The sequence below is a fragment of the Nocardia cyriacigeorgica genome (genome assembly GCF_029868385.1).
GTDB lineage: Bacteria > Actinomycetota > Actinomycetes > Mycobacteriales > Mycobacteriaceae > Nocardia > Nocardia cyriacigeorgica_F.
Map to the genome: position 1 here is coordinate 1 of NZ_JARWNX010000019.1, position 57,671 is coordinate 57,671.

The window sequence follows — 57,671 nt, forward strand, 5'->3', positions numbered from 1 at the left end:
GCCAGCAAGCCAGCAAGCCAGCAAGCCAGCAAGCCAGCAAGCCAGCAAGCCAGCAAGCCAGCAAGCCAGCAAGCCAGCAAGCCAGCAAGCCAGCAAGCCAGCAAGCCAGCAAGCCAGCAAGCCAGCAAGCCAGCAACGATCTGGGCGACGGTAGATGCGAGTCATCGGGTCTTGGTCGTGGCCCGCACGCCGACCGCCCTCGATCGCGTTCTCGATGTTCTTCCCGCGCTCGCCGGTGACCTCCGGATCGAGGTGTGGTTCACCATCGACGAAGGTTCGGAATTCAGTGTCGGTCTCGCAGAACAGGTCCGGGCCCTCGGCGCGCGGATCGTGTCATGGGATGAGGCCACCCGCACCGACTTCCAGCTCATAGTCGCGGCGAGCGACAACAGCGATCTGCATGCGCTCAGCGGTCCGTTGTTCCTGATCCCGCACGGCGCCGGTTTCCAGAAGTATTCACCGCATTCCACACCCGACGGAGTACGCACCCTGTCCGGGTTCGCCGCGTCCGCGTTGTGGCACGAGGGCAGGCCGATACCGGCCAGGATCGGTCTCTCACACGAGAACCAGCTCGGCCATATCGCCGATGCCGCACCAGGATTGGTCGATCGAGCCGCCGTGATCGGCGACCCCTGCCTGGATCGGCTGACGCTGCTCGCGCGCGACCGCGACCGGTGCAAGCGGTCGCTCGGCCTGCGGCGGGAACAGTCGCTGATCGTGATGACCTCCACTTGGGGTGCGCACTCGACGATGGGCCGGTGGCCGTCACTACCCGCGGAACTGATCGCGCAACTGCCGTATGACGAATACCGGGTGGCAGCCGTTCTCCATCCGAATATCTGGACCTATCACGGCAGTTGGCAGGTGCGGCATTGGCTGGCGCGCGCCCGCGCCGCCGGGCTGATCCTCGTCACACCGACCGAGCCGTGGAAGGCGGTCCTGGCGGCGGCCGATTGTGTGATCGGAGATCACGGCAGCCTCTCGGCCTACAGCACCGGTCTACGTCGGCCGCTGTTGCTCGCGGCATTCGGCGCCGCGGAGGTGCCACCCGGCACCTCGATGTCCGAACTCGGCGAACAGATACCTCGACTGGTCCGCGACCGACCGTTGGCCACGCAGATCCGCACGGCCATCGAGACCGTGGACCACGCGCTGCTCGACCGGCTGGCCGAGCAGGTCTTCGCCCATCGTGGCCGAGCGCAGGACCGGCTTCGCGCGGTGATGTACGAGCTGCTGGACCTGACACCCCCGCCGTGGCCGTCGATGGTGCCGCCGACTCCGACCGAGCCGCTGCCGAGTACTACGCCCGGCGCGTTCCGTGTCGCGGTCGAGTTCGACGACTCCGACGGCCGACACACCGCGCTCGCCCTGCGCCGCTACCCGGCGATACTGGACAACCCCGCCGAGCGGGAGGACGGTAACCACCTGGTCGTCGCATCGAACGAGCCGGATGAGCGACTGGCCCAGAACGCCGCCATCGTCGTCGCCTGCCATCCGATGGACGGCGATGCGGCGCGCGACTGGGCGGCGACGACGCTGTCCGAGCTGCCCGGCTGCCGAATCGCCGCTACCGCGTCCGACGCGGGCACCTTGTTCGCGCTGCTACGTGACGGCCGGTCGATGCATGCGCATGCCGTCGACACGGCATGCCATCCTCAGCTGCTCGCTTCGGCGCTGCACTGCCAGCTAATGCGCCACCCCGGCCGATCGGACCTGCCGAACCTGGTGATCACCACCGGCTCCCGCCGCACCACGGTCGAATTCCGGTCAGGGCGTTAGGTCGTCGAGACGCTGCTGCCACTGCGCCAGCTCCGGAGAACCGCTCTGGCGATGCAGCGCCACCACCTGTTCGACGTAGTCCCGCTCGGTGTCCGGGCCTTCGACCTCCGGTGCGATATCGGCGAGCAGCTCCAGGGGAGGAGCGAGCAGCATGGTGTGCCCCAGCCGGGCGGCGAAGGCACGGGCATCATGCAAACTGGCCACGGCTTCCCAGTTGTTGCCGAGCGCGATCTGAACCTCCGCCCGGCTGTAGGCGATCCGGGACGCGGTACGCGCGTCGTCGTACGACGTGATCAGTTCGGCGGCACGGTCCAGCGCGGCCAGTGCGTCCGTCCGTCGCCCCAGCCGACCGAGGCATCGACCGCAGAACTGTGACTGCAATGCGATACCGCGTTGGTCACCGAGCCGTTCGTTGATCGCGAGCGATGATTCGAAGGCGGTGAGCGCATCGGCGTAATGGCCCTGCCGGTAGCGGTATTGGCCGACGAAGTCTTGTACCGATGCGAACAGGGGTCCGTTCTCGGCCCGGCTCAATTCCGTGGCGCGGTCGAGATCCGCACCAGCGGAAGGGAAGTCACCTGCCTCCCAAGAGGCCCGCGCACGCAAGCATCGCATCCTGGCCTCGACGGCTCGATCACCATCCGCGACGGCCGCCGCGACAGCGAGATCTCCGGCTTCTCGCTGTGCCTGCGGCCGGAAGTGATTGGTATAGAACGGCCACATGGCCTGGAACAGGGTCCATACCAACGCATGCCGTTCCCTCACGGCGGCTTCCCGCATGACCGCGAGCAGATCCTCGTGCTTTCGGGCGAGCCATGCCAATGCCTCGTCCTTCGAGGCGAAAGCCTGCGCGCCCGGCACCCGGCGCACACCGCCCACCCGGAACCGATCCTCGACAACAGCGACATCAGCGGCGACCGCATCCTCCGCCCAGGCGCCCATCGCGCGTGCGACCGCAGCGTCCAGATAGTCCGGATCCTCGCCGGTGGCCGCGACCAACCGCGCATGCCGCCGAACCAGATCCGGTACCAGGAACTCCTCGCCGGACTCCTCCAGCAGGTTCCCCTCGACCATGGTGTCGATCAGAGGCTCGACCTCGTCCTCGGACATATCGAGTGCCGCGGCGATGATCCGCACCGACATCGTGCGGCCCGGCAACTGCCCCAGCACGTGGTACAGCCGTGCTGCCGCTGGCGACAACCAGTCGTAGACGTTGGCGAACAACTCGATCAGCTCACTGTCCAGCAATATCGACCGCCGCTCCGGTCCCGGATTCGCCGCATGTCCGTCGAGATCGACGAGCAGCTCTTCGAGCGAGGGACCGCGCCGCGAACGCAGCCGACCCGCGAGAACCCGGAGCATTCCCGGAGACCCGCCGACCGATTCGACCAGCCGCCGACTCCGGTCCGGCGGGGAGACCGCACGCGCACCGGCCAACCGCGCCAGCAACTCCGTGCCGTGCTCGGTTCCCAATCCGGTGACCCGCCGCATGATGGCGCCGTGGTCCGCCAGTTCCTCGAGGGCGACCTCACCCGCCGCGATGACCAGCGCGTGGCGGGAATTGGGCAGCAGGGCCAACACCTGTGCCGCATCGGACACACCGTCGAGCAACAGCAGAATGCGCCGCCCCTCGGTCACCGCGCGAAATCTGCGGAGCTGCCCGGGCAAATCCGTTGGGATCCATCGCTGGTCGACGCACAGGTCATCCAGCAGACCCGTCACGACATCGCTCATCGGCACCGCACCGTCATGGCGCAACTGCCCGAAATCGACCGTCAACCCGATATCGAACATACCGCGCAAGGCCGCCGCGATACGCCGCAGCAACCCCGTCTTACCGTTCCAGGACAACCCGTGCAGCGCAATGACCGCCGGTGCGTCCCGCTCGCTCTCGGCGGTCTCACGGGCCAGCCGCAGAAGATCTTCGCGGTCGATGAACAACGCCGGGGGCGGTTCGATGGTCCAGGTTTCGAAGTCCGGCACGATCGCCGTCACGTCGGGCGGTAGCGCCTGAGCGCGACCGAATGTCCGCGGGTTCGGTAACGACGACAATTCCGTACTCCCCCAATCACTTCACAGTCAGATGTCGCTGGCTCACTCTACCGGTCGGACACCGGCTCGCAGGGTTCTCGCGCGCCGCGAAGCCTGCTCGGAGTGCGGCCGGAGAGTCTGCCGCGCACCTGGTCGCACCGCCGGAAACCGCACGACGGGGAGCCAGAACAATGGCGGAAATCTTATACCTATTGAATGCGCCGCTATTTAACGGTACATTCGACGACGACAGATGATCGCCGGATGCGACAGACTCCGGGTGATCAGGACGCCGACCACCACGGTCCGGCGACACTATCGAATGAGGTAACTCCGATGAGCCGAAACACTCACCAGCACAGCCGAACCCGGCGCACGCTGACTCGCGTCGCCATCGCCTCCGCCCTTGCCTTCGCGCCCGTCACCGCGCTCGCGGTGCCCGCCTTCGCGGCGCCCGTGGTACTGGAGCCCGCGGACGGGCTCGACACCGTCAACCGGCCCGGTCACGGGCGGCACGGGCACGGTCACGGCCGTCATTCCGATTGGAACCGTGGTGGGCGCGGCGATTGGAACCGGGGCGGTCACGGTGACTGGAACCGCGGACGCCACGACCACGATTGGGACCGCGGGCGCCATCACCACGGTTGGGACCGGGGCCACCACGGTCGCGGCTACTTCCCGCTGCCCTCGACCGGCAGCGCCTTCTGAGCGGGCGCCGGACCATCCGGCGCCTATGTGACGTGCACCGGTCGGGTTCAGCTCCGACACGGGTGCGGCGGCGGACCCGCCGATGACCGGGCGCGTCGGCACTCCACACCGACGCGCCCGGCACCGCCGTAGTGGCTATCGCGAGTGCTGTTCCACCGCGGGCCAGGTGTTTTCGGCGATCGCCAGCCTGTCGGCATCCGCCCGAGGCGCCGACCGGGCAGCCGCGTCGGCGATATGCCGTGTGGCCGCGGCGAGGGCGGAGCGGGCGCCATCGGACAGTTCGGGCGTACGGATGAGGTCTTCGCAGCGGCGGGCCAGATCACGGCGGTCGGTACCGGGCTCCTGCACCGGTTCGAGCACGATCTCCGCCACGATGCCGCGCGACCCGAGTACCCGCCGCGCCGAGGTGCCGAATGTGTCATCGCCGACGAAACCCGGTGCGGTGCAGGGCTCCCCGTTGGCGTCGAGATACCGCAGCCGAACCGGCTGGACCGGTGTGCCGGTACCGACGGCCGCCTGGAAGAGCGCGGGACGCAGCTTGCCGTAGGCGCGCCCGCACCAGGTGGTGCCCTCTGGGAACGCCGCGACGCGCTCGCCCGCGGCGAGTCGCTCGGCGATCTGGGCAACCACGCCCGGCAGCGCGCGTAACCGCTCGCGTTCAATGGGGATGATCCGCATCAGCTGGGCGAGGCGACCGAGCATCGGCCAGTCGATCAGATCCGCACGCGCCACGAATCCCAGCGGCTGCACCGCGGCCAACACCACCACATCCGACCAACCGATATGCCCGGCGACCACCAGCACCCCCGCACCGGGTTCGGCGTAACGCGCACCACGACGAGCCGGTGCGCGCTTCGTCATGCCGCTCGCCACACTCTCGGCGGAGACAGGATCGGCACTGCGGGTGGATGATTCGGCCGCCGATCCTCGATTGTCGATCACGCGCAGTTCGATCCCGCAGCCGCGCAGCACCGCGCGGGCGTACTCGCGCTGCAACCATTCCCGGCGCGCGGCGGGAGTCAGCACATGCGCCGCCGGATAGCTGGCCATCAGCCCGGCCAGGCGCAACACACGCCCGGCGATGCGCGCGCCGCCCGCCGGATCGGTGCGCTGGACGCAGCCGGCCGTGCACGGGCTGGTCGGCATCCAGGGATGCGTGGCGGTCGCGGGTGGAGCATCGAACACCACGGCACTCACCGCCCGCCGTCCAACCCGGCGGCAGCACTCTGCAAGCGCTCCAGGTACCGGGTGTTGATGGTGTCGAGGCCGAGTAGGGCGACGAAATCGGCGACCGCGAAATCCGGGTCGTGCGCGGGTTCACCGCAGATCTCCGCGCCGAGCCGCAGATAGCCGCGCAGTAGCGGCGGCAGTTTCGGGCGTGCGGGCGGTTCGAGATCATCGAGCGATACGCCGTCCACCACGACCGGCCGGTACGGCTCCACTCGGCGTTCGGGGTCGCAGGCATGCCTGCCGAGCAATAGATCGCGCACGCCGCGCACATTCACCCCGGCGGGATCGTCCGGGTTGTCGCGCATCGGCACCGACACACAACCCATCACCCATTCGTATCCGGTGAGCTGGATGTAGTGCAGGATGCCCGCCCACATGAGGGTCAGCACCGAGCCGTTGCGATGGTCGGGCACCACGCAGGCCCGGCCCATTTCCACGATGCGATGCCCGGTGGGATCGAGCCGGGTGAGGTCGAATTCGGTGGCGGTGTAGTAGCCGCCGGCAGCGGTGACCTTGTCCGGCGGCAGCATCCGGTAGCAGCCGACGAACTGTTCGGTCAGCTCGTCACGGACCAGGAGGTGATCGCAGTGCTCGTCGAAACGGTCGGCGTCCAGACCGGTGCCGTCATCGGGGATCTGGAAGCCGGGTTCGGCGGCGAAGACGTCGTAGCGCAGGCGCTGTGCGGCCGTGCGATGGTCGATGTCGGAGGAGACGACCAGTGAGTACCGAGACCGTTCCACCCCGGTGTCCGTCGGTCGAGCCGGGGCCGTCAACACGGACGTAATAGTCATATCCGTTATGAGGCCAGTCGCACACTGCGCCGGAGCATCCGCCGAGTGTCGCGGATATGCCCGTTCGGTGAACGAGACGGCCGTCACACTCGACGTTCACCACGGCGTCGACGAGCGTTCCCCGCGGCGTCGGCCACACACAACCGCTCGCGCCGCCCCGTTCGAGCACAGCGCGATCATGCCTGGTCAGGCAGCTATGCGTCGCGGCGCCTCGGCAGCGGGCCGATCCTTGTCGATCTCGGCGAAGCCGGGCCGCCCATTGCCGGTGAACGCGACCAGCCAACCCATGACGGCCATGAACCGGTTGCGGAAGCCGACCAGATAGAACAGATGCACCGCCAACCACATGTACCAGGCGATCAGACCCTTGAACTTGATCTTGTCGCTCACCTTGGCGATGGCGCTGCGGCGCCGGATGACGGCCATGCTGCCCTTGTCCCAGTATTCGAACTCGGTGCCGGGCAGCTTCTTGCGCCGGATGATGTCGGCGGCGTGCCTGCCTTCCTGCATGGCGACCGGCGACTGGCCCGGATAGCCCTTCAACGAGGTCATATCGCCGATGGCGTAGATATCGGCGTAGCCGCCGACGGTCAGGTCGGGGTTGATGAGCAGGCGTCCGGCGCGGTCGGTGTCCGCGCCGGTGGCTTCGGCCAGGATCTTGGTGAAACCGCTGGCCTGCACACCGGCCGACCACACAACGGTCTCGGCCGCGATGCGGCGCTCCACGCCGTCGGTGTCCTTGACCGTCACCTTGCCCGGTTCGATATCGGTGACGAAGGTGCCGAGCATGACCTCGACGCCGCCCTTGGTGAGCGAGGTCTTGGCGTATTCCGAGAGCCCACCGCCGAACGGTGGCAGCACCTCACCCGCACCTTCGACCAGCGTGACCGTCACGTCCTGGTGGTAATAGCGCTTCGCGAGTTCGGCCAGCTGACCCGCGACCTCGACACCGGTCGCGCCGGCACCGACGACGACGAAGCTGAGCAGGCGTTCGCGGGTTTCGTTGTCGGCGTGCTCGGCCTCGGTGAACACCCGGTCGATCTGTGCGCGCAGCCGCTTGGCGTCGTCGATGGTCTTGAGCGAGAACGTCTTCTCGGCGAAGTCGTCGCGGCCGAAGTACGACTGATTGGCACCGGTGGCGGCGATCAGCGATCCGTAGCGGATGCGACGCGGTCCGTCGGCGGTCTCGTAGACGAGTTCGGCGGCGTCGGGGTCGATCGCGGTGACCTTGCCCAACCGCACATCGGCCGTATCGTGCCTGCGCAGGATCGAGGCGATCGGCGGCGCGATCTCGTCGGCGGCCAGTACACCGGTGGCGACCTGGTAGAGCAGCGGTTGGAACAGATGTTCCGGCGTGCTCGAGATGAGTACGTAGTTCACACCCGATTTGGCCAACTGCTTGGCCGCGGCCAGACCGCCGAATCCCGATCCGACGATGACAGCTTCCACAAACTCCGGCTTCGCCGCCTGTACGGCTTCACTGGTACGCATCCCACAGCACCCCTGTTGATCATGACAGCATTCTCATCATGATGAACCGTTATCGGGGATGCAGATATTTCACCCGTCAGGGCGCATAATATAGATGACTCTTATCTGTATCACTAATGAATGGAGCCCGCCGTGGAGCTTCGGCAGCTCACCTACTTCGTCGCGGTGTGCGAGGAGCTCAGCTTCAGCCGGGCGGCCACCCGGTGCTATATCTCGCAGTCCGCCATCAGCCATCAGATCGCCCGGCTCGAACACGACCTCGGCGTCCAGCTCTTCGAGCGGTCCACCCGATCGGTGGTGCCGACCGATGCGAGTACCCGGCTGCTCCCCCTGGCCAAGCAGATGCTCAGCCTCGAGTCTGCCATCCGGGCCGCGGTGCGGACCTCGCGCCCGCGCATCCGGCTCGCGGCGAACATGTCGTTCGCCACGCGGTCGCTGTCGGCCATCGCCGGGGCCCGCGACGCGCATCCGGGTGCGGAGATCGAGTTCGTCATCAAACCGTTCCGTCAGCGGATCGCCGCCGTGGCGGACGGCGACTGCGATCTGGCGCTGATCCGCGGCAGCGTCGATCAGCCCGGTCTGACCGTCGAACAGTTGTGGGTGGAGGATCTGATGATCGCCACCGCCACCTCACATCCGCTGGCCGGGCGCACCGATGTCACGCTGAGCGATCTCAGCGCCTACCCGCTGCTGCTCCCCCCGGAGTCCGAACAGGTGCTGCTGCACAATGTGGTGCGCGCGGCGTTCGCCGACCAGCCCGCCGGACCCACCTACGGTCCGCCGATTCCGCCGGATCACACGGCGACGATGGAACTGATCACCCACCCGGACACCTGGACGATCCTCTACGCGAACAGCCCGATCGACGGCATCTCCACCCTCGAACTGGCCGGGCGCCCCCTGCGGGTTCCGGTGAGCGCGGTTCTACGTACCGGGGCCCGTCGCTCGCCCATCCTCACCACCCTGCTCGCGGCACTGCATTGCGCATAGCGGCTACCGGGCCAACGCTTGCACGACCGCCAGATCATGCGCCGACACCTCGTCGTCGTCCTCGATCGACCAGACCACCTGTTCCAACGCCCGCATGTATGCCCACCCGCGGGCTCGTTCGCGACCCACCCCGAGTGCGTCGGCGGTGGCGGCGACCATTCGGTGTGCGTGCTCTGGGTTCGGATCGCTCTGCACCTGTTTGAGAATCAGGAACCCGGCATCGAAGGCCGCCTCGCCCAGGTACGGCTTGGGGTCGATGAGCAACCACGGTTCCCGTTCGGCGGCAACGATATTGCCCAGATGGGTGTCCCGGTTGACGATCAACAGCGGACCGTCGAGTTCGGCGAGGTCGACACACCAGCCGCGGGCTCGCTCCAACAGTGGTTCCGGTACCGCGGCGACGATATCGGCGTCCTCAGACCACCGCGCCCACTCGGCCACGACGTCCGAGGTCGACGGCGGCACCGGGTATCCGGCCGGTAGATCGCCGGGTGCGCGGCGCAGACGCCGATACAGCCCTGCGGCGGTCAGGATCTTGTCGGCATGGTCGGGCCGACCTTCCAGCGGCGGCGTCGGCTGCGACAACAACGGAATCCCGGGCCGCGCCCATTCCAGCAGCATTGCACCGCTGCCGGGATCGAAGTCGTACAACCGGATGGCACCGTCACCGTCGTAGCGCCACAACCCGGCGGGTTCACCGGCGTTCTCCGTATCGACGAACGGAACCTTCACCACCGCGACCGAGCCGTCAGCCCGCCGCACCGGCGCCACGAGCGAATGTGTGCCGCCGCCGAACGGCTCCCCGATCAGCTCGAGCCCCCAGTCCCGGCACCGCTGCGCCACCAGTTCCGGTAACGCCGCCAGCCAGCGTTCACCTTCGTCGTCGAAGAATTCGCGAATGGTTTCGGCCACCTGCGGCGGCACCGAGATCGTCACGCTGCCAGCGTGCGGGGTCGGAGACCATCAGGCAACCGATGGTCGTGCCTGGCCACCCATGACACGACGGACCGGCTGGGAGATATGCCCAGGGCCACCGGCTCAGAATGCGAGGGCAGACCAGGCGATCTCGATCGAGAAGGGGTACGGGAACGACACTCCGCCAGCCGAATCCGGTGTCCATTCGCCCGCCAGCAGATAGTTCGACGACCGCAATGGTCGTACACCCGGCGGCAGCTCGGCGTGGCCGATCTCGAGGATGTATGCGCGGATCGCCCCGATACCGGTGAGATCCGGGTTCAGGTCGATCTCCCAGTACGAGGGAATACCGGCACCGGCGTACCGCGCCTTCTTTGCTTCGATTTCTGCTGGAGTGTTCGACGGGGACAGCACCTCGCCGACCACTACCGTGTCGGTGGCACGGACGTCACTGCCAGGCGGGAGGCAGCGGTGGACCAGGAAATCGGGGGTGACGAAATCCGACTTTCCGGTGGTTCCGAAAAAGACGTTGGTCTCGAGGTTTCCGCGCCAGCATCGCTCAGGATGAGCGGCTCTGTCATCGCCTGCGCATCTCCTGATCTCCTGCGCCAGCAACAATGTGGCCAGCTGATGTTCGCCCGGCCCTCGCCATACCCACACCACGCGCCGATCCCACAGCTCGATCTGGGCGGCGATCTCGTCGGGCAGCGTCTCCAATTCTTCCCAGGTCATGCGCTCAGGAAGATCCGGGTGCTCGGTGCTCGACTTGCTCGGCACGGTCATGCTCGCATGATATCTCGCTGACCTCCGACCACCCGGAAAATCCCCGTGGCCTCGGCTGTTTCCAGCCGAGGCCACGGGGATGCGCTCAGTGCGCGGGTGTTCAGCCCTTGTGCGACTTGACCGCTTCGGTCAGCTGCGGGGTGACATTGAACAGGTCGCCCACGATGCCGTAGTCCGCGATCTCGAAGATCGGGGCCTCTTCATCCTTGTTGACCGCGACGATGGTCTTCGAGGTCTGCATACCGGCACGGTGCTGGATGGCGCCGGAGATGCCGAGGGCGATGTAGAGCTGCGGGGAGACCGTCTTACCGGTCTGACCGACCTGGAACTGGCCCGGGTAGTAGCCGGAGTCGACCGCGGCACGGGACGCGCCGACGGCGGCACCCAGCGAATCGGCCAGCGCCTCGACGACCGAGAAGTTGTCGGCCGAACCGACACCACGGCCACCGGAGACCACGATGCCCGCCTCGGTGAGTTCCGGACGGTCACCGGCCACGACCGGCTCCCGCGCGGTCACCTTGACCACGCCCTCTTCCTGCGCCGGGACCTCGACGGTGACCTTCTCACCGGCACCGGCCTGCGGCGCGGCCTCGACCGCACCCGGGCGCACCGAGATCACCGGCACATCGCCGGTGGCCTTGGCGTCGACGGTGAAGGCGCCACCGAAGATGGAGTGCACGACCGAACCGTCGTCGTTGACGCCGATGACGTCGACGAGCAGGCCGGAGCCGATGCGGGCGGCGAGGCGGCCCGATACCTCCTTGCCCTCGGCGGAGGCGGACACGATGACGGCGGCGGGCGCGGCGGCCTCGACCAGACCGGCCAGCACGTCGACCTTCGGGGTCACCAAGTAGTTCTCGACATCGTCGGATTCGGCGATGTAGATCTTCTCGGCGCCCGCGGCGGCGAGCGCGTCGGCCAGCTTCTCACCGGTGCCCGCGGTGCCGAGCACCACGGCCGACGGCGAGCCGAGGGCGCGCGCGGCGGTGATCAGTTCGGTGCTGACCTTCTTGACCGCACCGTCGGCGTGCTCGACGAGCACAAGTACTTCTGCCATTTGTGTTCTCTCCTAAGAAGTCTCGTCAGCCTGGCCGGATCAGATGATCTTCTGACCGATGAGGTACTGGGCGATCTTGGTGCCGCCGTCGCCTTCGTCGGCGATCTTCTCGCCCGCGGTGCGCGGGGGCTTCGGGGTCGACGCAGTGACCGCGGTGCCCGCGTTGGCGACACCGACGGTGGAGGGGTCGATGCCCAGATCGGCCAGGGTGAAGGTCTGCACTTCCTTCTTCTTGGCGGCCATGATGCCCTTGAAGGAGGGGAAGCGCGGCTCGTTGATCTTCTCGGTGACCGAGACGATGGCCGGGAGGTTGGCCTCGAGCTTGAACACGCCGTCGTCGGTCTCGCGCTCGGCGGTGACCTTGTCGCCGTCGACGGTGAGCTTGCGGATGTGCGTCAGCTGCGGGATGCCCAGGTACTCGGCGATGATCGCGGGCACGGCACCGGCGCGGCCGTCGGTGGCCTCGTTACCGGCGATGACCAGCTCGACGCCTTCCACCTGGCCGAGCGCACCGGCCAGCACCCACGCGGTCTGCACGGCGTCGGAGCCGTGGATGGCCGGGTCGTTGATGTGGATGGCCTTGTCGGCGCCCATGGACAGCGCCTTGCGGATGGCCTCGGTGGCGCGGTCGGGTCCGGCCGACAGCACGGTGACCTCGCCGCCCTGCGCCTCCTTGATCAGCAGCGCTTCCTCGACGGCGCGCTCGTTGATCTCGTCGAGCACCGCGTCGGCGGCCTCGCGGTCGAGGGTGAAGTCACCATCGGAGAGCTTGCGCTCGGACCAGGTGTCGGGAACCTGCTTGATGAGTACGACGATGTTCGGCATCGGTCTTCGTCGACCTCCTGTTCTGGGTAACGGGGGATGGGCGGTCGGTCGCACGATCCGGCGGGCCGTACGTCCATGTGAGTCGCTCAGGGCGTGACACTACCCTACGTTAAGTTACTCGTGGGTAACTTACTCCGTGACGGTCCTGAACACCAGACCGGGAACACGTTCGGACAGCCCTACCAGTAACGTCGGACCGATGAGCGAGGCTGTGATTCCTGCCGCAGTAGGCGAACCGGCACCCATGACCGCCGCGACGCCGGGCGCCATCGACCCGCTGCCGCTGACCGGCGAGCGCACCGTGCCCGGAATCGCCGAGGAGAACTACTGGTTCCGCAGGCACGAGATCGCCTACGCGCGCCTGCTGGACCGCTGCGCGGACAAGGTGGTCCTCGAGGCGGGCTCGGGCGAGGGCTACGGCGCCGATATGATCGCCGGGGTCGCGGACCGCGTTATCGGGGTGGACTATGACGCGAGCGCCGTCGAGCACGTACGCGCGCGCTATCCGCGCGTGGAGATGATCCAGGGCAATCTCGCCGAGCTGCCCCTCGAGGACGCCTCGGTCGACGTCGTGGTGAATTTCCAAGTGATCGAACACCTCTGGGATCAGGGCCAGTTCCTGCGCGAATGTCTGCGGGTGCTGCGCCACGGCGGTGAGCTGCTGATCAGCACCCCCAACCGGATCACCTTCTCCCCCGGCCGCGACACCCCGCTCAACCCCTTCCACACCAGGGAACTCGATGCCGCCGAACTGACCGAGCTGCTGATCGAGGCCGGTTTCGAGGTGTCGCTGATGACCGGCGTGCACCACGGCGCGACGCTGAAAGCGTTGGACGCCAAGCACGGCGGCTCGTTCATCGACGCCCAGATCGAACGCGCACTCGCCGGACAACCCTGGCCCGCCGAACTCACCGCCGATGTCGCCGCGGTGACCATCGACGATTTCGCCCTCACCCCCGACGATATCGATGCGAGCCTGGATCTGGTGGCCATCGCGGTGAAGCCTTGACCGTCGACGCACAACCCGTGCCGGGCCAGTTCACCCTGGTCCTGCACTCGCATCTGCCCTGGCTGGCGCATCACGGGCGCTGGCCGGTGGGCGAGGAATGGCTCTACCAATCCTGGGCGGCGTCCTACCTTCCGGTCGTCGAGGTGCTCAGAACCCTTGCTGCCGAAGGACGTTCGCATCTGCTGACCCTCGGCATCACCCCGGTGCTCGCCGCCCAGCTCGACGATCCGCACTGCCTGGCCGGTATGCATCACTGGCTCGGCAACTGGCAGTTGCGCGCCGATGAGGCTTCCATGGCGGGCAATGTCGCGCTCGGGCGTCATGAACACCGGCTGGCCGCGGCCGCGCTGACCGAATTCGAACAGCACTGGCGCCACGGCGCCGCACCGGTCTGGCGGCAGCTGATCGACGCCGAGGCGATCGAACTGCTCGGCGGCCCGTTGGCACATCCGTTCCAGCCACTGCTGAATCCGCGGCTGCGGGAATTCCAGCTGAGCGAAGGGCTGGCCGACGCCCGGCTGCGGTGGGGACACACCCCGGCCGGGATCTGGGCGCCGGAATGCGGCTACACCCCCGGCATGGAGGTCGGCTACGACGCCGCCGGTGTGACGCATTTCATGGTGGATGGTCCCGCGTTGCGCGGTGATTCCACCCTCGGACGGCCGGTGCGCGAGTCCGATGTGGTGGCGTTCGGACGTGATCTCCAGGTCAGCTATCGGGTGTGGTCACCCAAATCCGGCTATCCGGGCCACAGCGCCTACCGCGACTTCCATCACTACGACCACGCCACCGGTCTCAAACCGGCCCGCGTCACCGGCAAGACGGTCGCCGGACCCGACAAAGCGCCCTACGACCCCGAGCTGGCATCCGCCGCCGTCCGCGCCGACGTCGACGATTTCGTGGCGACGGTCCGGGAACGGCTCATCACCGAATCCGAGCGGATCGGCCGGCCCGCACTGGTCGTGGCCGCGTTCGATACCGAACTGTTCGGGCACTGGTGGCATGAGGGTCCGCAGTGGCTGGCCCAGGTGCTGCGGGCGCTCCCGGCGGCGGGCGTCACCGTCGGCACCCTGGCCGACGCCAGGGCGGGCGGCTACGTGGGCGAGCCGGTGCAGCTGACCGATTCGTCCTGGGGCTCGGGCAAGGATTGGCGGGTCTGGGCCGGTGATCAGGTGCGTGACCTGGTGGAACTCAATGACGATATCGTCGCGCTCGCACTCGACACCGTCGACAAGATGCGCGCGAGCGGACCGGCGACCGGCCGCGACCGGGTGGCCGATCAACTGCTGCGTGAGGCGATCCTGACCGTGTCCAGCGACTGGGCGTTCATGGTCAGCAAGGACTCCGCCGCTGGCTACGCGCGCGAACGCGCACATCAGCACGCCCATGCCGTCCGCGAGATCGCGGCGGCCGTCGGGGCCGGTCAGCTCGCCAAAGCACGGCAGTTGGCGGCAGGATGGAGGGCGGCCGACGGATTCTTCCCGGCCCTGGACGCGCGTCGGCTGCGCGCTGCCACCTCAGAAGGACATACATGAAGATCTTGATGGTGTCGTGGGAATACCCGCCGGTGGTCGTCGGCGGGCTGGGCAGACACGTCCATCACCTGGCCACCGAGCTCGCCGCCGCAGGCCATGAGGTGGTGGTGCTGGCGCGCCGACCCACTGGCACCGACCCGTCGACCCACCCCACGCACTCCTACATCGCCGATGGCGTGCTCGTGGTGGCGGTCGCCGAGGATCCGCCGTTCTTCGATTTCGGCGAGGACATGCTGGCCTGGACGCTGGCCATGGGCCACGCCATGGTGCGCGCCGGTGTCGCGCTGGGCAAACCGGGTATCGGCGACGGCTGGACCCCCGATGTGGTGCACGCCCACGACTGGCTGGTCGCGCATCCGGCCATCGCGCTGGCCGAGTACTACGATGTGCCGCTGGTGTCGACCATCCACGCCACCGAGGCCGGGCGGCACAGCGGCTGGGTGTCGGGCCGGGTGAACCGGCAGGTGCATTCGGTGGAGTGGTGGCTGGCCAACGAATCCGATGCCCTCATCACCTGTTCGGCGTCCATGCAGGACGAGGTGGAGCGGCTCTACGGTCCCGAACGCATTCCGCTCACGGTCATCCGCAACGGCATCGACGTCGGGGCCTGGACCTTCCGTCCGCGCCCGCCGCGCAGTGGCCCGCCGCGGCTGCTGTATGTGGGCAGGCTCGAATACGAGAAGGGCGTACAGGACGCGATCGCGGCCCTGCCGCGCATCCGGCGCGCCCACCCCGGCACCACGCTCACCATCGCCGGTGTCGGCACCCAGTTCGAATGGCTGCGCGAACGGGCCAGGGTGCATCGGGTGGCGCGCGCGATCACCTTCGCCGGTCAGCTCGACCACACCGAACTGCTCGGCTGGCTGCACGGTGCCGACGCCATCGTGCTGCCGAGTCGTTACGAGCCGTTCGGCATCGTCGCGTTGGAAGCCGCTGCCGCCGGAACCCCGCTGGTCACCTCGACCGCCGGTGGGCTCGGTGAGGCCGTGATCGACGGCGTGACCGGTGCCTCGTTCGAACCGGCCGATGTGGACGGTCTCGTCCAGGCGGTGCGCGCGGTGCTCGACGACCCGGCCGCCGCACAGGACCGCGCCTATGCCGCGCGGGAACGCCTGACGGCCGATTTCGCCTGGGATGTGGTGGCCGCGGAGACCGCGCAGGTGTATTCGGCCGCGAAACGCCGGGTGCGGACCCCGCTCGGCCGCCCCGTCATCACCACCCGCCCGCTACCGGAACGCGATCCGAACCAGCCGATCTGACCTGGCCCGCTCAGTCCTGCGGCGCGAAGACGAAGATCTCACCGATCCGGGTGGCCACGACCACCTCACCATCCGCGCTGACCGAGGTGCCGGTGGTGGTCCCCGATGCGCCGGGCAGGGTATCGGAATCGAGGGTTTCGCCGGTTTCGGTATCGAAGGTGATCAGCGCGAGGCCGTCGCCGATGGCCGCCACGGTGTAGCCGGTATGGCCCGCGGTCTGGGCCGGGGCGCCGCGCTGGACGAGATCCTTACGCTCCCACACCGGTTCGACCGAGTCACCGTTATCGCGCAACGCGAGCAGATGGCCGTCGTCGCCCGCCGGAATGATCAGCCCGTCACCGGAGACGGACAGGCCGCGACGGGGTGTCCACTCCAGTGGATGCACCCATTTGGTGCTGCCCTCCACGGCGTCGACCGCGATGAGGCGGTTGCTGTTGTCACCGACATAGACGGTGGCGCCGTCCGCGGACAGGGCGGGACTGGTCGCGCTGCCGCCCTCGAGCATCTCGGCGCTCCACAGCTGCTCCACACCACCGTCGCCGTAGCGTAGCGCCACCAGCGAGGCCCGCGCCTCGCCCGGACGCCACACCGTCGCGTAGAAGCGGCCGGAGGAGGTGTCGATCGGCGACACATTGGCCACCGCACACTGCGGCCCGCCGTCATGGCAGTCGATGAGACCGTCACCGGACGCGGGCCAGCTCAGCGCGGGCAGTTCGAGGTAATCGGGCTGGCCGAGCAGCTGCATGGTCGGCACCAGGCGTCGACCGGTCTGCCGGGACAGCACATCGAGCTGGCCGGTCTGGGTGATGGTCAGCAGATTGCTGTCGCCGGTGAACTGCAACGACACCGGGACACCCGCCACCGGGGTGCGCCAGCGCGGCTGGCCGAGGTTGTTCATCGAACTCACGCCGCTGTCGTCGCCGACGTAGACGTTGGTGAGGCCGTCGATCACGGTCGGTGAGGAGATCGCGTTCGGCCCCAGCGGATTACAGAACCGCTTACGACCGGTGGGGATCTGGAAGGAGAAGATGTTGCAGCCCGACGCGATCCGGGTGGTGACGAACAGCTGCCCCTCGGCGCCGACACCGACCGGCGTCGCGATCGGACCGCCGACCGGGCGCGACCAGCTCAACGCGAGATCGCGCGCACCGGTGACCGGGCTGGTGGCGCTGTTGTGGCCGTCGTGATGCGGACCGGGCCAGCCGAGGCCCGGACCGACGGTGATGTCATCGACGTCGGTGCCGCATCCGGTGAGGATCACGGCGCCGACGGCCAGTAGCGCAGCCGCTGTGCGTACGCGCAACCGTGGCCGTCCGGATACAGCTCGTACGCCGCCGATTCGCACCTGCTGCTCACCCTCTCACGCGTTCTGCCGTGGTCGTCTCCCCGCGCGCCCGCGCGTGCCAGTGAGGTTAGCCGACGGGTATCGGTCCGCCATGGGCAGCACGTCAGTAGGCTGTGTGCGCGATACAGGGCAACCTGTCCGCGACGACCGACCGGGCCACACCCGGACACACGACGGGAGAACAGTTCGTGACGAGCATGTGGGGCGCACCGTTGCGTTCACGGTGGCGTGGATCGCGTCGCCGTGATCCTCGGCAGGCGCGATTCCTTACCCTTGCCTCGCTGCGCTGGGTGCTGGCCAACCGCGCCTACACCCCCTGGTACCTGGTGCGTTACTACCGGCTGTTCAAGTTCCGGCTGACGAATCCGCATATCGTGTTGCGCGGCATGGTGTTCCTCGGCCGCCGGGTGGAGATCCACGCGACGCCGGAGCTGGGCCGGATGGAGATCGGCCGCTGGGTGCACATCGGCGACGGTAACGCCATCCGCTGCCACGAGGGTTCGCTGCGCATCGGCGACAAGGTGGTCTTCGGTAAGGACAACGTGGTCAACACCTACCTCGATATCGAGATCGGGGAATCCACGCTGGTCGCGGACTGGTGCTACATCTGCGACTTCGACCACAAGATGGACGACATCACCCTGCCGATCAAGGATCAGGGCATCGTGAAGAGCCCGGTCCGCATCGGCCCCGACACCTGGATCGCGGCCAAGGTGACGGTGCTGCGCGAAACCCGCGTCGGCCGCGGTTGTGTGCTCGGCGCACACGCGGTGGTCAAGGGTGAGATTCCTGATTACTCCATCGCGGTCGGCGCACCGGCGAAGGTGGTCAAGAACCGTAAGGCCGCGTGGGAGTCCGGCGCCGAACAGCGCGCCGCCTACCTGGCCGCACTCGAGGACATCGAACGGAAGAAGAACGGGGCGACCGCACAGGCCTGAGACGGTCGGGCGTGGCCTCGCCCGATGCCCGGTTGTCGGCCGGGTCGGCTACGGTCGGCCCATGACGAGGTACGCGGCGCTGTTGCGCGGGATCGCCCCGATGAACCCGAACATGACCAACGACAAGTTGCGTGGTGTGTTCACCCGGCTCGGTTTCGAGGCCGTCGCCTCGGTGGTATCGAGCGGCAATATCGTCTTCCGCACCGAGGAGACCGATCCCGCCGAACTCGAGGATCGCATCCAGGAGGCGCTCAACGGCGATCTCGGCATCCCCGGCGGCACGATCATCCGCGATTACGACCAGTTGCGCACGCTGCTGGACACCGACCCGTTCGAGGGACTCACGCACGGCCCCGCCACCTATCTGACCGCGACCTTCCTCAAGGGGACCACAGCGGACCCGGTCCAACTGCCCGCCGAACCCGATCCACGCACCCGTGTGGTCGGCTTCGACCCGGCGGCGCGAGTATTTCTCAGCGTCATCGACAACAGCACACCGAACACACCCGATTTCATGGCCTGGCTCGACCGCACATACGGCAAAGACATCACCACCCGCACCTGGCTGACGGTGCAGCGCGTGGTGAAGAAGATGGAACTGCCCGGATAGCGTCAGGATCCACAGTTCAGCGACGATCCGATCCTGGCCCCAGGATACGACGGTGTTGCCGTCGAGATCGCGGCGCCAGCGCGAGTCGGCGACATGTACCCGCATCCGGCCTCAGTGCACGAGCTGCCATGCGCCCTGACGGCTCATCGGCCCGGCTCGGCCCGGCACAGGAATACCGTCGCGGTGCGGCCGATGCGGGTGATCACGAGCGTATAGGGCTGCGCGCCGGTTTGTTTCAGGCGGCGCCGCAGCTGGTCGGGGTCGATGTCGACTCCGCGCACCAGGATTTCCAGTGTGCCGCAATCGCGGCGGCGCAGTTCGGCGCGCAGTGACTTCTCTCGGAAGTCCAGCCGGTCGAGTACCCGGAACCCGCGCATACCCTCGGGGACGCGGTCACCGGTGAGGTAGGCGATGCGCGGGTCCAACTGCCACAGGCCATGTTTGGCGGCATAGTGGCGGACGAGTCCGGCGCGGACGACGGCGCCGTCGGGATCGATGATCCATTCGCCCGGCTCCCGTTCCGGGATGTCATCGGATTCGGCATCGGTGAGCGTGCTGGGTCGACCGGTGGACGACAGTACGGTCGCGCGACGGGTGACACCGGGATCGGTGAGTCCCGGCGTCCACAGGCAGGCCTCGCGGACCGATCCGTCCAGCGACACCACCTCGACCTCACCCGACCAGGCGAGGGTGTCGAAATCCAGTCCTGGAGCGCATTTCACGGCCAGATCGCGCCCGGAGTAGGCCGCGAGCAGATCGGGCAGCGGTGGTTGCAGCTTTGCCGGGTCGTGGGTGCGTTTGCCATCGGCACGCCGCGCCGGATCAGCGATGACCACCGTGTCGCGGCTGCACGGCACCAGTGCGTCCGCGCGGACCAGCACCACGCTCCGCGCGCGCGCCGAGCCGATATCGCCCGTCGACATCCCGGCGGCCGAAGCATGGTTAGCCACGCGTTCGGACCGAATCGGCGAATCCGCCGCAGCAGCGGGAACGGTCGAGTCGACGGCCTTCGGGGTTGTGGTAGCCCGACCGAGATTGTGCTTGGCCATCGCAAGTCGAACCCGGTCCAGATCGCTCCCGATCACCGACGGGCAGACGCGGACGAGTTCGGTCAGCTCCGCGCCGATCGAGCAGGTCACATCATGGACCGCACGCCCGGCCAGGCGGGCCGCCCGATGCCGCGCCACGAGCGTCGGCGTCGCCTGCTGCACGGCGTCGTCGGTGAACAGCCACTCCCCCGCACCGTCGAGTTTGGCGGTGGCGCGCCGCCGCAACCGGACGGTCTCGATCAGGGCGGCCGCCCGCTCACCATGGGCGCGACGCACCCGCTCCAGATCGCGCAGGTGTGTCGCGGGGGTCAACTCCAGCCGGTCCACCTCGGCCAGTGCGGCGGCGCCCGCCGCACCGGCCAGGAAGACGACGTCCTCGTGGCCGAAGCCGTAACCCACTACTCGGCCGCGGCGCCCGGCTTCACACCGGTGATCATGGCGTTGTAGAAGAACTGGCGCGGCACCACGCGGCTCATCACGTTCTCGTCGACCCAGCTCAGGCCCAGCCACGCCTTGTACATGGCCATCCGGTAACGCCAGGTGAGCTTCTCGGCGGGCACGGCGGCCTCGAAGGTGCGCACCGGCCAGCCCCACAGCGCGGCGGCGAATTCCTCGGTGTGCGCGGCCACCTCGATCGCACCGGCCGAACGGGCCATCGCCTCGAGCTGATCGGGCTCGAAGGTGTGCAGATCGACCACGGCTTCGAGGGCCGCGGCGCGGGAGGACTCGTCCAGTTCCTCCTGCGGCCGACGCCAGCTCGCCAGACCGGGCAGCTTGGTGAGGTTGGTGGTGGCGCCCCAGGTGATCCGGCCGAGCCAACGCGCGTAGAAGTTGCCCGCGGTGGTGGGCTCACCCGCGAAGACGAGACGACCGCCGGGCTTGAGCACGCGCAGGCATTCCTTCAGCGCGAGTTCGACATCGGGGATGTGGTGCAGCACGGCGTGCCCGACGACCAGGTCGAAGGTGTTGTCCTCATAGGGGATGGTCTCGGCGTCGGCGACGCGACCGTCCACATCGAGGCCGAGGTTCTGCGCGTTGCGCAGCGCGACCTTCACCATGCCCGGCGACAGATCGGTCACCGAACCGCTCTTGGCCACCCCGGCCTGCATCAGGTTCAGCAGGAAGAAGCCGGTGCCGCAGCCCAGTTCCAATGCCCGCCCGTACGGCAGCGCCACCGGACCCACCGCGGCGTCGAAGCGCCCGCGCGCGTATTCGATACACCGTTCGTCATAGGAGATCGACCACTTGTCGTCGTAGGTCTCGGCTTCCCAGTCGTGATAGAGGACCTGGGCGAGTTTGGTGTCCTTGAGCGCGGCTTCGACCTCGGCCTCGGTGGCATGCGGGTTCGGCGCGGGGTCGTCGTGGCGTACCGTCATGGTCGCCTAGCCTAACGCCTCGATCTTGCCTGATCACAGCAGAGGGTGCGATCGCGCGGGCGGTCGCCGGATCAGCGTCCGACGAACTCCGCGGAGCCGGGACCATCGGCAAAATAAGAACGTGTTCCTATCAGGCGATCTTCGGTGTCGAACAGCTCCGACCACGCGATACGGGCCCGATCATGGCCGTGCGGGCCCGCCTCGAAGACCGCTTTCGCCGCCGCCAGCGCGCGCGCCGGACCGTCGAGGAATCCGCTCGCCCAACGCACGGCCGCGGTGTACACATCGTCGGGGGCGACGACCTCGTCGACCAGTCCGAGCGAACGCGCTTCGTCGGGTTCGACGAAGCGGCCGGTGTACACCAGATCCTTGGCCGCGCCCGGTCCGATCAGCGCGGTCAACCGCCGGATACCGGCGAGCGGGATCAGCCCCGCCTTGATCTGCGGCAGTCCGAGCTTGACATTGTCACCGATGACGCGACGGTCGGCGCCGAGCGCGAGTTCCAGACCCGAGCCGAGTGCATAGCCGCTGATGGCGGCCACGGTCGGCTGCGGGAGCCTGGCCAGGCAGCCGAGCGCGTCTTGTAGATCCGCCGCCACCGCGGTCGCCTGTTCGGGTGCGAGCGCGGCCAGTTCGGCGAGATCGTCGCCCGCGCAGAAGACCCGTTCGTCGCCGTAGACGACCACCGCCGCGATCCGTGGATTCCGCGCCACCGCGGCGGTCGCTGCGGCCAGTTCGCGCACCACCTGGATGTTCAGCAGGTTCATCGGCGCACGGGCGATACGCACCACCGCCACCCGGCGGTCGGTCTCGCCGTCCAGCTCGTCCACGGTCACGAATTCGGCCATGGCTGGCACGCTACCGGGTGCGCGCCGGATCTCTCATTCGCGCGTGGTGCCCTGGAGTTTGCGCTGATCGGGCAGGTCGTCGAAGTAGCGGGCCGCGTCGGGGAAGCTCAGCGCCTTCTTGCCCTCGGCGGCGCTGAAGATCGGTTCCACCGGGTCGATGGTGGGTTCGGCGGCGAGGATTTCGGCGGTGGAGGCGTATCCGGCCAGCGCGTCGAGCTGGGCCCAGGTGGGCGGAAGCAGGATGTCGGTGCCCGCACGCCAGCGGTCGAGGGCCTCGGCCGGGGTGCGCCATTGGACCTCGGCGGCCTCGGAGGTGGCGCCGTCGGCGAGTTGGCCCTCCGGGAGCACCGCCACGAAGAAGCGGGTGTCGTAGCGGCGCGGCTCCACGACGGGGGTGATCCAGTTCGCCCACGGCCGCAGCAGGTCCGCGCGCAGCACCAGGTTCTCCTCGACCAGGAATTCGGCCAGCGACAGCTCCCGCCGCTCCAGCTTGCCCCTGGCATCGCGGTAGCCGGTGGTATCGGCGACGACCCGATCGGCGGTGGGTCCGGCCAGCAGGACGCCGCACTCCTCGAAGGTTTCTCGCACGGCCGCGCAGACGAGCGCTTTGGCGCGCGGTGCGGTGGTGCCGAACTTGTCCGCCCACCAGTCCGGTTCGGGGCCTGCCCAGGATAGGTCGGCGGTCGCATCGGAGGGGTCCACCCCGCCGCCCGGAAAAACCGTCATTCCGGCGGCGAAGGCCATAGCGCCCACCCGGCGCTGCAAGAACACCTCGGGACCGGTGACCCCGTCCCGCACCAGCATCACCGTCGAAGCGTCCTTGGGCAGCACCACATCACTCATTCCTGCACCCTAACGCCCGCTTGGTGTCGACGGCCCGGACGAGGTCTGTCAGCGGGAGCGGTGGCTGCCGAAGCGGCGGGCCCGACGGGCGAAATAGCGGCCGTCGACGCGGTCGAGTGCGATGGACTGGCTGAACGCCTCGCTGAGGTTCTCGGCGGTGAGCACATCCGAGAGCAGACCCTGCGCCACGACATTGCCCTCGTTGAGCAGCAGGCCGTGGGTGAATCCGGGCGGGATCTCCTCCACATGGTGGGTGACCAGCACGGTGGCGGGGGCGTCCGGGTCCGAGGCCAGATCGCCGAGCCGTTCCACCAGTTCCTCGCGCCCGCCCAGGTCCAGCCCGGCGGCGGGTTCGTCCAGCAGCAGCAGTTCCGGATCGGTCATCAGGGCGCGGGCGATCAGTACGCGCTTGCGCTCACCTTCGGACAGGGTGCCGTAGGTGCGGTCGGCCAGATGTTCGGCGCCGAGGCTTTCGAGCATATCGATGGCGCGGTCGGTGTCGATATCGTCGTAGCGTTCGCGCCAGCGGCCGAGCACCGCGTATCCGGCCGAGACCACCAGATCGCTGACCTTCTCGTCGCGCGGTACGCGGCTGGCGACTGCGGCCGAGGACAGGCCGATGCGAGGCCGCAGTTCGTTGATGTCGACCTTGCCGAGGGTCTCGCCGAGCAGATTCGCGAGACCGGAGGTCGGATGCACCTCCGCGGCGGCCATCCGCAGCAGTGAGGTCTTGCCCGCGCCGTTGGGGCCGAGCACGACCCAGCGTTCGTCGAGCTCGACCTGCCAGGTGACCGGGCCGACGAGGGTATGCCCCGAGCGGCGGATGGTGACGTCGGTGAAGTCGATGAGCAGATCGGGATCCGGTTGCGGCACGCGCTCCATCTTGGCCCAAAACCCGCACGGGCGTACGACCGGCCCGCGTACCGCTGGTGACAGATACCGACCGATTCAGCGAGTGTGCCGTCCGGGGGTGGCGATCACCGTCATCGAACCCGGTGCCACCTCGGTGAATCCGGCGTCACGTACAGCGACAGCCGTGCCCGCGGCGACCGCGCGGCTCAGCTCGGCCCACCGGTCGGGGTCCGATTCGCGCACCGCGCAGGCGAACTCGTGCTCGGCCCATGCCCGCGCCGCCGGCTCCGGCAGAGCGCCCGCCAGCAGCATGCTCGCATGCCCCACCTGGGCCGCGGCCTTGCCGAGGGTCATGCCGAGCGCCGAATTCACCCACAGCACGGGCAGTTCGGGGTCCGGCGGGCCGGGATCGTCGTGGTCGAGGTCGGTCCCGCCGATCTGGAGTTTGCGGATGCGCGGATCGATCTCGCCGACCGGGCCGGGCAGCAGGGCGCGTGCCTGCGCGCCGTCGAGTTCGACGGTGACGCCGTCGACCTCGTTGGCGGCGGCCCATTGCGCACCGCGCGCCCGCCGGGCGACCTTACGGATCCGCGACCGCTTCCACGCCAGATATCGCGGCTCCCAGTCCCCGCCAGCACCGACGCGCGGATCCAAGCACAACGCCACCGCGGACGCGGCCGCCGCGGCCAGCAGTGCGCTGCGGGCGGGCGGATCGGCCTTGGGCAGGTACAGCACCATCTGCATGGCCTGCACCAGCGCCGGATCCTCCGGGTCGCCGCGACCGCCGTAACCAGCGGCCAGCTCGGCATGCCGGGCGGCGAAATCGCCGTCGGTCACCCGGACCGGTTCGGCGGGCGCCGGATCCGCCGCCTCCGGGGTGACGGACTCGGGAGTGTTCGTCATCGCCGCGCCTCAGCCCAGCGGAACGCGACGCAGCAGCCCGTCCTTGGCGTCGGCTGCCTCAACCTCGTCCCTGGTGACGCCGAGGATGAACAGCACGGCGTCCAGGTAGGGGTGCGAGAGCGCGGCATCGGCGATCTCCCGCAAGGCGGGTTTGGCATTGAACGCCACACCGAGTCCGGCGGCATTGAGCATATCGATATCGTTGGCGCCATCGCCCACCGCGACGGTCTGCTCCATCGGCACCCCCGCCTCGGCGGCGAACTTGCGCAACGCGGTGGCCTTGGCGGCCCGGTCGACGATCTCGCCGACGACCCGTCCGGTGAGCTTGCCGTCGACGATCTCGAGCGTATTGGCCTGGACGAAATCCAGTTCCAGATCATGTGCCAACGGCTCGATGACCTGGCGGAACCCGCCGGAGACCACACCGCAGCGGAAGCCGAGCCTGCGCAGGGTGCGGATGGTGGTGCGCGCACCGGGCGTCAGCTCGATCCGTTCGGCGACCTCCTCGATCACCGATTCGTCGAGCCCGGCCAGTGTCGCCACCCGCTGACGCAGCGATTCACCGAAGTCGATCTCACCGCGCATCGCCGATTCGGTGACCCGGCGGACCTCGTCCTCCACGCCCGCGTGCGCGGCGAGCATCTCGATGACCTCACCCTGGATCAGGGTGGAGTCGACATCGAACACGATGAGCCGTTTGGCGCGCCGCGCCAGCCCGGCCCGCTCCACCGCGACGTCGACCTCCTCGGCGACGGCGACATCGGCCAGCGCCGTGCGCAGCCGGGAATCGGTGTCGGCGCCGGTATCGATGGCGGAGACCATCAGCTCCATACCGGTCACCGGATAGTCGGCGACCCCGCGGATGGCGTCGATATTGGCGCCGAGCGCCGCGAGCTGACGGGAGACGGCGCTGAAGGCGCGCGCGGTCACCGGGGCGCCGAGGATCACCACGGCGTGCGTGGGGACCGGTGCGCGGGCCGGTTCGGCGTCGATGTCCACCTCGACGTGCATGCCGACGGTGTTCATCGCCTCCTCGAGCTCGTCTTGCAGTTCCTCGGGATCGTTCGGACAGGTCACCAGCACACCGAGGGTCAGCCGACCCCGGATGACGACCTGCTCCACATCCAGCAGGCTGACCTGATGCCGCGACATCGCCGCGAGTAGCACCGACGTCACACCGGGCCGGTCGGGACCGGTGACGGTGACGAGAACTGTGGTGTCTGCCAAAACCCTGCGCTCCAGTCTGTGTGCCTGATCAGGCGGGGACCGCCCGCACCAAACGAGTGTGCACCCGCTGGTCACCCAGCAGGTGCACACTCATCCGGAATGCTGCTTCCGCCGTCTACTTGGTCAGGGCGCCTTCATGCACTTCGGTGGCGTGCTTACCCGAACCCCAGCCGACGTGGGCCTCGGCCCGCATCCGCTCGACCATATGCGGATAGTGCAGTTCGAAGGCCGGACGCTCGGACCGGATGCGCGGCAGTTCGTAGAAGTTGTGCCGCGGCGGCGGGCAGGTGGTGGCCCACTCCAGCGAGTTGCCGTAGCCCCACGGATCGTCCACGGTGACGACCTCGCCGTAACGGTAGCTCTTGAACACGTTCCACAGGAACGGAAGCATCGAGGCACCGAGCACGAACGCACCGATCGTGGAGATGGTGTTCAGCGTGGTGAAACCGTCGCTGGGCAGGTAGTCGGCGTAACGACGCGGCATACCTTCGGCACCCAGCCAGTGCTGCACCAGGAAGGTGGTGTGGAAGCCGATGAAGGTGGTCCAGAAGTGCCATTTGGCCAGGCGCTCGTCCATCATGCGGCCGGTCATCTTCGGGAACCAGAAGTAGATACCGGCGTAGGTGGCGAACACGATGGTGCCGAAGAGCACGTAGTGGAAGTGCGCGACCACGAAGTAGGAGTCGGTGACGTGGAAGTCCAGCGGCGGGCTGGCCAGGATGACGCCCGACAGACCACCGAAGAGGAAGGTGACGATGAAGCCGATGGAGAACAACATCGGCGATTCGAAGGTCAACTGCCCCTTCCACATGGTGCCGATCCAGTTGAAGAACTTCACACCGGTCGGGACCGCGATCAGGAAGGTCATGAACGAGAAGTACGGCAGCAGCACGGCGCCCGTGGCGTACATGTGGTGCGCCCACACCGCGATGGACAGGGCGGCGATACCGAGGGTGGCGTAGACCAGGGTGGTGTAACCGAAGATCGGCTTACGGCTGAACACCGGGAAGATCTCGGAGACGATGCCGAAGAACGGCAGCGCGATGATGTACACCTCGGGATGGCCGAAGAACCAGAACAGGTGCTGGTAGAGCAGGATGCCGCCGGTGGCCGGGTCGTAGATGTGGCCGCCCAGGTGGCGGTCGTAGGCCAGGCCGAACAGGGCGGCGGTCAGCAGCGGGAAGGCGAGCAGGACCAGGACGCTGGTGACGGCGATGTTCCAGGTGAAGATCGGCATCCGGAACATGGTCATACCGGGGGCACGCAGGCAGACGACGGTGGTCAGCATGTTGACACCACCGAGGATGGTGCCGAGACCGGAGACCGCGAGGCCGAGGATCCACAGGTCGGTGCCCACACCCGGCGAGTGCAGGATGTCGGTGAGCGGCACATACGCCGTCCAACCGAAGTCCGCGGCGCCACCGGGGGTGATGAAGCCCGCGGTCGCCATGGTCGCGCCGAACGCGTACAGCCAGTAGCTGAAGGCGTTCAGTCGCGGGAAGGCGACGTCGGGGGCGCCGATCTGCAACGGCAGGATGATGTTGGCGAAGCCGAACACGATCGCGGTCGCGTAGAACAGCAGCATGATCGTGCCGTGCATGGTGAACAGCTGGTTGAACTGTTCGGGCGAGAGGAACTGCAAGCCGGGACGTGCCAGCTCACCACGCATCATCAGCGCCATAAGGCCGCCGATGAGGAAGAAGACCATCGACGTCGTCAGGTACATGACGCCGAGGACCTTCGGGTCGGTCGTGGTGACCATCTTGTAGATGAACGACCCCTTGGGACCGGTCCGCGCCGGAAAAGGCCGAGTCGCTTCTAATTGAGGGACTGGCTGGGGCTCTACGGCAGTCACTGATCCTCCTGAAGGTGCCTTTAGGTCGCTCCGCAGGCTCCACTGTCAGCATGTGTCCGGGGCGCCCCGGGCACACGACGGTAGCTTGCGCTCTTCGAATCGTAAACCGTGCTGCCGCAGCGAACCGAGCGGGTCCTACTCTGTGTCGTATTCGCGGCCCGTCGACGCCCGTTTTCGCTGACCCGCCGTGGTGTGTCGACCCCGGATGGCCCGGATCGGTGGACGGTCTTCCCGGCCGTCGACGACGCAGACCACCGCGAAAGCCGCCACCGCACATGACGGGCAGATCGTCGAGGCGTCCACAGCAGGGGCGATGGCGATTCTCGGCGAATCGGCCGACGCGCGTTTCGGTCCGGGCGGCGACGAGGGCCGTGCACCGGTCGACCCGACCGGTGAGGGTGCACGCATGTACCCTCACCGGCATGCCGGTGAGCGCGATAGTTCATGGACGCACCCGAATCCGCACGATCATGGGCGCCGTCGTCGTCGGCTGCGCCGCGCTGACCGGCGCGGGTTGCGCGACCCCTGCCGACGATTCGGCCTCGATCATCCGCACCACCACCAATATCGCCGGTGCGGGTGTGGTGGGAATCGAACGCGATACCGCGCAGGCGTGCAGCCTGCCCACCGCACCCGATCCGGCCGAGGGCGCCACCCGCTCGATCACCCATCCGTTCGGTGTCACCGAGGTTCCCGCCGATCCGCAACGCATCGTGGTCCTCAGCACCGCCGCCCTGGACGCGGTGTGCGCGGTGGGTTCGTGGGAGCAAGTGGTCGGCGCGGCCACCGTCGACGGCCCGAGCCCGCAGCCGGGCTATCTGGGGACGGGGATCGCCGAGATTCCCGGCGTCGGCACGGTCGCCCGGCCCGATCCGGCGCTCATCGCCGCCCTGAACCCCGACCTCATCATCGGCGACGTGCCCGCGGCGGGCGCCGATTTCGGCGCGCTGTCCGGTATCGCCCCCACCGTGCTGATCGGCGACGGTGGCGACTGGCAGGACGAATTCACCGCTATCGCAGCGGCTCTCGGCCGCGCCGAGGCCGCCGAGACGGCGTTGGCGAACTACCGCACCGAAGCGGCCGATATCGGAACCGCCGCATCCGCCAACCTCACTCAGGCCTCGATCGTCCGCTTCACCGCGGACGGCACCCGCGTCCTCGGCAACGACACCATGGCCGCGCAAGCCCTGGCCGCGACCGGCGCACAGCGCCCGACGGCCCAGCGGGAGGGTTCCTTCGAGGTCGACGAATCGGATCTGCTGCCGGTGGAGGGCGATCTGATCTATGTCATGTTCGACGGGGAGGAGGGTCGCGCGCACGGTGAATCGGTGTTGCGTTCGGACGAGTGGAAAGACCTCGGCGCCGCCGTCGACCGCCGGGTCTTCGCTGTCGACGACTCCGTCTGGCATACCCGCGGCCTCACCGCCGCGCGCGCGGTCCTCACCGATCTGAGCGACACCCTCAACGCCTACGTCACCGACTGACGACGCAACCAGCATCAACGCACCCTGGGGTGGGCAAACCGGCACCCTTGGAGTGCGCGTACCCGCGCCTTGGGGTCCTGCCGCCGCGTCCCCCCGCGGGCGACAGTGGATATGCGCACCGAACAGCGCCTCCCACATCAGCCACCGAGGGGACAGCCACCATGCACACTCGTACCGAATCGCGACCCGACAACCTCGCCGTGCTGCCGATGGCCCGGCAGGCCACCGTGGACCCGCAGGCCGTCGTGGTCGCCACCGCTGATGTCGCACTGTCCTACGCCGAACTGGACAGCTGGTCGAACCGGCTGGCCCGGCTGCTGCTCGAGATCGGCGCCGGACCGGGTATCCGCGTCGCGATCGCGGTGGACGAACCGGTCGAGGCCGTGGTCGCCGAGCGGGCGATCGTCAAGATCGGCGGTATCCCGATGCCGATGAATCCGGGCGAAGCCAGCGCGTTCGGCACCGGGATCGGGGTCACCACCAAGCAGGAACGGCCCCGGCTCGACGAGCGGATCGGCTGGTTGGTGCTCGACGATCGGTCGACCCTGCGCCGCTATCTGGCCGGATCGGCCGATCCGCTGACCGATGCGGACTTCGCGGTCGTCGCGCGATCTGCCTGATCCAGGTTCTCGGCCCGCACCCGCGCTACCCGGACGGCAAAAACGGGTAGCGCAGTGTGGGCGATACGCCCACGGCGCGCGCCGCGCCGGTTCACACTGGAACTTGCCGCGTTGTTGCTGCGCGGCGAGTACTACCACCACCGCGGTAGCTCGGGGGCGACTGCCTCGGTCGGGCTACAGCGCGGTCGGAACGTAGGACTTCGATGCCACACCCCTCAGCTTCCCCCACCGATATCGCCACCGGCCTGCCCGGCGGCGCGTTCCCGCTCTCGGCCGCGCAACGCGGTATCTGGTTCGCCCAGCACGTCGCGGGCGAGACGCCGATCTCCATCGCGCAGTACATCGAACTGACCGGACCGGTCGACACCGCCGCGCTGGCCGAGGCCGCCCGTACGGCGGGCCGCGAGTTCGGCACCGGATTCCTGCGGCTGATCGAGGTGGACGGACATCCCTTCCAGCTCGTCGACCCCACGCTCGACGACGGCATCATCGAACTCGATCTGCGCGGGGCACCCGATCCGGCGGCCGCGGCGCACACCTGGATGCGCGCCGAATACTCCACTCCGCTGCATCTGACGCGCGACCGACTCGTGCGGATGGCGATGCTGCGCCTGGCCGACGAGCACTGGTACTGGTACTCACGCATCCACCACATCGTGCTCGACGGTATGGGCGCGTTGACCATGGTCCAGCGCACCGCCGAGCTGTACGACGCGGCGATCGCGGGCGAGCAGCCGCCACCGGCCAAGGCGGCGGATCTGCGCACGATCGTCGATGCCGATCTGGCCTATCGCAGCTCGGATCGGTTCACCGCCGACCGCGACTACTGGTGCGAACATCTGGCCGGGATGGCCGATCCGGTGAATCTGGCTGGCCGCACCGCCGAGGTCGACGCGCATCCGGCGCGGGTCGCGGGATCGCTGCCCGCCGAGACGACGGAACTGCTGGATGTGGTCGCTCAGGCGGCGGGTTCGGGTATGGCGCCGACCGTGGTGGCCGCGTTCGCCGCGTATCTAGGGGCGATGACCGGTGCGCATGAGGTGGTCTTGAGTCTGCCGGTCTCCGCGCGCAGTACCGCCGCGCTGCGCCGGTCCGGCGGGATGATCGCCAATGTCGTTCCGCTGCGGCTGGATCTGCCGCCGACCATGACGGTGGGCGCCGCGATCCTGGCCGCGCAGAGCGAGCTGACCGGGGCGTTGCGGCGGCAGCGCTATCGGCAGGAGGACATCGTCCGCGATCTGGGCTGGGCCATGGACGAGGCGGTGTCGTTCGGGCCGACGGTGAATCTGATGATGGCCGACACCAGGATCGTGCTCGGCCCGGTCGTCGGCCGATTGCATGTGCTCACCTCGGGGTTGATCGATGATCTGTTCGTCAATCTGTATCCGGGTGTCGGCGGCGAGAGCACCCATATCGATTTCCAGGCCAACGCGAATCTGTACAGCGATGCCGAGCTGGCGGGCCACCACGAGCGGTTCCTGTTGTTCCTGCACCGATTCCTGGCCGCGGGAACCGACGCGCCGCTGTCGACCATCGAGGTGCTGACCGACGCCGAATATGCCGAACTGGTCCCCGCGTGCGGCCCCGCGGGCGGGCGGGCGGACACGCTGGCGGCCGTCCTCGCCGCGGGCGCGGTCCGTGCTCCCGATGCGGTGGCGCTGGTGGGTGGCCCGGTACGGATGAGCTACCGGGAGGTCGACGAGTACACGAACCGGTTGGCCCGAGTGCTGATGGCGGCGGGTGCGGGCCCGGAGCGCGGTATCGCGACGGCGGTCGCGCGTTCGGTGGAGTCGGTGCTCACCATGTTCGCCATCGCGAAGACCGGCGCACCGTTCGTTCCGATCGATCCCACCTATCCGGTCGATCGCATCGAGCACATGCTCGATGACAGCGGTGTGGTCGCGGGGGTCACGACGGCCGCGGCCAGGAATGCACTGCCGGATCAGGTGGACTGGCTGGTACTCGATGACGCGGCGACCGAAGAGGCGGTGGCCGCGGCGAATTCGGCGCCGACCACCGATACCGAACGCCGCGCGCCGACGCATCCGGATCAGGTCGCCTACATCATTTACACCTCCGGGTCCACCGGGCTCCCCAAGGGCGTGCTCGTCACCCATCGCGGCCTCGCCGATCTGGCCGCTGGGTCTGCCGCGGGTTTCGGTGTCGACGCGGATTCCGTAGTGGCGCATGCTGTTTCGCCGAGCTTCGATATCTCGGTCGAGGAGATTCTCATCGCTTGGACCACCGGGGCGACGCTGGTGGTGGTGCCGCCCGCCGCGTTCGCGGGCGAGGAGCTGGCCGAGGTGCTGCGCGCACACGAGGTGACCCATCTCAATGTGACGCCGACGGTGGTCGGATCGCTGGACCCGGCGACGCTGCCGCGGCTGCGCACGGTGATCGTCGGTGGCGATGCCTGCCCGCCCGAGCTGGTGTCGGTCTGGGCGGGTCGCGCGCTCGTCAACGGTTACGGGCCGACCGAGACCACCGTCACCGCGACGCTCACGGCACCGATGACACCCGGCGCACCGGTCACCATCGGCGTCCCGGCGCGCGCGGTCCGCGCGGTCGTGCTCGACCCGTGGCTGCGCCCGGTCGCGCCCGGTGTGGTCGGCGAGTTGTATCTGTCGGGTCCGGGTGTGGCCCGCGGCTACCACCGGCGTACCGGTCTGACGGCGAGCAGGTTCGTCGCCGACCCCTACTCCCCCGGTGCCCGGATGTATCGCACCGGTGATCTGGTGCGGTGGATCGAATCGGATGGTAGACCCGAGCTGGAGTATCAGGGCCGCAGCGATTTCCAGGTCAAGATCCGTGGCTTCCGTATCGAACTCGGCGAGATCGATGACGCGCTACAGCGGCTGCCGGGCGTCGAGTTCGCACTCACCGTCGGTGCCGAAAGTCCTTCCGGTTCCACCGCATTGGTGTCGTATGTGGTCACGACCACCGATACCCATCCCGAGGCGCTGCGCGCTGCCGTCGGCCGGACCCTTCCCGCCTATATGGTGCCCGTGGTGATCACGGTGCTCGACGCGGTGCCGCTCACTCCGTTGGGGAAGGTGGACCGCAAGGCGTTGCCCGCACCGGATTTCGGCGCCGCCGCCACGACCACCGGGCGGGCGCCGTCCACCGCCGCCGAACAGACTCTCGCCGAGCTGTTCGCCGAGGTACTCGGGCTGGATTCGGTGGGTGTCGACGATAGTTTCTTCGCCCTCGGCGGTGACAGCATCGTCTCCATCCAGCTGGTGTCGCGCGCCAAGGCGGCGGGTCTCGGGTTCAGCGCCCGTGAGGTGTTCGAGCGGAAGACGGTGGCCGCGTTGGCCGCCGTCGCCACCGATGTGCGGGCCGAGACGGTGCACGAGCTGCCCGGCGGCGGCGTGGGCTCCGTGGAACCGACGCCGATCGTGCGCGCGATGATCGATATGGGCCGGACGTGGGATCGCTTCGCGCAGGCCGTGCTGATCGGGCTCCCGGCCGGATTCACCAGGGCACAGTTGGGTGCGGCTGTTCGGGCCGTCATCGAGCGACACGATGTGCTGCGGTCGACATTGCGGCCCGTCGACGCGGAGTGGGAATGGGTTGTCGCCGAGCCGGGTTCGGTGGATGTCGACGCACTGATCGATGTCGTCGCTGCCGGTCCCGACCCCGAGGCGACCCGCGAACGCGCGCTCCAGCAGGCCGCCGATCGGCTCGATCCCGAACACGGCGTCGTCGCCCGCTTCGTCGTCATCGACTTCGACGACGCCGATCCGCAGTGCTGGCTGGTACTGCATCATCTGGTCACCGACGGCGTTTCCTGGCGCATCCTGCTCCCCGATCTGGCGATCGCCGCGGCGGGCGGCGAACTCGCTCCGGTCGGCACCTCGTTCCGGCGCTGGGCGCACGCGCAGACCGAACAGGCTGCGACCCGAGCGACCGAGCTACCGGTATGGCGGCGCATCGTGTCGACCGCCGATCCGGCGTTCGGTGCGCATCGGCCGGATCCGGCGGTCGACACCGTCGCGACCATGGGCCGATGGCAGACGACGATCCCGGCCGATCTCGTCGATCAGGCGTTGCACAGCGTGCCGGACCTCTTCCATTGCGGCGCCGACGATGTGCTGCTCACCGCGCTGACCATGGCCGTATGCCGCTGGCGGGACCGCACCGGCGCGCTGATCACGCTCGAAGGGCACGGCCGGGTCGAGCAGATCCTGCCCGGCGCCGACGTCTCCCGTACGGTCGGCTGGTTCACCAGCGCCTATCCCGTCGCCATCGACCTGGCCGGGATCGACCTCGACGACGCGTTCGCCGGTGGGTCCGCCGCGGGCGCCGCGGTCAAGGCCACCAAAGAGCAGTTGCGGGCGATCCCGGACAAGGGTGTCGGCTACGGCATGCTGCGCTATCTGTACGCGGACACCGCCGCGGAACTGGCCGCCGCGCCCGCACCGCAACTCGGCTTCAACTACCTCGGCCGGGCCGCCACCGGCGCGGTGGGCCCCTGGCTGCCGCACCGCGTCGCCGCCACCCAGGACGATGGGGCGCCACTGCCCGCCGTGATCGATATCAATGCCGTGATGACCGACAGCGGTCTCGAGGTGACCTGGGATTTCGCCACCCGTCTGCTGGACGCGGCGGATGTGCGGGCGCTGGCCGGACTCTGGGGCGATGCTTTGCGGGCACTGGTCGACCATGCCGGTACCGCGGGCGCGGGCGGGCGCTCGCCGTCAGATTTCGACCTCGTCGCGGTGACCCAGTCCCAGATCGATGAGTGGGAGCGGCGCTATCCGGTCCTGGTGGACGTGTGGCCGTTGTCGCCGCTGCAATACGGGCTGCTCTTCCACGCCAGATACGACTCCGACACCGCCGACGGGTACACGGTGCAGTCGATGCTCACCCTCGCGGGAACCGTCGACGCGGCCCGATTGCGTACCGCGGCGCAGGCACTGGTCGATCGGCACGAGAATCTGCGGGTCGCGTTCATCGAAACCGATGACGGCCCACGCCAGCTCGTACTCGGTGCCGCCGAGATCGGTTGGCAGGAGCTCGACCTCACCGGCGTCACCGAGGCCGAACGCGAACTGGACCGGCTGATCGCCCTCGATGCCAACACCCGCTTCGACCTCGCCCGTCCACCGCTGCTGCGGTTCACCCTGATCCGCACCGCACCCGACACCTATCGCCTGGTGATGACCAATCACCATCTGGTGCTCGACGGTTGGTCGACGCCGCTGCTGGTGCGCGAACTGCTGACCCTCTACGTCACCTCCGGCGACACCACCGCACTACCGCCCGCCCGGTCGTACCGGGAATTTTTGGCCTGGCTGGCCGAACAGGACGATGACGCATCGATCGCGGCGTGGTCGCAATACCTCGCGGGCGTCGACAATCCGACGCGGGCCGTGCCGTCCCTGGCTGATATCGAATCCACCGACATCGGTGAGACCTCGGTCGAACTCACCGCACAGACCCTCGCCCGGCTGGAGTCGGCGGCCCGTGCCTGTGGCGCGACCGTGAACACGATGGTGCAGGCCGTATGGGCGATGCTGCTGGCCATGCGCACCGGCCGCACCGATGTGGTGTTCGGTGGCACGGTGTCGGGCCGACCGCCCGAACTCGCCGGTGTCGAGGACATGGTGGGGTTGTTCATCAACACCCTGCCCGTCCGGGTGCGCTTCGCACCCGAGGAGCCGGTGGCCGAACTGCTCGCGCGGATGCAGGCCGATCAGGCGCGGCTGCTCGACCATCAGCACGTCGGGCTCGCCGCCATCCACCAGGCTGTCGGGCTACCGGAACTGTTCGACACCCTGACGGTGTTCGAGTCCTACCCCATCGATCGGGAGGCATTGTCGCAGGCCCTCGACATCGCGGGCATGCGGGTACTGGAGGTGGCGGGCACCGATGCCACGCCATATCCGCTGAATCTGATGGTGATTCCGTTGCGCGGCCTCGATGGCCGCGACGCCATGCGGATCACGCTGAAATATCTCGCCGATCAGCTCGACGGCGCGGACGCGAGCGCGCTGCTGGCACGTTTCGTGCGGCTGCTCACCCAGTGCGCCGACGATCCGCGGCAGCCGCTGGCCCAGTTGCGGTACTGCGATGACATCGAACTGGCCGAACTCGCACCGGTGCACGGGCCGCCGTCGGTGCCGCCGCGGTCGCTGCCGGAGATCCTTGCCCACGGCGCCGCGATCGATGCCACCGCGGTCGCGGTGGACGCGGGCGAGTTCACCATCAGCTACGGCGAACTCGACGCCTGGTCGAATCGGTTCGCGCGGGTCCTGCTGCGGCGCGGGGTCGGCCGCGAGATCTTCGTGGTGCTGGCCATGACCCGATCGCTGGAATCGGTGGTCGCGGTCTGGGCGCTCGCCAAGACCGGCGCCGCGTTCGTGCCCTTGGATCCCAGCCATCCGGTGGAACGCATCGAGCACATGCTGACCGATTCGAAAGCGCCGATCGGTGTGACGGTCACCGAGATCGGCCGGACCCTGCCCGGCACCATCGACTGGTTACTGCTCGACGACCTCAACACCATCCGCCGGGTCATGACCGTATCGGACGCCCCGATCACCGATGCCGAGCGCGGCGGCCCGATCGTGCTCGACCAGGTCGCCTACCTGATCTACACCTCCGGTTCGACGGGCAAGCCCAAGGCGGTGCTGGTGAGCCATCGCGGACTGGCGAATCTGGCCGCGGACGAACAGGAATCGCTGACCATCGACGCGACGGCGGCCGCCTTGCAGGTCGCCTCACCGAGCTTCGACGCCTCGGTGTTCGAACTGGTCATGGCGCACGGCGCGGGCGCACGACTGGTGGTGTCGCCGCCGGAGGTCTACGGCGGCACCGAACTCCAGCGGCTGCTGCGGGCCACCGGGGTGACCCATGCGGTGATCACACCGTCGGCGCTGGCCACCATGGAGCCCACCGATCTGCCCGATCTGCGGCTGCTCGCCGTTGCGGGTGAGGCGGCGACGCCGGAGCTGATCCAGCGCTGGTCGCCGGGCAGGCGGATGGTGAACCTGTACGGGCCCACCGAGTTCAGTATCTGGGCCACCGGTCCCGCCGAACTCGTCGCGGGAGAACCGGTCACCATCGGCGGGCCGATCCGGGGGACCGCGGCCCTGGTCCTGGATTCCTGGTTGCGTCCGGTGCCGGTCGGCGTGGCCGGTGAGCTGTATCTGGCGGGGCCTGCGCTGGCCCGCGGCTATTTCCAGCGGGCCGCGCTGACGGCCGAACGTTTCGTCGCCGATCTCTCCGGCGCACCGGGTGAGCGGATGTACCGGACCGGCGACATGGTGCGCTGGGTGCGTACCACCGATGGGTCCTTGGCGCTGGAGTATCTGGGCCGCAGCGATTTCCAGGTCAAGATCCGCGGGCTGCGCGTCGAACTCGGTGAGATCGACGCGGTGTTGTCGGCCGACGAGGAGGTCGAGTACGCGGTGACCATCGGCCGCGCCGGGCCTGCCGCAGCGACCGTGCTGGTCTCCTATGTGCTGCCCGTGCAGGGCGCCGCGCCGGAGCCGGAGCGGCTGCGTGCGCGTGTCGCGGCGGAGCTACCCGGATATATGGTGCCCGCCTATCTCGTCGTGCTGGACGATATCCCGTTGACGCCGGTCGGCAAATTGGATCGCACGGCATTACCGGTGCCCGATTTCGCCGCGAGTCGCCGCCCCTATCTCGCGCCGAACGGACCGGTGGAGCAGGCCGTCGCGGGGGTGTTCGCCGAGGTGCTCGGTAGTGAACGCGTCGGCGCGGACGAATCCTTCTTCGAACTCGGCGGTAATTCGCTCAGCGCCACCCGGGTGGTGGCGCGGGTGAATTCGGCGCTCGGCTCCACGATCGCGCTGCGCGATCTGTTCGATGCGCCGACCGTCGCCCAGCTGTCGGCGCGGGTGGTGCCCGCCACCGACGGTGCGGGCGGGCGGTTCGTGCTCGCGCCGCGGATCCGCCCGGACCGGGTGCCGCTCTCACCTGCCCAGCAGCGCATGTGGGTGCTCAACCGGATGGACCCGACGTCCTCGGCCTACAACATCGCGGTCGCGCTGCGCCTCACCGGCGACCTCGACCACACCGCCATGCGGCAGGCGCTCACCGATGTGGTGCACAGGCACGAGAGTCTGCGCACCGTGTACCCCGCCGACGCCGCGGGGCCGCGTCAGGTCGTGGTCGGCGCGGAGGTCGCCACTCCGGCACTCGAGGCGATCGACACCGATGATGGCGCCGCACTGCGGATCAGGATTGCCGAGCTGACCGGCGCGGGATTCGATATCACCGAACGACCACCGCTGCGGCTGGGCCTGTTCCGGCTCACCGACTCCGCCGAACCGGTGCATGTGCTGGTGCTGGTGGTACACCACATCAGCGCCGACGGCTTCTCGATGGCTCCGCTGGCAACCGACCTGATCGCCGCGTATTCCCGCCATCACCGCGTTCCGGTCGGCGGGGCCACGACCACGACGGAGACCGAAGAGTCACCGCTCACGGTGCAATACGCCGATTTCGCGCTCTGGCATCGGGAACTGCTCGGCGACGAATCCGATCCGGATTCGCTGGCAGCACAGCAGATCCGGCACTGGACCGCTCAGCTCGACGGCGCACCCGATGTGCTCGACCTCCCCGCCGACCGGCCACGGCCCGCCGTGCAGTCGATGCGCAGCGCGGATATCGAGGTGCGCATCGATGCGGCGCTGCATCGCGGGCTGGCCGAACTGGCCGCGGCCAACGAATCCAGTCTGTTCATGGTGTTGCACGCGACGCTCGCGGCCCTGCTGGCCAGGCTCGGCGGCAACCAGGATGTGGTGATCGGTACGCCCGTCGCCGGTCGCGGTGAGCAGGCCCTCGACCGGCTCGTCGGCATGTTCGTCAACACCCTGGCGCTGCGCACACCGGTGGATCCGGCCGCCGGGTTCGGTGAATTCCTTGCCTCGGTGCGGGCCACCGATCTGGACGCGTTCGCCGCCGCCGACATCCCGTTCGAGCGGCTGGTGCAGATCCTCGACCCCGCGCGCTCGACCGCACACCACCCCCTGTTCCAGGTGTCGCTGTCCTTGCAGAATTTCGTCGAACCCGTACTCGAACTGCCGGGCCTGCGGATCGAACTGCACGATTCCCAACGTGATTCCGCACAGTTCGATCTCATGCTCGACCTGCGCGAACACCTCGACTCGAGCGGACAGGACGGCGTGGACGGTCTACTGACCTACGCCACGGACCTGTTCGACGCCGAGACCGCCGCCACCCTGGCCCGCCGGTGGCTGCGTCTGCTCACCACCGTCGTCGCCGATCCCGATATCGCGCTCGCCGATATCGACCTGCTCGACGACGCCGAACGCGCCGAACTGGTACCGCGGCGCGGGCCCGCGAGCGCGGGCAGCACCGACCTCGCGCGCATCCTCACCGACTCGGCGCGGCGATACCCCGACCGGCCCGCCGTGATCGCCGACGGACGGACCCGCACCTATCGGGAACTCGACGCCGACTCCGACCGGCTGGCCCGACTGCTCACCGACGCGGGTGCGCGACCGGAAACCGTTGTCGCCCTCGGTATGCCACGATCAGCCGCCCTGCTCACCGCGATCTGGGCGACCGCGAAGACCGGCGCCGCGTTCCTGCCCGTCGATCCGAAACATCCGGTCGACCGGATCGAGCACATGCTCGCCGATTCCGGGGCCGGGATCGGCGTCACCGTCGCCGCGCATCGGCCGTCACTGCCCGACCGCACCCGATGGTTGGTGCTCGACGACCTCCCGATGGACGAACCCGCGGGTCCGGCACCGGGCGTGGTCGAGCCTCGGCCCGACCATCCCGCCTGGGTGATCTACACCTCCGGCTCGACCGGAACTCCCAAGGGCGTCACCGTCACCCACCGTGGGCTCGCCGACCTCGTCGCCGCCCAACGCGAGATCATGGCACTGGATGAACAGGCCCGTGTACTGCATGTCGCGTCGCCGAGTTTCGACGCCTCGATCTTCGAGACCTTGATGGCGTTCGGCTCGGGTGCGGCCGCCGTCGTCGCGCCGCCGCAGGTGTACGGCGGCAGTCCGCTCGCCGAGTTGATCGACGCCGAACAGGTCACCCACCTGGTGATCACCCCCTCGGCGCTGGCCACCGTCGACGCCGCCGCGGTATCGAGTGTGCGGGTGCTGGCCGTCGCGGGTGAGGCGGTGGGCGCCGAACTCGTCGACCGGTGGTGCGCCACCTCCGGCCGCCGCATGCTGAACCTGTACGGGCCCGCCGAATTCACCATCTGGGCGGCCTCCTCGACCCCGTTGCGCGCGGACCGGCCGGTCACCATCGGGGGCCCGATCGGTGGCGCCGCGGTGCTGGTGCTCGATGATCGCCTGCGGCCGGTCCCGACCGGTGTCGCGGGTGAGCTGTATCTGAGTGGTCCGGCCCTGGCGCGTGGCTACCACCATCGGCCCGATCTCACCGCGGCCCGCTTCGTCGCCGATCCGTTCGGCGCACCGGGATCGCGGCTGTACCGTACCGGCGATCTGGCGCGCTGGGTGCGCGACAGGTCGGGTGCGCTCGAACTGGAGTATGTGGGCCGCACCGATTTCCAGATCAAGGTGCGTGGTCAGCGGGTGGAACTCGGCGAGATCGATGCGGTGCTCAGCCGCGTCGACGGCGTCGATGTCGCGGTCACGCTCGGTGTCGCGGGCCCGACCGGATCGACCGCGCTCGCGGCGTATCTGGTGCGGGCGCCGGGTGTCGATATCGATACTGAGGAGGTCCGGGCCTTCGCCGCCGATATCCTGCCCTCGTACATGGTGCCCGCCGCGTTCGTCGTGCTGGACGAGATTCCGCGTACCGCGGTCGGCAAATTGGACCGCGCCGCGCTGCCCGCCCCGGTCTTCACCGTCGACGAGACCGCCTACCGCCCGCCGAGCACACCGACCGAACAGGCCATTGCCGAGGTGTTCGCCGAACTGCTCGGCCGCGAACGCGTCGGTGCCGACGATTCGTTCTTCGCGCTCGGCGGTGACAGCATTCTCGCCATCCAGCTCGTCTCCCGCGCCAAACTGCGCGGCATCACCTGCACGCCTTTGCAGGTGTTCGAGCATCGCACCGTCGCGGCGCTGGCCGCGGCCGCCGACGCCACCGGTCCCGCGGTGACGCTGGCGGAGCTGCCCGGAGGCGGTGTGGGTGAGCTGCCGCTGACTCCGATCGTGCGGTACATGATCGAGCGCGGCGGCGATTTCGACCGGTTCGCCCAGACCGCGGTACTAGAGCTGCCGCCGGGAATCGAGCGTGACCAGCTGGTCGCGACCCTCACCGCCGTCGTCGATCGGCACGATATGCTGCGCTCCCGGCTGTGCCGACAGGGCGAGGACTGGCAATGGAGCGTCACCGAGCCCGGCACGGTCGATGTCAGCGCCCTGGTGCACCGGGTCACCTATGACGCCGTCGCCGATCCGGTCGAACTGCACGAATTCGCCGTCACCGAACTGGATTCCGCACTGCACCGGCTCGATCCGGCCGCGGGTGTCGTCGCACAATTCCTCTGGCTCGATCCGGTCGGTGCGGCCGGAACCAGAGCCGCACCCGGTCGGTTGATCGTCGTACTGCATCATCTCGCCATCGATGCGGTGTCCTGGCGCATCCTCGTGCCCGATCTGATCGCGGCGTGGGCGCAGGTGCGGGCCGGTAGCACACCGGTACTCACCGATATCGGCACGTCCATGCGGCGCTGGTCGTACGCGTTGACCGAACAGGCGCACACCGAGCGACGGATCGCCGAACTCGACTACTGGCATACGGTTCTCACCGGCCCCGATCCCCTGATCGGCCCCCGTGAACTCGACGCGGCGATCGATCGGACCGAGACGCTGCGCACGGTCGAAGTCGAGCTGTCCGCCGAGACGACCGCCGCCTTGCTCGGCACGCTGCCGCGACTGTCGGGCGGCGGTGTGAACGACGCCCTGCTCGCCGCCCTCGCCTTGGCGCTGGTGCGCTGGCGATCCGCGCGCGGCATCACCGAGCACAGCGCGCTCCTGCGGCTCGAAGGCCATGGCCGACAAGAGGAAGTCGTGCCCGGCGCGGACCTTTCCCGCACCATCGGCTGGTTCACCAGCATCTATCCGGTGCGTATCGCACTCACCGACATCGATGTCGAGGACGCGTTCGCCGGTGGGCACGCCATGGGCGCGGCACTGCGCGCGGTGGACCGCACGCTGCGCGCCGTTCCCGACCGTGGCATCGGATTCGGACTGCTGCGGTACCTGAACTCCGAGACGGCACAACACCTTCCACAGGCACTGCCGGGACAGATCGCCTTCAACTATCTCGGCCGCTATTCGACCACCGATATTCCGGCTGGTCTGGAAGGACTGGGCTGGCTGCCCACCGACGATCTCGGTGAACTGCCCGCCGCCGAACACCCCGATGTCCCGCTGATGTCCGCGCTCGCCATCGACGCGGTGGTCATCGGCGACCGGCTGCACGCCGGATTCGGCTACCCCGGTGAGCTGTTGGACCGGGCGGACGTGGAGGAGCTGGCCGCCCTGTGGGTCGAGGCGCTCGGCGCGGCAACCGCGTATGCACGCTCACCCGAAGCGCAGCGCACCGAGGCCGCCGCGGAACCAGCCGGGCCGGTGTCGGGACTCGGCCTCGACGTCCTACTGCCCATCCGCCCCGACGGCACCGCACCCGCCCTGTTCTGCGTACACCCCTCCTCCGGGATGGCGTGGAGCTATCTCGGCCTGGCCGAACGGCTGCGGCCGGGCCGACCCATCTACGGGCTCCAGGCGCCCGATCTGTCCGGCCGCGAGCCCTCGCCCCGGTCCATCGACGAGTTCGCCGACCGCTATATCCGGGAGATCCGCGCTGTCCAACCGGTCGGGCCCTATCACCTGCTCGGCTGGTCGTTCGGCGGATTGATCGCACACGCCATGGCGGCGAAGCTGCGGGCGGCGGGCGAAACCGTCGGGGTGGTCGCACTGCTCGACGCCGACACCGCCGATATCGACGGCGACACCATCGAGCGGCTCACCCCCGGCGGCTTCGTCAACAGCTTCGGCAGTGTGTTCGGCATCGACGATGTGCCTGCCGAGGCCACCGCGGCGGAGGCGGCGGAGGCGATCAGGGAACGGTTCGGCGGCGTCTCGATCATCGACGCCGACACCATCGAACGTATGGCCGGCTCCTACAACGCGGCCGCGCGCACCCGCACCGGCTATCGCCGTCCACGCTACGACGGCGACCTCGTCTACTTCAGTGCCACCGTCGACAGCTCCGACATCTTCGGCCCCGATGGCTGGCGGCCCTATGTGGCGGGGACGATCACCGACCACGAGGTCGAGGTCACCCACGACGAAATGACCACACCGTACGCGCTGTCGATCGTCGCGCAGGTGCTCGATACCCAGCTGGGAGGTCCGCAATGAGTCCCGAGGACGGCGTCGTCGTCGAAGGCATCGAAAAATCGTTCGGCACCGTCCATGCCCTGCGCGGTGTGGATTTCCGCGCCGCGCCCGGCGAGGTGCTCGGCATCCTCGGCCCCAACGGGGCGGGCAAGACCACCACGGTGAACATCCTGTCCACGCTGATCGCACCGGACCGGGGACGTGCGCTCGTCGCCGGGCACGATGTGGTCGACGATCCGGCCGCGGTCCGCCGATCCATCATGCTGACCGGCCAATACGCCGCACTCGACGATATGCTCAGCGGCTACGAGAACCTGGTCATGTTCGGCAGGCTGATGGGGCTGCGCAAACGCGCCGCCCGCGCCCGCGCCGACGAACTGATCGCCGGATTCGATCTGGTCGCGGCAGCGGGGCGCCGAGTGGGCACCTATTCCGGCGGTATGCGGCGGCGCATCGATATCGCGTGCGGGCTGGTCGTGCGCCCGGATGTGGTGTTCCTCGATGAACCGACCACCGGACTCGATCCCCGGAGCCGCCAGGGCGTATGGGATCTCGTCGGCGGATTCCAGCGCGCGGGTATCACCACCCTGCTCACCACTCAATACCTCGAGGAAGCCGACGCGCTCAGCGACCGGATCATCGTCATCGATCACGGTGTGGTGATCGCCTCGGGCACCGCCGACGAACTCAAGGCCCGCACCGGCGGCAGCTACTGCGAAGTGGTCCCGCTGGATCTCGGTGATCTCCCCGCCATCGCCGCCGCGCTCGGCTCACTGCTGCCGCAAGGCAACCGGGCGATGTTCACCACCGAATCCGACCGCATCGCGATCCCCGCACCGGACGGCGCGAAAACCCTCGCCGAGGCGCTGCGGCGGTTGGACGCCGCCGAGATCGAACTGGTCGATATCGCGCTGCGCCGACCCTCACTCGATGATGTGTTCCTCCAGCTCACTGGTCATCTGGCCACCGACGAACCCGCGACCGAGCCGGAACCCGCTGCCGCACAGGCACTGTCATGACCGCCGGTGTCTGGCTCACGAACGCGCGGGCCGCCCCGGTCACCACCGCGCAATGGTGGGTGCTCACCACCAGATTCATCGTGCCGTCGGTGAAATCGGGTGAAGTGCTCGCCTCGGTGCTCGCGCCCGTCGCGTTCACCGCGAGCTTCTATCTGCCGCTGAAAACGGTGATGATGTTCGCGGGCACCGGATTCAGCAGCTACGCCCAGTTCATGATGCCCATCGTGATCTTGCAGGCGGCGGCGTTCACAGCCATCTCGGCCGCGTTCCGCTCGGCCACCGATGCCGTCGCCGGACTCAACCGACGATTCGGCGCCATGCCGATCAACCCGTTCGTCCCGGTCGCGGCACGGATGTCGGGCAATGTCTTTCGGCTGCTCATCGCGCTCACCACCGCAGTGGTCTGCGGTCACGTCATCGGATTCCGGTTCCGCCTCGACGGCTGGCATACGCTCGGCTTCCTGCTGTTCGCACTGCTCGTCGGCATCGCACTGACACTGGCGGCCGATGTCATCGGCACCCTGTCCAAGAGCCCGGAGGCCACCACCCAGGCGCTGGTGCTGCCGCCATTGATCCTCGGCATGCTCTCGACCGGTCTGGCTCCGGCCGAACAGTTCCCGGAATGGGTGCAGCCGTTCGTCCGCAACCAGCCGATCTCCCAGTTCGTCATCGCCTTGCGCGCTCTGGCGGGCGACACCCTCGGCAATGCGGGCGAGGTGACGTGGTCGCTGATGGGTCCGCCGCTGGCGTGGGCGTTCGGCATCCTCGCGGTCTGTGTGCCGGTGGCCGTGCGGCTCAGTGGACGGAGCCGATGATGACGCTGCCCGCCACCCGCCCCGCCGATCTGCGCATCGATACCGAGACCTCCCCCGTCGCGCTCATCCGACACACCCTGATCCAGTCCCAGCGCCTGCTGCTGCGGTGGGCGCGCAACCCGATCACGCTGCTGGAAACACTGCTCATCCCCTGTCTGCTGCTGCTCATGCTCGATATCGTGGTCGGTGGGCAGATCCAGAAATTCACCGGCGAGGACGCGCTCTACGGTTCGGTGCCGATGGTCGCGGTCGTCGGTGCGCTGTCCGGCGCGGTCGCGGGCGGTGTGCTGCTCGGGCGTGAACGCGATGCCGGTCTGCTCGCCCGGTTCTGGGTGCTGCCGGTGCATCGCGCGTCGGGTCTGGCCTCCCGGATCGTGGCGGAGGGCTGCCGGATCTTCGCCGGAACGATCACCGTGGTCATCGTCGGATATCTGCTCGGTTTCCGTTTCCAGCACGGTGTCCCCGCGACCGTCGCATTCCTGTTCATCCCGACGCTGTTCGGTCTGGCCTTCGCCACCGTCGTCACCGCCGTCGCGGTGTACACGGCCAAAGCGACGCTGGTGGAGGGTATTACGATCCTCACCTCGCTGATGATGTTCTTCAGCACCGGTTTCGTACCGTTGGCCGCCTATCCGCAGTGGCTGCAACCGATCGTGCGTAATCAGCCGATGTCCACCGCCGTGGACACCATGCGCGCCCTCGCCCAGGGCGGCCCGCTGGCCCGGCCGCTCACGCTCACCCTGGTCTGGTCGGCCGCGGCGATCGTGCTGTTCGCGGTGCCCGCCACCGTTGGGTACCGGCGCGCCAGCAGACGCTGACTACCATCGCGGCCATGGCTTCCGCACCCGAACGCTCCCTGAGCAACGGCATCGCTATCGGTCTCGGCCTCGGCCTGTCGATCGGCACGGTATTCGGCCTCACCGTCTTCGACAATCTCGCCATCGGCATCGGCTTCGGCATGGCGATCGGTCTCGCCCTCGGAATCGCGTTCTCATCGGTGTCGAAGCCCGACTCCGATGATTCGAAGGGCGAGGACACCGATCAGCCGGGAGACTGACGCCCACACAGCCCAACGGTTCGCCCCGCTTCGGCAAACCATCCGCGATCGGCCCGACGCGCCGCGTCCCGGTGGGCGACCCGAGAAGCCGATGGCGGACAATGAGCGAACGCGAGCGACCGCCCATAGGCAGTGGACCCGATGGTGAGAATGGTCGCTTCGACACAAGGTGTTGTGTTGCTCGGAGTTGTCACCCACTAGGAGTAGTGTTCTGGGTGTAGGGAATTCCGTGACAGCAGCGTGCTGGGATGTGCGCGGGAAAGGCGTGGAGGCAGGATGAAACTGATCGATCGGGTGTCGGCCATCAACTGGAATCGGGTGCCCGACGAGAAGGATGCCGAGGTCTGGGACCGGCTGACCGGCAACTTCTGGCTGCCGGAGAAGGTGCCGGTGTCCAACGACATCCCGTCGTGGAACACCCTCACCGCCGACGAGAAGCAGCTGACCATGCGGGTCTTCACCGGCCTCACCCTGCTCGACACCATTCAGGGCACCGTCGGCGCGGTGAGCCTGATCCCCGACGCGCTCACCCCGCACGAGGAAGCGGTGCTCACCAATATCGCGTTCATGGAGTCGGTGCACGCGAAGAGCTACAGCTCGATCTTCTCGACGCTGTGCTCGACCCGCGAGATCGACGACGCCTTCCGCTGGTCGGAGGAGAACCGCAACCTCCAGCGCAAGGCCGAGATCGTACTCGACTACTACCGCGGCGACGATCCGCTCAAGCGCAAGGTCGCCTCAACGCTGCTGGAAAGCTTCCTGTTCTATTCCGGCTTCTACCTGCCGATGCACTGGTCCTCGCGCGCCAAGCTCACCAACACCGCCGATATGATCCGCCTGATCATCCGCGACGAGGCCGTGCACGGGTACTACATCGGCTACAAGTATCAGAAGGGCCTCGAGCAGCTCGCCCAGCCCGAACGCGACGAGCTGAAGAACTACACCTTCGAGCTGTTGTTCGAGCTGTACGACAACGAGGTCGAATACACCCAGGACCTCTACGATGAGGTCGGCCTCACCGAAGACGTCAAGAAGTTCCTGCGCTACAACGCCAACAAGGCCCTGATGAACCTCGGCTACGAAGGCCTGTTCCCGAAGGACGAGACCGAGGTCAACCCGGCGATCCTGTCGGCGCTGTCCCCCAATGCCGACGAGAACCACGACTTCTTCTCCGGCTCCGGGTCCAGCTACGTCATCGGCAAGGCGGTCAATACCGAAGACGAGGACTGGGAGTTCTAGACCCACACCCTCGCTCGCCCGATACCGCGATTCGATCGCGGTATCGGGCTCGAGCTATTTTGTCGGTGACCGGGCCTCGGGGGTCCGGTCGTGTACCGAGGGGGATCGTTGTTCCGTCGCTTGACGCTCATCGGCGCGTTGGCCGCCTGTTCCGTGGCCTGCCAGGACGAGGTACCACCCGTCGCCGCGCCCACATCCACTCCCGCGGCGGCATCGGCGCAATTCTGGTCGACCGTGCCGCAGACCGATGATCAGCGCTGGGAGGTCCTGCGGCGTATCCGCGCGATCGATCCGTGTGCGCTACTGCCGCGTGAAGTCCTGAGCACCCACGCAGCAGTGCGGACGGTCACCTCCGACGGACCGCTGCCGACCGGCTGCCGCGCGGTACTCGAATCGGGTGGGCCGGAGCCGATCGAGATCGAATGGGCCGCGCAGAAGGGGCCGCTGCGCGGCGGATTCACCGAGACCCGCCGACTCGGCGATATCGCCGTGAACGTCGACCCGCCCGAGCCCTCCACCTCGTCCGTACCGGCGACCTGCCGTTTCACCGCGCAGTTCCCCGCGGAGGTCATCGTCTTCTTCTCGGTCGAGGCGGCCGCGCCCGCCGATCCCTGCGCGATCGGCGACCCGCTGCTCGACACCGTGCTGACCCGCTGGCGTACCGAACCACCGCATGGGACCTCACCGGATACCGCGACGACTGTCCTCACCGGCGCCGATCCGTGCGCGGTGCTGCCCGCGCTGTCGGTGGCGCCGGAACCCGCGGGCGATCAACTGGTCCAGATGTGCGAATTCCGGCACGACGGTGAAGAGATGGTCATCTCCTACAACTACGACGGCACCGCGACCCTCGATGAGGACGAGAAGACCGAACTCGACGGCCGATCCGTGTACCGCAGCCAACACCAGGACTTCCACATCTACAGCGCCGCCGTGGGTGAGCGGATCGCGGAAGGCGAATCGTACGAGGGCGATATCGTGCCCGTGGTGTCGGTGACCGGTAAGGACGAGGACATGGTCGAACGAACGATGCGTGAACTACTGGCCCGGTTCACCTGACCCGCCCGGCACCACGATTCGATGGTGGCCTCGGGCTCGAGATATTTTGTCGGGTGACCGGTCCTCGCAGTGGGTCGGCGTGCACCCGAGGGAGTTCCGTTGTTGCGTCGCCTGACGATCATTGCCGCGGTATTGGTGGGCGGGGTCGGCTGTCAGCAGCAGAGCACTTCCCCGTCCGTCGACCAGATCTGGTTCACACCCGCGGTGTCGGAGGCCGAGGTCTCGGACGTCTTCCACCGGATCCGCAATGTCGATACCTGCGCGCTGATCCCGCGGTCGGCGCTGGAGGAGCAGGGCAAGGTCGAATACGTGCGGGTGGGCGGCCAGACCATCAATGGTTGCCGGGCCCGGTTCGACGCCGACGGATCGGCCGTCGAGGCCACATGGTCGCTGGTGTGGGCGCCGCAGGCCAGTGCGATCGAGGAGACCCGCAAGGTCGGTGATGTCAAGATCGAGGTGCTGTCGCCGGAGGATCTGGGGTCCACCGCAGAGCCGAAGAACTGCTGGACGACCGCCGAATTCCCCTCCATGGCACAGATCTTCCTCGATATCGAGGCGCCGTCGCCGGTCGACACCTGTGCGATCGGCAATGCGTTGATCGACACCGCGATCGAGCAACTGCCGACCAGCCCCGCCTTCGGCGCCTCACCGGATGCCGTGCGCACGGTACTCACCGGCGCCGATCCGTGTGAGGCGCTCCCGAAGCTCGGCGCCACACCGCTACCGGTGCACGATTATCAGGTCGCTCAGGTCTGCCGGTTCGGCAGTGCCGATGCGCCGACGGCCATCGAATACGCGTACCAGGCCGACGACGAGATCAACCGCGACGAGACCATCACCATCGACGGACGCCCGGTCCATGTGGGCCGCGCGGGCGACGGTCAGTTCATCGGCTACACCTTCGCGGTGGGCCAGGAACTTCCCGGCGGCGCACTGCCCATCATCACGGTTCTCGGTAAGAACAAGCAGGAGGTCGAGCGGACCCGCGATCAGTTGATGACGATGTATCCGCTGCCCTGATCGCGAGCCATACGCTCAGATCCCGAGTACCACCTTCGCGGTCGTGAAGTAGATGATCAGCCCGGTGGCGTCGACCAGCGTGGTCACCATCGGCGCCGACACCACCGCTGGGTCGATGCGCAGCCGCTTGGCCAGCAGCGGCATGGTGCCGCCGATGGTGGCGGCCCAGGCGCAGATGACGATCAAGGTGATCCCGACCACCACGGCGATGCGTGGGCCGACGAAGAAGGCGCCGATGACCACGCCCGCTCCGGCCAGCATGGCGCCGAGCACCAACCCCACCCGGCATTCACGCCAGATCACCTTCAGCAGATCGCCACCGCGCACCTCACCGACCGCGAGCGCGCGCACGCAGGCGGTGGCCGCTTGCGCACCCGCGTTACCGCCCGCGCCGATGAGCAGCGGAATGAACAGCGCCAGCTGCGCGGCCTGTTCGAGGGTGCCTTCGAAGTAGTCGGTGACGCTGACGGTCAAGGTCGCCGCGAGCAGCAACAACAGCAGCCACAGCGCGCGGTAGCGCGCGAGCTGGAACACCCCGGCGGCCATGTAGTGGCCTTCCCAGGGCGCCGAACCGGACTGTTTGGCGACGTCCTCGCTGTCGGCGGCCTCGATGACCTCCACCGCGTCGTCGAAGGTCAGCAGCCCGACCAGGCGGTCCTCGCTGTCGACGACGGGCAGATTGAGGTCGTTGGTCTCGCGCATCAACCGCGCCGCCTTCTCCGCGGAGTCGGTGGCGCGCACGAACGCCGGTTCGGTGACGACGAGATCGGCGACCATCGTTTCGGGAGTGCTGAGCACCAGCTCACGTAGTTCCACGATGCCGCGCAACCGGCGCCCGGCGTCGACCACCGGCAGGGTGTAGACGGTTTCGGCGCCGGTACCTTTGAGCTGCACGGTGCGCAATGCCTCGGCGACGGTCAGATTCCCCGGCAGCGCAACGACTTCCGGCGTCATGTACCGCCCGACCGAGCCCTCCGGGTAGCCGAGCAGCGCCGCGGTCATCCGACGTTCGCGCGGGCTCAACCCGGCCAGGGCCTTCTTGGCGACCTTGGCCGGAGCCTCGCGCAGCATGCGGGCACGGTCGTCGGGCGCCATCGCCTCGACCAGCTCGCGGAAACTCTGCTCGCGCATGCCCTCGAGGATCTGCTGCTGGTCGACCGGTTCGAGTTCCTCGAACACCGCGAGCGCGAGGTCCTTGTCCAGCAGCCGGAAGGCGACACCGGCGCCGACGGCGTCCATGCGGGCGATCTCGTCGGCGATGACATGCGGCGGATGGGTGTCGAGCCAGTGCAGGGCGGCGTCGACGCGGTGGCGTTCGACGACGTCCTGGAGGGACTCCGACAGGGTGGGGCGCTCGTGGATCAGTTCGGTCTGCGACATGGCACGTCCTCGGCACAGCAGTGAGTTGCGAGAGTGAATCGGGAAAACGACGTCACACCGCGGGCGCTCACGCCAGTCGCTACCGCCGGAAGGACTTGCTACCGGGAATGCGAAGGCGCGGCGCCGCGCGGCCTTCGACTGGGAGGTTCGCTGCGCATTGCAACACCACCTCCTCCGAATTCGCCGCCGCGTCGTATCGCTGGCCAGCCCCTACCGGCGGACGGTCGACCACCGGTACTCATGCAAACGCAATCGTGTGCAGGATACATCCCATCTTCGCTATTGCGCGCATCGACGCCCGCCCCATCCGGCGTTTTGCTATCCGGGCGTGTCTTCGCCTTCGCGACCCGACGTGGAAGAACCCAGTGGGCCGGAAACCGTACTCGCGATGGTCATCTGCCCTGCCGGGTACGTCAGAGTTGCGGTAGGTAGCTGATCTGCACCTGCTCGGGCGGGCGGGTCCGGCTGATGTAGGTGCCGCGGCCGGGGGGTTGCGCGGTGGCGCGGACATTACCGATGAGCTTGCCCTCGTCGGGTGATCCGCTGAGGATCAGTCCGTCCGCCCCGAGTTCCCGCATCCGGCTCAGCACCGGATCGTACAGTGCACGGGAGGCGCCGGTGCTCGCCCGCGTGATGATCAGGTGCAGACCCAGGTCGAGCCCCTGCGCCAGGTAATCGACAAGGGGCGCAAGCGGATTGGCCGAGGTGACCAAACGCTCGTAGTCATCGATGACGATGAAGATCTGCGGTCCACGCCACCAGCTGCGATCCCGCAACTGCTGCGGTGAGATATCGGCGGAGGGCATCCGTCGGGCCAGTTCGCTCGCGATCTGTTGTACCGATGCCGCGACCCCGGAGACCGAGGGCGAATATTTGACCTGCGATATGCCGCCCACCAGGTCGAGCAATCCGCGCATCGGATCGGCCACAACGAGTACGGCCTCCTCGGCACCGAACTGCTGGGCCATCCCGGTGACGATATTGCCGAGCAGCGTCGTCTTACCCGAGGCCACATCGCCGAACACCAACAGATGCGGCTGTTCGGTGAAATCGAGCACGAGCGGGCGCAGATCGGACTCCCGTACGCCCACCACGACCCGGCCGCGGCTCTGGTCGATACCGGCCGCCGCGGCGAGCTCGAGCACCTGGGCGCGGGCGATACGGTCGGGCAGTGTGCGGATCTCGGGGGCCCTGCGGCCCGGATAGGCGTCGGCGAGCTGCCTGGCCGCGGCGGCAAGGAGCGCAGACGGCGGTTGGTCGGCCGTCGGCGTCGCCATGGTCGGCATGGCGATGAGCACGGTATCGGCGACGCTGGTGATCGCGGTCAATCCTCGGCCGGGCACGGTGGGTACCAGGGCGGCGGCCTTGCGATCGAATATCGAATCGGCCGGATCGTCGAGCCGCAGCTCCAGCCGGGTGCCGAACCGTTCGATCAGGCTGGGCCGGATATCGATCCATCTCGTGGTGGCGACGATCAGATGGATTCCGTACGGCAAACCTTCGACGGCAAGTCCGGTGAGGCGCTCGTCGAGTTTGTCGTCCCGTTCCCGGGCGTAGCGCCAATCGTCGACGACCAGGAAGACGTCACCGAAACGTGTGGCTCGCGCCCCGCCGTTCGTATTCTCGGTTGTTCGGCGCGCGAGTTCTTCACGCCGGGCACGGAATTCGATCATCGAGGTGATCCCGTGTACCCGGAACAGTTCTTTCCGATCCGTCAGCAACGATTCCAGCTCGGCGATCGTGCGCCGGACCCGGTCCGGATCGGATCGGCCCGCGACCGAACCCACATGCGGCAGCGCCGACAGCGCACCGAGCGCGCCGTCGAAATCGAGCAGATAGAACTGCGCGTATTCGGGCGGGTAGATCGCCGCGGTGGCCAACACGATCGTCGCCAGCGCCGTCGACTTGCCGGAACTGCGCCCACCGGCCAGCGCGATATTGCCGGATTTGCCGGAGAGATCCACGATCAACCCGGCCTGCCGGTGCCGCTGCGGCAGATCGAGCAGCCCGATCGGCACCCGCAGGCTCGGACCGCCCGGCTCGATCGATTCGATGACCTCGGGCCGGGCCAGGATATCGGCGACCGGTATCCGTTCCGGGAATTCCAACCAGATCCGATAGGCCGGACGGCCCTTCGACACCAATTGCGCGACCACCGATTCCACCATCGTCTGCTGCACGGCCGCCGCATCGCCGGACCGACCGGAGCGTGGATCGGGCAGGGAGGCGTAGGCGGCCTTGAACCGAACCGGTTCACCGGCTTCGGCCCGCAGATAGCCGTGGCCCGGCGCGCCCGGCAACTCGTAGGCGTCGGGAACACCGAGGATCGTGCGCGATTCGGCGGCCGAATAGGTGCGAAGGGCGATGCGATAGCTGAGGAAGGTGCCCAGCTCACGCATCCGCTCCTCCTGGAGCCGCGCGGTGGACAGCAACAGATGAACGCCGAGGGATCGGCCGAGCCTGCCGATCGCCACCAGCGTCTCGAGGAAGTCCGAGCGGGGCGCGGTCAGCAGATTGGTGAATCCGTCGATGGCCACGAACAGTGTGGGTAGCGGCGGCAGGGCCGCATCTCGTTCGCGGGCCAGATCGTAATCGCGCAGGCTCGCGAATCTGCCGGTGCGGTGCAGATGCTCCTGACGGCGCTCGAGTTCACCCTCGATCGCCAGCTGTAGCCGACGGATCTGGGCCGGATGCGAATCGAGCGCCGAGACGATCGAGGAGACATGCGGCAGCCCGGCCAGCCGGTCGTACACCCCCTCCCCCACCCCGTCGACCAGCAGGAAGTTGACCGCCTCCGGCGAATGGGTGAGCGCCAATCCGGCGATGATGGTGGTCAGCAGATTCGATTTCCCCGATCCGGCGGCGCCGACGAGAAGACCGTGCGGGCCCATGCCGTTCTCGGCGGCCTCCTTCAGATCCAGTTCGACCGGCTGCCCGTCCGGCGCGACGCCGATCGGAATCCGCAGCCGACCGCGCCAGCGCGACTGCCAGGCGGTATCCACATCGACCACACCCGAGGGCCCGAGCCCGAACAGCGTCGCGAAATCGACCTCACCGTCGAAGAGCGAACGCGCCGGGACCGGGGTGTCCGAATCCTCCGGCCGCGCGTCGACCACCCGGCTCACCAGTTCGGCGGCGCCGTCGGTGAGATCGGCGGCGCCCATCGTCTCCGGCGCGAGTTCCCGCAGGTCCGGCATGGCGATGCGGAACGGCCGCTGCCGGTAGAGCGCCCAGCCGGGACTGTGCGGCAGTTGCGCGGCGCGGTCGGGGTGGTCCCTGGATTCCTCGGGCCGGTGCAGTCGCAACTCGATATGGGCGGGCAGCAGATCGGCGAGCCAGTTCGGGATCTCGCTCCAATCGCGCGCCGTGGCGACCACGTGCACCCCGTATTCGGGTCCGGCACCGGCGATATAGCGCAGCGTGTCGGCGAATTTCGCGATCTGGTCGCTGAAATCGCCCCAGCGATCCAGCAGCAGAAAGATATCGGCGACCGAACCGACCGCCGGCAGTGATCGCGCGGCACGCAGGCTCGCGGGTGAGTCGATGTTGTTGGCCCGATACAGCTTCTTCCGGGTACCGATCGCGGTGACGATCCGTTGCAGGATCGCCTGCACCTGTTCGGGTTCGTCGTCGCCCGCGACCTCCGTGATATGCGGCAGCGCGGCGATCGATCCCAGTCGGTTACCGGCCTCCAGACCGTAGACCTGCACCTCGCCCGGTGTGTGGGTGAGCGCGAGCGATCCGGCGAGGGTGCGAAGCAGGGTGCTCTTACCGGCACCGGCGCGGCCGACCACCAGGAGGTTTCCATCGGTCCCGGCCAGATCGAGCCATACCGTCTCCCCCGGGGTGCCGTCCGGTCGGCGTTCCTGGCCGATCGGCACCTGGAGCCTGCCGGTGCCCCACCATGATTCGGCCCGCAAGCCGAGCGCGGGATCGCGTTCCAGCCGCCCCAACAGCTCGCCGAGCTGGACCCGTTCCCCGGTGTCCACCGTGCTCGGATGCCTGCGCCGGACCTTGGCGATATAGACCTCCTGCCGCAGCACACCGTAATGATTGGGCGTCTGCCTGCTGGTCCGGCCGCGCACCTCGGCACTGACGTAATTCCACAGATCGTAGGCGCTGATCAGTCCGCCGCTGTTGTCGGCGAGACCGGTGCTGATGCCCTTCACCATCGCCGCGGTGAACGCCGACAGCGGTTCCGAACGATCCGGGGTGGCTCGGCCGTCCTCGGCGGTTTCGACGGCGCTGGCCGCGGTCAGGATGCAGATGCCGTCACCGGCGGCCAGTTCCTCACCGACATCGTCGATGGTCGGGGTCGACTTCATCACGTCGGCGCCGAGGAAGGCGCCGCTGTAGCAGCAGTCGAGCAGGATGATCTTGGCCGCCGCGGCGGATTCCTTGATCATCTCCCGGATGAATCCGGCGGAGATCCCCGTGCTCGACACCAGCTGCGGATCGGTATTGCTGGTCGCGAGGTAGAGATTCTGGCGGGTGCGCAGGCCGTGACCGGAGAAGTACAGCAGGACCACATCATCGGGTCCGGCGTGGCGGAACAACCGCTCGATATTGCGCTCGATCTCGGCCTTGGATTCGTTCACCAGCAGATCGGCGGGCCGGAAACCGCCGATCTCCGGATCGCGCAACAACTCTCGCAGCTGCTCGGCGTCCTCGACCGGTGCGTACAGCCGTGACAGCCCGTCGAAATGGTAGGTGTCGTTGGCGATGAACAGTGCGGTGCGCTGGCCGGATTCGCTATTCATCGCCGAGCAGGTCGAGCAGCCGGTCCATCTGTTCGGCGGACGCTCCGGTGATGGTGACCTCGGTATCGCCCTTCTTGACCGTGATCGACCGCGCGCCCGAGCGTTCGATCAACGTGACGACGATGCCGTGGATCGCCCAGGCCACCGGCGTGAGCGCGCCCCCGGAGATCGCGAGTTGCCCAAGCTGTTCGACGACACCGGATTTCGTGCCGTCGGCGGCCGGTGCGGTGACCGTACGCACACTGATGCCACGCAGCTCCTCGAGATCACCGCGCAGCTCGTCGGTGATCCGGTCCAGCCGGTCCGGGCGGTGGCCCGGTGCGTCGTCGATTACGAACAGAACCTCACCCATCGCTGTTCGCCCCTCCTGGTCATCCACAGACGGTGTCCGACCACCATAGCCCCGGCCGCCACGAGTGCGCCGAAAGAGTATGGCGCGAACCGGCGTTCATCCCGGTCCGCGCCATATCGAGGCGAAGGTGGCTGCGCCTCAGAGCATGCAGCTCACGCAGCCCTCGACCTCGGTGCCCTCCAGCGCCATCTGCCGCAGGCGGATGTAGTACAGGGTCTTGATGCCCTTGCGCCAGGCATAGATCTGGGCGCGGTTGAGATCGCGGGTGGTTGCGGTGTCCTTGAAGAACAGCGTCAGCGACAGGCCCTGGTCCACGTGCTGGGTGGCCGCGGCGTAGGTGTCGATGATCTTCTCGTAGCCGATCTCGTAGGCGTCCTCGTAGTACTCGAGGTTGTCGTTGTCCATATAGGGCGCCGGATAGTAGACGCGGCCGATCTTGCCTTCCTTACGGATCTCGATCTTCGACGCCACCGGATGGATGGAGCTGGTGGAGTGGTTGATGTAGGAGATCGAACCGGTCGGCGGCACCGCTTGCAGATTCTGGTTGTAGATGCCGTGCTCCATCACCGACGCCTTCAGCTCGCGCCAGTCGTCCTGAGTGGGGATGTGCACGCCCGCGTCGGCGAACAGCTGACGCACCCGATCGGTGGTCGGCTCCCACACCTGGTCGGTGTACTTGTCGAAGTATTCACCGCTGGCGTACTTCGATTCGGGGAAACCGCCGAAGGAGGTGCCGCGTTCCTTCGCGATCAGGTTCGACGCCCGGATCGCGTGGTAGACCACGGTGTAGAAGTAGATGTTCGTGAAGTCGATGCCCTCATCGGAGCCGTAGTGGATCCGTTCGCGGGCCAGGAACCCGTGCAGGTTCATCTGCCCGAGACCGATGGCGTGCGAGGAGTTGTTGCCCTGTTCGATGGAGGGCACCGAGTAGATGTGGGTCTGGTCCGAGACCGCGGTCAGCGCCCGGATCGAGGTCTCGATGGTCTTGGCGAAGTCCGGTGAGTCCATCGTCTTGGCGATATTGAGCGAACCGAGGTTGCAGGAGATGTCCTTGCCGACCTTGGCATAGGACAGATCGTCGTTGAACTCCGATGGCGTGGAGACCTGGAGGATCTCCGAGCACAGGTTGGAGTGGGTGATCTTGCCCGCGATCGGATTGGCCCGGTTCACCGTGTCCTCGAACATGATGTACGGGTAGCCCGATTCGAATTGCAGTTCGGCGATGGTCTGGAAGAACTCGCGCGCCTTGATCTTCGACTTGCGGATGCGCTTGTCGT

The 57,671-nt window shown here is 68.0% G+C and carries 39 protein-coding genes (1 of these 39 running past the window's edge); 18 read left to right on the plus strand and 21 right to left on the minus strand.

Annotated elements, in window-relative coordinates; genetic code table 11:
- Positions 1–177: 177 nt before the first annotated feature.
- Positions 178–1,779: a hypothetical protein gene (locus QH168_RS01585; RefSeq protein WP_280232558.1), complete on the plus strand. Its 1,602-nt coding sequence runs from the start codon at positions 178–180 to the stop codon at positions 1,777–1,779.
- On the opposite strand, the gene QH168_RS01590 is transcribed toward QH168_RS01585, so the two are convergent.
- Complete coding sequence (locus QH168_RS01590; protein ID WP_280232559.1) at positions 1,768–3,762, minus strand: NB-ARC domain-containing protein; 1,995 nt, start codon at positions 3,760–3,762, stop codon at positions 1,768–1,770. The genes QH168_RS01585 and QH168_RS01590 overlap by 12 nt on opposite strands.
- A 384-nt stretch (positions 3,763–4,146) precedes the next feature.
- On the opposite strand from QH168_RS01590, the gene QH168_RS01595 reads away from it, so the two are divergent.
- A complete protein-coding gene (locus QH168_RS01595; protein ID WP_280232560.1) occupies positions 4,147–4,518 on the plus strand; it encodes a hypothetical protein in 372 nt (123 codons plus the stop codon).
- A 135-nt stretch (positions 4,519–4,653) separates the two neighbouring features.
- Here QH168_RS01595 and QH168_RS01600 read toward each other — a convergent pair whose 3' ends face one another.
- The 3 genes from QH168_RS01600 to QH168_RS01610 form a co-directional block, all read right to left on the minus strand.
- On the minus strand, positions 4,654–5,715 hold the full coding sequence (locus QH168_RS01600; RefSeq protein ID WP_280232561.1) for a lysophospholipid acyltransferase family protein: 1,062 nt from the start codon (positions 5,713–5,715) through the stop codon (positions 4,654–4,656).
- Positions 5,712–6,539 (minus strand): GNAT family N-acetyltransferase, encoded by an 828-nt coding sequence (locus tag QH168_RS01605; RefSeq protein WP_280232562.1) that lies wholly within the window; start codon positions 6,537–6,539, stop codon positions 5,712–5,714. The genes QH168_RS01600 and QH168_RS01605 overlap by 4 nt, the downstream gene beginning before the upstream one ends.
- A gap of 186 nt (positions 6,540–6,725) precedes the next feature.
- Positions 6,726–8,030, minus strand: a complete 1,305-nt coding sequence (locus QH168_RS01610; protein ID WP_280232563.1) for an NAD(P)/FAD-dependent oxidoreductase — start codon at positions 8,028–8,030, stop codon at positions 6,726–6,728.
- A 132-nt stretch (positions 8,031–8,162) separates the two neighbouring features.
- On the opposite strand from QH168_RS01610, the gene QH168_RS01615 reads away from it, so the two are divergent.
- Positions 8,163–9,020 carry a LysR family transcriptional regulator gene (locus tag QH168_RS01615; protein ID WP_280232564.1) on the plus strand — a complete coding sequence of 286 codons (858 nt, stop codon included), beginning with the start codon at positions 8,163–8,165 and terminating at the stop codon, positions 9,018–9,020.
- A 3-nt stretch (positions 9,021–9,023) separates the two neighbouring features.
- Here the strand turns inward: QH168_RS01615 and QH168_RS01620 are convergent, their stop codons facing one another.
- The 4 genes from QH168_RS01620 to QH168_RS01635 form a co-directional block, all read right to left on the minus strand.
- Positions 9,024–9,956: an aminoglycoside phosphotransferase family protein gene (locus tag QH168_RS01620; RefSeq protein WP_280232565.1), complete on the minus strand. Its 933-nt coding sequence runs from the start codon at positions 9,954–9,956 to the stop codon at positions 9,024–9,026.
- Positions 9,957–10,058: 102 nt separating this feature from the next.
- Positions 10,059–10,718 carry a Uma2 family endonuclease gene (locus tag QH168_RS01625; RefSeq protein ID WP_280232566.1) on the minus strand — a complete coding sequence of 220 codons (660 nt, stop codon included), beginning with the start codon at positions 10,716–10,718 and terminating at the stop codon, positions 10,059–10,061.
- Positions 10,719–10,818: 100 nt separating this feature from the next.
- Positions 10,819–11,775: an electron transfer flavoprotein subunit alpha/FixB family protein gene (locus QH168_RS01630; RefSeq protein WP_280232567.1), complete on the minus strand. Its 957-nt coding sequence runs from the start codon at positions 11,773–11,775 to the stop codon at positions 10,819–10,821.
- A 39-nt stretch (positions 11,776–11,814) separates the two neighbouring features.
- Positions 11,815–12,600 carry an electron transfer flavoprotein subunit beta/FixA family protein gene (locus tag QH168_RS01635; RefSeq protein WP_280232568.1) on the minus strand — a complete coding sequence of 262 codons (786 nt, stop codon included), beginning with the start codon at positions 12,598–12,600 and terminating at the stop codon, positions 11,815–11,817.
- 244 nt (positions 12,601–12,844) lie between these two features.
- Between QH168_RS01635 and QH168_RS01640 the strand changes: the two genes are divergently transcribed.
- Genes QH168_RS01640 through QH168_RS01650 form a run of 3 tightly spaced genes read left to right on the plus strand, consistent with a single transcriptional unit; the run spans position 12,845 to position 16,403 of the window.
- Positions 12,845–13,609, plus strand: coding sequence for a class I SAM-dependent methyltransferase (locus tag QH168_RS01640; protein ID WP_280232622.1), 765 nt, complete (start codon positions 12,845–12,847; stop codon positions 13,607–13,609).
- Positions 13,606–15,144, plus strand: coding sequence for a glycoside hydrolase family 57 protein (locus QH168_RS01645; protein WP_280232569.1), 1,539 nt, complete (start codon positions 13,606–13,608; stop codon positions 15,142–15,144). Before QH168_RS01640 ends, QH168_RS01645 begins: the two co-directional genes overlap by 4 nt.
- Positions 15,141–16,403 (plus strand): glycosyltransferase family 4 protein, encoded by a 1,263-nt coding sequence (locus QH168_RS01650; RefSeq protein WP_280232570.1) that lies wholly within the window; start codon positions 15,141–15,143, stop codon positions 16,401–16,403. Before QH168_RS01645 ends, QH168_RS01650 begins: the two co-directional genes overlap by 4 nt.
- A gap of 10 nt (positions 16,404–16,413) precedes the next feature.
- On the opposite strand, the gene QH168_RS01655 is transcribed toward QH168_RS01650, so the two are convergent.
- Positions 16,414–17,706, minus strand: a complete 1,293-nt coding sequence (locus QH168_RS01655) for a PQQ-binding-like beta-propeller repeat protein (RefSeq protein WP_280232571.1) — start codon at positions 17,704–17,706, stop codon at positions 16,414–16,416.
- Between the two features lie 239 nt (positions 17,707–17,945).
- On the opposite strand from QH168_RS01655, the gene QH168_RS01660 reads away from it, so the two are divergent.
- Entirely contained in the window at positions 17,946–18,686 is a 741-nt protein-coding gene (locus tag QH168_RS01660; protein ID WP_175583100.1) for an acyltransferase, read from the plus strand.
- A gap of 61 nt (positions 18,687–18,747) precedes the next feature.
- Positions 18,748–19,296 (plus strand): DUF1697 domain-containing protein, encoded by a 549-nt coding sequence (locus QH168_RS01665; protein WP_280232572.1) that lies wholly within the window; start codon positions 18,748–18,750, stop codon positions 19,294–19,296.
- A gap of 143 nt (positions 19,297–19,439) precedes the next feature.
- On the opposite strand, the gene QH168_RS01670 is transcribed toward QH168_RS01665, so the two are convergent.
- The 8 genes from QH168_RS01670 to ctaD all read right to left on the minus strand — a co-directional run bounded on the left by QH168_RS01670 (position 19,440) and on the right by ctaD (position 28,249).
- Entirely contained in the window at positions 19,440–20,708 is a 1,269-nt protein-coding gene (locus QH168_RS01670; protein ID WP_432421013.1) for a THUMP-like domain-containing protein, read from the minus strand.
- Between the two features lie 35 nt (positions 20,709–20,743).
- Positions 20,744–21,721, minus strand: coding sequence for a class I SAM-dependent methyltransferase (locus QH168_RS01675; protein WP_280232574.1), 978 nt, complete (start codon positions 21,719–21,721; stop codon positions 20,744–20,746).
- Positions 21,722–21,792: 71 nt separating this feature from the next.
- Positions 21,793–22,569, minus strand: coding sequence for an enoyl-CoA hydratase-related protein (locus QH168_RS01680; RefSeq protein WP_280232575.1), 777 nt, complete (start codon positions 22,567–22,569; stop codon positions 21,793–21,795).
- 33 nt (positions 22,570–22,602) lie between these two features.
- On the minus strand, positions 22,603–23,412 hold the full coding sequence (locus QH168_RS01685) for an NUDIX hydrolase (protein WP_280232576.1): 810 nt from the start codon (positions 23,410–23,412) through the stop codon (positions 22,603–22,605).
- Positions 23,413–23,460: 48 nt separating this feature from the next.
- A complete protein-coding gene (locus tag QH168_RS01690; protein ID WP_280232577.1) occupies positions 23,461–24,294 on the minus strand; it encodes an ABC transporter ATP-binding protein in 834 nt (277 codons plus the stop codon).
- 66 nt (positions 24,295–24,360) lie between these two features.
- Complete coding sequence (locus tag QH168_RS01695; protein ID WP_280232578.1) at positions 24,361–25,167, minus strand: peptidyl-tRNA hydrolase; 807 nt, start codon at positions 25,165–25,167, stop codon at positions 24,361–24,363.
- A gap of 9 nt (positions 25,168–25,176) precedes the next feature.
- Complete coding sequence (serB, locus tag QH168_RS01700; RefSeq protein WP_280232579.1) at positions 25,177–26,394, minus strand: phosphoserine phosphatase SerB; 1,218 nt, start codon at positions 26,392–26,394, stop codon at positions 25,177–25,179.
- Positions 26,395–26,509: 115 nt separating this feature from the next.
- The gene (gene ctaD / locus QH168_RS01705) at positions 26,510–28,249 is read right to left on the minus strand and encodes an aa3-type cytochrome oxidase subunit I (protein WP_280232580.1); all 1,740 of its coding nucleotides are present in this window, start codon (positions 28,247–28,249) and stop codon (positions 26,510–26,512) included.
- A gap of 422 nt (positions 28,250–28,671) precedes the next feature.
- Between ctaD and QH168_RS01710 the strand changes: the two genes are divergently transcribed.
- The 10 genes from QH168_RS01710 (at position 28,672) to QH168_RS01755 (ending at position 49,902) form a co-directional block, all read left to right on the plus strand.
- The gene (locus QH168_RS01710) at positions 28,672–29,733 is read left to right on the plus strand and encodes an ABC transporter substrate-binding protein (RefSeq protein ID WP_280232581.1); all 1,062 of its coding nucleotides are present in this window, start codon (positions 28,672–28,674) and stop codon (positions 29,731–29,733) included.
- A gap of 161 nt (positions 29,734–29,894) precedes the next feature.
- Positions 29,895–30,353, plus strand: a complete 459-nt coding sequence (locus QH168_RS01715; RefSeq protein WP_280232582.1) for an AMP-binding protein — start codon at positions 29,895–29,897, stop codon at positions 30,351–30,353.
- Between the two features lie 203 nt (positions 30,354–30,556).
- The gene (locus QH168_RS01720; RefSeq protein ID WP_280232583.1) at positions 30,557–43,714 is read left to right on the plus strand and encodes a non-ribosomal peptide synthetase; all 13,158 of its coding nucleotides are present in this window, start codon (positions 30,557–30,559) and stop codon (positions 43,712–43,714) included.
- The gene (locus tag QH168_RS01725; RefSeq protein WP_280232584.1) at positions 43,711–44,712 is read left to right on the plus strand and encodes an ATP-binding cassette domain-containing protein; all 1,002 of its coding nucleotides are present in this window, start codon (positions 43,711–43,713) and stop codon (positions 44,710–44,712) included. The genes QH168_RS01720 and QH168_RS01725 overlap by 4 nt, the downstream gene beginning before the upstream one ends.
- A complete protein-coding gene (locus QH168_RS01730) occupies positions 44,709–45,527 on the plus strand; it encodes an ABC transporter permease (RefSeq protein WP_280232585.1) in 819 nt (272 codons plus the stop codon). Before QH168_RS01725 ends, QH168_RS01730 begins: the two co-directional genes overlap by 4 nt.
- Positions 45,524–46,345, plus strand: a complete 822-nt coding sequence (locus QH168_RS01735; protein ID WP_280232586.1) for an ABC transporter permease — start codon at positions 45,524–45,526, stop codon at positions 46,343–46,345. Before QH168_RS01730 ends, QH168_RS01735 begins: the two co-directional genes overlap by 4 nt.
- A gap of 14 nt (positions 46,346–46,359) precedes the next feature.
- A complete protein-coding gene (locus QH168_RS01740) occupies positions 46,360–46,584 on the plus strand; it encodes a hypothetical protein (RefSeq protein WP_280232587.1) in 225 nt (74 codons plus the stop codon).
- A gap of 276 nt (positions 46,585–46,860) precedes the next feature.
- Positions 46,861–47,823: a class 1b ribonucleoside-diphosphate reductase subunit beta gene (gene nrdF / locus QH168_RS01745; protein WP_280232588.1), complete on the plus strand. Its 963-nt coding sequence runs from the start codon at positions 46,861–46,863 to the stop codon at positions 47,821–47,823.
- A 108-nt stretch (positions 47,824–47,931) separates the two neighbouring features.
- A complete protein-coding gene (locus QH168_RS01750) occupies positions 47,932–48,882 on the plus strand; it encodes a hypothetical protein (protein WP_280232589.1) in 951 nt (316 codons plus the stop codon).
- A gap of 99 nt (positions 48,883–48,981) precedes the next feature.
- The gene (locus QH168_RS01755) at positions 48,982–49,902 is read left to right on the plus strand and encodes a hypothetical protein (RefSeq protein WP_280232590.1); all 921 of its coding nucleotides are present in this window, start codon (positions 48,982–48,984) and stop codon (positions 49,900–49,902) included.
- 15 nt (positions 49,903–49,917) lie between these two features.
- Here the strand turns inward: QH168_RS01755 and mgtE are convergent, their stop codons facing one another.
- From mgtE to nrdE, 4 genes are all read right to left on the minus strand, one after another.
- The gene (gene mgtE / locus QH168_RS01760; RefSeq protein ID WP_280232591.1) at positions 49,918–51,282 is read right to left on the minus strand and encodes a magnesium transporter; all 1,365 of its coding nucleotides are present in this window, start codon (positions 51,280–51,282) and stop codon (positions 49,918–49,920) included.
- A gap of 413 nt (positions 51,283–51,695) precedes the next feature.
- The gene (gene eccCb, locus QH168_RS01765) at positions 51,696–56,042 is read right to left on the minus strand and encodes a type VII secretion protein EccCb (protein WP_280232592.1); all 4,347 of its coding nucleotides are present in this window, start codon (positions 56,040–56,042) and stop codon (positions 51,696–51,698) included.
- Positions 56,035–56,394 (minus strand): effector-associated constant component EACC1, encoded by a 360-nt coding sequence (locus QH168_RS01770; protein ID WP_280232593.1) that lies wholly within the window; start codon positions 56,392–56,394, stop codon positions 56,035–56,037. Before QH168_RS01770 ends, eccCb begins: the two co-directional genes overlap by 8 nt.
- A gap of 138 nt (positions 56,395–56,532) precedes the next feature.
- On the minus strand, positions 56,533–57,671 hold the 3' portion of the coding sequence (nrdE, locus tag QH168_RS01775; protein WP_280232623.1) for a class 1b ribonucleoside-diphosphate reductase subunit alpha. The gene runs 943 nt beyond the window's last position; 1,139 of the gene's 2,082 nt are visible here — the last part of the coding sequence; its start codon lies off the right edge, out of view — the gene reads right to left on this strand; its stop codon occupies positions 56,533–56,535.

Excerpts from the sequence above, each read along its gene's own strand:
- QH168_RS01595 (WP_280232560.1), top strand. The coding sequence starts at position 4,147 with ATGAGCCGAAACACTCACCAGCACAGCCGAACCCGGCGCACGCTGACT.
- QH168_RS01605 (WP_280232562.1), bottom strand. The coding sequence starts at position 6,539 with ATGACTATTACGTCCGTGTTGACGGCCCCGGCTCGACCGACGGACACC.
- QH168_RS01610 (WP_280232563.1), bottom strand. The coding sequence starts at position 8,030 with ATGCGTACCAGTGAAGCCGTACAGGCGGCGAAGCCGGAGTTTGTGGAA.
- QH168_RS01625 (WP_280232566.1), bottom strand. The coding sequence starts at position 10,718 with ATGACCGTGCCGAGCAAGTCGAGCACCGAGCACCCGGATCTTCCTGAG.
- QH168_RS01630 (WP_280232567.1), bottom strand. The coding sequence starts at position 11,775 with ATGGCAGAAGTACTTGTGCTCGTCGAGCACGCCGACGGTGCGGTCAAG.
- QH168_RS01635 (WP_280232568.1), bottom strand. The coding sequence starts at position 12,600 with ATGCCGAACATCGTCGTACTCATCAAGCAGGTTCCCGACACCTGGTCC.
- QH168_RS01640 (WP_280232622.1), top strand. The coding sequence starts at position 12,845 with ATGACCGCCGCGACGCCGGGCGCCATCGACCCGCTGCCGCTGACCGGC.
- QH168_RS01650 (WP_280232570.1), top strand. The coding sequence starts at position 15,141 with ATGAAGATCTTGATGGTGTCGTGGGAATACCCGCCGGTGGTCGTCGGC.
- QH168_RS01660 (WP_175583100.1), top strand. The coding sequence starts at position 17,946 with ATGTGGGGCGCACCGTTGCGTTCACGGTGGCGTGGATCGCGTCGCCGT.
- QH168_RS01665 (WP_280232572.1), top strand. The coding sequence starts at position 18,748 with ATGACGAGGTACGCGGCGCTGTTGCGCGGGATCGCCCCGATGAACCCG.
- QH168_RS01675 (WP_280232574.1), bottom strand. The coding sequence starts at position 21,721 with ATGACGGTACGCCACGACGACCCCGCGCCGAACCCGCATGCCACCGAG.
- QH168_RS01680 (WP_280232575.1), bottom strand. The coding sequence starts at position 22,569 with ATGGCCGAATTCGTGACCGTGGACGAGCTGGACGGCGAGACCGACCGC.
- QH168_RS01685 (WP_280232576.1), bottom strand. The coding sequence starts at position 23,412 with ATGAGTGATGTGGTGCTGCCCAAGGACGCTTCGACGGTGATGCTGGTG.
- QH168_RS01690 (WP_280232577.1), bottom strand. The coding sequence starts at position 24,294 with ATGGAGCGCGTGCCGCAACCGGATCCCGATCTGCTCATCGACTTCACC.
- QH168_RS01695 (WP_280232578.1), bottom strand. The coding sequence starts at position 25,167 with ATGACGAACACTCCCGAGTCCGTCACCCCGGAGGCGGCGGATCCGGCG.
- QH168_RS01710 (WP_280232581.1), top strand. The coding sequence starts at position 28,672 with ATGCCGGTGAGCGCGATAGTTCATGGACGCACCCGAATCCGCACGATC.
- QH168_RS01715 (WP_280232582.1), top strand. The coding sequence starts at position 29,895 with ATGCACACTCGTACCGAATCGCGACCCGACAACCTCGCCGTGCTGCCG.
- QH168_RS01720 (WP_280232583.1), top strand. The coding sequence starts at position 30,557 with ATGCCACACCCCTCAGCTTCCCCCACCGATATCGCCACCGGCCTGCCC.
- QH168_RS01725 (WP_280232584.1), top strand. The coding sequence starts at position 43,711 with ATGAGTCCCGAGGACGGCGTCGTCGTCGAAGGCATCGAAAAATCGTTC.
- QH168_RS01730 (WP_280232585.1), top strand. The coding sequence starts at position 44,709 with ATGACCGCCGGTGTCTGGCTCACGAACGCGCGGGCCGCCCCGGTCACC.
- QH168_RS01735 (WP_280232586.1), top strand. The coding sequence starts at position 45,524 with ATGATGACGCTGCCCGCCACCCGCCCCGCCGATCTGCGCATCGATACC.
- QH168_RS01740 (WP_280232587.1), top strand. The coding sequence starts at position 46,360 with ATGGCTTCCGCACCCGAACGCTCCCTGAGCAACGGCATCGCTATCGGT.
- nrdF (WP_280232588.1), top strand. The coding sequence starts at position 46,861 with ATGAAACTGATCGATCGGGTGTCGGCCATCAACTGGAATCGGGTGCCC.
- mgtE (WP_280232591.1), bottom strand. The coding sequence starts at position 51,282 with ATGTCGCAGACCGAACTGATCCACGAGCGCCCCACCCTGTCGGAGTCC.
- eccCb (WP_280232592.1), bottom strand. The coding sequence starts at position 56,042 with ATGAATAGCGAATCCGGCCAGCGCACCGCACTGTTCATCGCCAACGAC.
- QH168_RS01770 (WP_280232593.1), bottom strand. The coding sequence starts at position 56,394 with ATGGGTGAGGTTCTGTTCGTAATCGACGACGCACCGGGCCACCGCCCG.